47 protein-coding genes, 3 tRNA genes and 1 pseudogene (1 of these 51 running past the window's edge) are annotated in these 57,671 nt (G+C 36.8%); 42 read left to right on the top strand and 9 right to left on the bottom strand.

From position 1 onward, the window contains the following. The 3 genes from ACFIMQ_RS06560 to ACFIMQ_RS06550 all read right to left on the bottom strand — a co-directional run. Window positions 1-117 carry the start of an acyl carrier protein gene (locus tag ACFIMQ_RS06560; protein ID WP_005773457.1) on the bottom strand. The gene continues 168 nt to the left of window position 1, outside the view, so only the first 117 of its 285 coding nucleotides appear in the window; the start codon lies at window positions 115-117; its stop codon lies beyond the left edge, outside the window. A 188-nt stretch (window positions 118-305) separates the two neighbouring features. Next, entirely contained in the window at window positions 306-2,624 is a 2,319-nt protein-coding gene (locus ACFIMQ_RS06555) for an NADP-dependent malic enzyme (protein WP_375616621.1), read from the bottom strand. Between the two features lie 1,065 nt (window positions 2,625-3,689). Further along, window positions 3,690-8,249, bottom strand: a complete 4,560-nt coding sequence (locus tag ACFIMQ_RS06550) for a hypothetical protein (RefSeq protein ID WP_375616622.1) — start codon at window positions 8,247-8,249, stop codon at window positions 3,690-3,692. Window positions 8,250-8,918: 669 nt separating this feature from the next. Here ACFIMQ_RS06550 and hfq point away from each other — a divergent pair. The 4 genes from hfq (at window position 8,919) to ACFIMQ_RS06530 (ending at window position 13,749) form a co-directional block, all read left to right on the top strand. Continuing rightward, window positions 8,919-9,158, top strand: a complete 240-nt coding sequence (hfq, locus tag ACFIMQ_RS06545; RefSeq protein ID WP_005773461.1) for an RNA chaperone Hfq — start codon at window positions 8,919-8,921, stop codon at window positions 9,156-9,158. A gap of 54 nt (window positions 9,159-9,212) precedes the next feature. After that, on the top strand, window positions 9,213-10,553 hold the full coding sequence (gene hflX / locus ACFIMQ_RS06540) for a GTPase HflX (protein ID WP_375616623.1): 1,341 nt from the start codon (window positions 9,213-9,215) through the stop codon (window positions 10,551-10,553). Between the two features lie 149 nt (window positions 10,554-10,702). Next, window positions 10,703-12,526 (top strand): hypothetical protein, encoded by a 1,824-nt coding sequence (locus ACFIMQ_RS06535; RefSeq protein ID WP_375616624.1) that lies wholly within the window; start codon window positions 10,703-10,705, stop codon window positions 12,524-12,526. A gap of 131 nt (window positions 12,527-12,657) precedes the next feature. Further along, the gene (locus ACFIMQ_RS06530; protein ID WP_375616625.1) at window positions 12,658-13,749 is read left to right on the top strand and encodes a COX15/CtaA family protein; all 1,092 of its coding nucleotides are present in this window, start codon (window positions 12,658-12,660) and stop codon (window positions 13,747-13,749) included. Window positions 13,750-13,770: 21 nt separating this feature from the next. Here ACFIMQ_RS06530 and argC read toward each other — a convergent pair whose 3' ends face one another. Next, window positions 13,771-14,703 (bottom strand): N-acetyl-gamma-glutamyl-phosphate reductase, encoded by a 933-nt coding sequence (gene argC / locus ACFIMQ_RS06525; protein WP_375616626.1) that lies wholly within the window; start codon window positions 14,701-14,703, stop codon window positions 13,771-13,773. 325 nt (window positions 14,704-15,028) lie between these two features. Here argC and glyA point away from each other — a divergent pair, with 325 nt between their 5' ends. From glyA to nusB, 6 genes are all read left to right on the top strand, one after another. Continuing rightward, on the top strand, window positions 15,029-16,342 hold the full coding sequence (glyA, locus tag ACFIMQ_RS06520; RefSeq protein WP_375703634.1) for a serine hydroxymethyltransferase: 1,314 nt from the start codon (window positions 15,029-15,031) through the stop codon (window positions 16,340-16,342). Between the two features lie 13 nt (window positions 16,343-16,355). Continuing rightward, the gene (nrdR, locus tag ACFIMQ_RS06515) at window positions 16,356-16,838 is read left to right on the top strand and encodes a transcriptional regulator NrdR (RefSeq protein ID WP_375616628.1); all 483 of its coding nucleotides are present in this window, start codon (window positions 16,356-16,358) and stop codon (window positions 16,836-16,838) included. Beyond that, window positions 16,831-17,958 carry a bifunctional diaminohydroxyphosphoribosylaminopyrimidine deaminase/5-amino-6-(5-phosphoribosylamino)uracil reductase RibD gene (gene ribD, locus ACFIMQ_RS06510; protein ID WP_375703633.1) on the top strand — a complete coding sequence of 376 codons (1,128 nt, stop codon included), beginning with the start codon at window positions 16,831-16,833 and terminating at the stop codon, window positions 17,956-17,958. The genes nrdR and ribD overlap by 8 nt, the downstream gene beginning before the upstream one ends. Further along, on the top strand, window positions 17,940-18,557 hold the full coding sequence (locus ACFIMQ_RS06505; protein ID WP_375703632.1) for a riboflavin synthase: 618 nt from the start codon (window positions 17,940-17,942) through the stop codon (window positions 18,555-18,557). Before ribD ends, ACFIMQ_RS06505 begins: the two co-directional genes overlap by 19 nt. A gap of 81 nt (window positions 18,558-18,638) precedes the next feature. Beyond that, a complete protein-coding gene (locus ACFIMQ_RS06500) occupies window positions 18,639-19,094 on the top strand; it encodes a 6,7-dimethyl-8-ribityllumazine synthase (protein WP_375703631.1) in 456 nt (151 codons plus the stop codon). A 2-nt stretch (window positions 19,095-19,096) separates the two neighbouring features. Continuing rightward, window positions 19,097-19,567 (top strand): transcription antitermination factor NusB, encoded by a 471-nt coding sequence (gene nusB / locus ACFIMQ_RS06495; RefSeq protein WP_375616634.1) that lies wholly within the window; start codon window positions 19,097-19,099, stop codon window positions 19,565-19,567. Between the two features lie 76 nt (window positions 19,568-19,643). Here the strand turns inward: nusB and ACFIMQ_RS06490 are convergent, their stop codons facing one another. Continuing rightward, window positions 19,644-20,123 carry an outer membrane protein assembly factor BamE gene (locus ACFIMQ_RS06490; protein ID WP_375616654.1) on the bottom strand — a complete coding sequence of 160 codons (480 nt, stop codon included), beginning with the start codon at window positions 20,121-20,123 and terminating at the stop codon, window positions 19,644-19,646. A gap of 225 nt (window positions 20,124-20,348) precedes the next feature. On the opposite strand from ACFIMQ_RS06490, the gene ACFIMQ_RS06485 reads away from it, so the two are divergent. The 5 genes from ACFIMQ_RS06485 (at window position 20,349) to ACFIMQ_RS06465 (ending at window position 24,204) form a co-directional block, all read left to right on the top strand. Continuing rightward, window positions 20,349-20,906 (top strand): DUF177 domain-containing protein, encoded by a 558-nt coding sequence (locus ACFIMQ_RS06485; RefSeq protein WP_375616635.1) that lies wholly within the window; start codon window positions 20,349-20,351, stop codon window positions 20,904-20,906. A 155-nt stretch (window positions 20,907-21,061) separates the two neighbouring features. Beyond that, window positions 21,062-22,132, top strand: a complete 1,071-nt coding sequence (gene plsX, locus ACFIMQ_RS06480; RefSeq protein WP_375703630.1) for a phosphate acyltransferase PlsX — start codon at window positions 21,062-21,064, stop codon at window positions 22,130-22,132. A gap of 48 nt (window positions 22,133-22,180) precedes the next feature. Beyond that, a complete protein-coding gene (locus ACFIMQ_RS06475) occupies window positions 22,181-23,155 on the top strand; it encodes a beta-ketoacyl-ACP synthase III (RefSeq protein WP_375616638.1) in 975 nt (324 codons plus the stop codon). Between the two features lie 77 nt (window positions 23,156-23,232). Continuing rightward, window positions 23,233-23,556 carry an integration host factor subunit alpha gene (locus ACFIMQ_RS06470; protein ID WP_375616639.1) on the top strand — a complete coding sequence of 108 codons (324 nt, stop codon included), beginning with the start codon at window positions 23,233-23,235 and terminating at the stop codon, window positions 23,554-23,556. A 144-nt stretch (window positions 23,557-23,700) separates the two neighbouring features. Then, window positions 23,701-24,204, top strand: coding sequence for a MerR family transcriptional regulator (locus ACFIMQ_RS06465; RefSeq protein WP_375616640.1), 504 nt, complete (start codon window positions 23,701-23,703; stop codon window positions 24,202-24,204). Between the two features lie 1,102 nt (window positions 24,205-25,306). Here ACFIMQ_RS06465 and thrS read toward each other — a convergent pair. The 3 genes from thrS to ACFIMQ_RS06450 all read right to left on the bottom strand — a co-directional run bounded on the left by thrS (window position 25,307) and on the right by ACFIMQ_RS06450 (window position 28,177). Further along, a complete protein-coding gene (thrS, locus tag ACFIMQ_RS06460) occupies window positions 25,307-27,283 on the bottom strand; it encodes a threonine--tRNA ligase (RefSeq protein WP_375703629.1) in 1,977 nt (658 codons plus the stop codon). A 114-nt stretch (window positions 27,284-27,397) separates the two neighbouring features. Then, window positions 27,398-27,748 (bottom strand): membrane protein insertion efficiency factor YidD, encoded by a 351-nt coding sequence (gene yidD / locus ACFIMQ_RS06455; RefSeq protein ID WP_375616642.1) that lies wholly within the window; start codon window positions 27,746-27,748, stop codon window positions 27,398-27,400. Further along, complete coding sequence (locus tag ACFIMQ_RS06450) at window positions 27,749-28,177, bottom strand: iron-sulfur cluster assembly scaffold protein (RefSeq protein ID WP_375616643.1); 429 nt, start codon at window positions 28,175-28,177, stop codon at window positions 27,749-27,751. Between the two features lie 125 nt (window positions 28,178-28,302). On the opposite strand from ACFIMQ_RS06450, the gene folE reads away from it, so the two are divergent. The 4 genes from folE to ACFIMQ_RS06430 all read left to right on the top strand — a co-directional run bounded on the left by folE (window position 28,303) and on the right by ACFIMQ_RS06430 (window position 31,159). After that, the gene (gene folE, locus ACFIMQ_RS06445) at window positions 28,303-28,923 is read left to right on the top strand and encodes a GTP cyclohydrolase I FolE (RefSeq protein ID WP_375703628.1); all 621 of its coding nucleotides are present in this window, start codon (window positions 28,303-28,305) and stop codon (window positions 28,921-28,923) included. A gap of 139 nt (window positions 28,924-29,062) precedes the next feature. Then, window positions 29,063-29,147, top strand: a tRNA-Leu gene (locus ACFIMQ_RS06440). 185 nt (window positions 29,148-29,332) lie between these two features. Further along, window positions 29,333-30,517, top strand: a complete 1,185-nt coding sequence (locus tag ACFIMQ_RS06435; RefSeq protein WP_375703627.1) for an alpha/beta hydrolase — start codon at window positions 29,333-29,335, stop codon at window positions 30,515-30,517. Window positions 30,518-30,652: 135 nt separating this feature from the next. Continuing rightward, the gene (locus ACFIMQ_RS06430) at window positions 30,653-31,159 is read left to right on the top strand and encodes a hypothetical protein (RefSeq protein WP_375608289.1); all 507 of its coding nucleotides are present in this window, start codon (window positions 30,653-30,655) and stop codon (window positions 31,157-31,159) included. 1,058 nt (window positions 31,160-32,217) lie between these two features. Here the strand turns inward: ACFIMQ_RS06430 and ACFIMQ_RS06425 are convergent. Continuing rightward, window positions 32,218-32,293, bottom strand: a tRNA-Val gene (locus ACFIMQ_RS06425). Between the two features lie 174 nt (window positions 32,294-32,467). Between ACFIMQ_RS06425 and ACFIMQ_RS06420 the strand changes: the two genes are divergently transcribed. From ACFIMQ_RS06420 to ACFIMQ_RS06310, 23 genes and pseudogenes are all read left to right on the top strand, one after another. Further along, a tRNA-Asp gene (locus tag ACFIMQ_RS06420) sits at window positions 32,468-32,544 on the top strand. A 300-nt stretch (window positions 32,545-32,844) separates the two neighbouring features. Continuing rightward, a complete protein-coding gene (locus ACFIMQ_RS06415) occupies window positions 32,845-33,210 on the top strand; it encodes an NADH-quinone oxidoreductase subunit A (protein ID WP_375608288.1) in 366 nt (121 codons plus the stop codon). Continuing rightward, on the top strand, window positions 33,201-33,782 hold the full coding sequence (locus ACFIMQ_RS06410) for a NuoB/complex I 20 kDa subunit family protein (protein ID WP_375616292.1): 582 nt from the start codon (window positions 33,201-33,203) through the stop codon (window positions 33,780-33,782). Before ACFIMQ_RS06415 ends, ACFIMQ_RS06410 begins: the two co-directional genes overlap by 10 nt. Before the next feature lie 17 nt (window positions 33,783-33,799). Beyond that, a complete protein-coding gene (locus ACFIMQ_RS06405; protein ID WP_375703638.1) occupies window positions 33,800-34,408 on the top strand; it encodes an NADH-quinone oxidoreductase subunit C in 609 nt (202 codons plus the stop codon). A 101-nt stretch (window positions 34,409-34,509) separates the two neighbouring features. Continuing rightward, window positions 34,510-35,700 (top strand): NADH-quinone oxidoreductase subunit D, encoded by a 1,191-nt coding sequence (locus ACFIMQ_RS06400; protein WP_375616291.1) that lies wholly within the window; start codon window positions 34,510-34,512, stop codon window positions 35,698-35,700. Further along, window positions 35,700-36,371: an NADH-quinone oxidoreductase subunit NuoE gene (gene nuoE / locus ACFIMQ_RS06395; protein WP_375703626.1), complete on the top strand. Its 672-nt coding sequence runs from the start codon at window positions 35,700-35,702 to the stop codon at window positions 36,369-36,371. The genes ACFIMQ_RS06400 and nuoE overlap by 1 nt, the downstream gene beginning before the upstream one ends. A gap of 143 nt (window positions 36,372-36,514) precedes the next feature. Continuing rightward, the gene (gene nuoF / locus ACFIMQ_RS06390) at window positions 36,515-37,822 is read left to right on the top strand and encodes an NADH-quinone oxidoreductase subunit NuoF (RefSeq protein WP_375703625.1); all 1,308 of its coding nucleotides are present in this window, start codon (window positions 36,515-36,517) and stop codon (window positions 37,820-37,822) included. A gap of 63 nt (window positions 37,823-37,885) precedes the next feature. Beyond that, a complete protein-coding gene (gene nuoG, locus ACFIMQ_RS06385; protein WP_375616306.1) occupies window positions 37,886-39,955 on the top strand; it encodes an NADH-quinone oxidoreductase subunit NuoG in 2,070 nt (689 codons plus the stop codon). Window positions 39,956-39,977: 22 nt separating this feature from the next. Beyond that, complete coding sequence (nuoH, locus tag ACFIMQ_RS06380; protein ID WP_375616305.1) at window positions 39,978-41,024, top strand: NADH-quinone oxidoreductase subunit NuoH; 1,047 nt, start codon at window positions 39,978-39,980, stop codon at window positions 41,022-41,024. A 14-nt stretch (window positions 41,025-41,038) separates the two neighbouring features. Beyond that, window positions 41,039-41,530, top strand: a complete 492-nt coding sequence (nuoI, locus tag ACFIMQ_RS06375) for an NADH-quinone oxidoreductase subunit NuoI (protein WP_019223540.1) — start codon at window positions 41,039-41,041, stop codon at window positions 41,528-41,530. Between the two features lie 94 nt (window positions 41,531-41,624). Beyond that, window positions 41,625-42,245, top strand: coding sequence for an NADH-quinone oxidoreductase subunit J (locus tag ACFIMQ_RS06370; protein ID WP_375608285.1), 621 nt, complete (start codon window positions 41,625-41,627; stop codon window positions 42,243-42,245). Between the two features lie 14 nt (window positions 42,246-42,259). Continuing rightward, the gene (gene nuoK, locus ACFIMQ_RS06365) at window positions 42,260-42,568 is read left to right on the top strand and encodes an NADH-quinone oxidoreductase subunit NuoK (protein WP_015856359.1); all 309 of its coding nucleotides are present in this window, start codon (window positions 42,260-42,262) and stop codon (window positions 42,566-42,568) included. Window positions 42,569-42,574: 6 nt separating this feature from the next. Next, window positions 42,575-44,542 (top strand): NADH-quinone oxidoreductase subunit L, encoded by a 1,968-nt coding sequence (gene nuoL / locus ACFIMQ_RS06360; RefSeq protein WP_375703637.1) that lies wholly within the window; start codon window positions 42,575-42,577, stop codon window positions 44,540-44,542. After that, entirely contained in the window at window positions 44,539-46,008 is a 1,470-nt protein-coding gene (locus tag ACFIMQ_RS06355; protein ID WP_375616303.1) for an NADH-quinone oxidoreductase subunit M, read from the top strand. Before nuoL ends, ACFIMQ_RS06355 begins: the two co-directional genes overlap by 4 nt. Window positions 46,009-46,025: 17 nt before the next feature. Further along, window positions 46,026-47,480 (top strand): NADH-quinone oxidoreductase subunit NuoN, encoded by a 1,455-nt coding sequence (gene nuoN / locus ACFIMQ_RS06350; RefSeq protein WP_375616288.1) that lies wholly within the window; start codon window positions 46,026-46,028, stop codon window positions 47,478-47,480. After that, the gene (locus tag ACFIMQ_RS06345; RefSeq protein WP_375703636.1) at window positions 47,480-48,292 is read left to right on the top strand and encodes a biotin--[acetyl-CoA-carboxylase] ligase; all 813 of its coding nucleotides are present in this window, start codon (window positions 47,480-47,482) and stop codon (window positions 48,290-48,292) included. Before nuoN ends, ACFIMQ_RS06345 begins: the two co-directional genes overlap by 1 nt. Before the next feature lie 49 nt (window positions 48,293-48,341). Beyond that, a complete protein-coding gene (locus ACFIMQ_RS06340) occupies window positions 48,342-50,018 on the top strand; it encodes a ribonuclease J (protein WP_375703624.1) in 1,677 nt (558 codons plus the stop codon). 200 nt (window positions 50,019-50,218) lie between these two features. After that, window positions 50,219-51,544: a proline--tRNA ligase gene (gene proS, locus ACFIMQ_RS06335; RefSeq protein WP_375616286.1), complete on the top strand. Its 1,326-nt coding sequence runs from the start codon at window positions 50,219-50,221 to the stop codon at window positions 51,542-51,544. A gap of 11 nt (window positions 51,545-51,555) precedes the next feature. Further along, on the top strand, window positions 51,556-52,824 hold the full coding sequence (locus ACFIMQ_RS06330; protein ID WP_375616285.1) for a lipoprotein-releasing ABC transporter permease subunit: 1,269 nt from the start codon (window positions 51,556-51,558) through the stop codon (window positions 52,822-52,824). After that, complete coding sequence (locus ACFIMQ_RS06325; RefSeq protein ID WP_375616284.1) at window positions 52,824-53,504, top strand: ABC transporter ATP-binding protein; 681 nt, start codon at window positions 52,824-52,826, stop codon at window positions 53,502-53,504. The genes ACFIMQ_RS06330 and ACFIMQ_RS06325 overlap by 1 nt, the downstream gene beginning before the upstream one ends. Before the next feature lie 67 nt (window positions 53,505-53,571). After that, window positions 53,572-53,859, top strand: coding sequence for a succinate dehydrogenase assembly factor 2 (locus ACFIMQ_RS06320; RefSeq protein ID WP_375608278.1), 288 nt, complete (start codon window positions 53,572-53,574; stop codon window positions 53,857-53,859). A gap of 5 nt (window positions 53,860-53,864) precedes the next feature. Then, a complete protein-coding gene (gene mfd / locus ACFIMQ_RS06315) occupies window positions 53,865-57,365 on the top strand; it encodes a transcription-repair coupling factor (protein ID WP_375616283.1) in 3,501 nt (1,166 codons plus the stop codon). Window positions 57,366-57,522: 157 nt separating this feature from the next. Beyond that, window positions 57,523-57,671 (top strand): annotated as a pseudogene (locus ACFIMQ_RS06310) (lysozyme); the annotation flags it as partial.

Raw genomic sequence — 57,671 nt, 5'->3', positions numbered from 1 at the left:
ATCAAGACTATCAATTCCCAAATCGTCAATTGTATGACTTTCAGGCGTAATTGTATTGCGATCAATTTCACTGATTTCTGCAATAATATCAGCAACTTTATCAAACGTGGAAGGCAATGTACGGATTCCTTATTATAGAGTTAGTAAATTCAAAATATATTTAATACTATTCTTCTAGCCTTTTTTCTCTTTAAAAAAAAGACTTAATCCAGAATATAGCTGTCTTTTCTATAGAGAAAAGAGGTTTACAGTATATGAAATACTATACCTCAATATTTAAAAAACTTTGAAATTTTATTACACATTTATTTTACGAGACTATTTTTTCTATTTGCCGCAAGGACGGCAAGGGCTGTTATATTAACAACTCCCCGTGAAGTTACCGAAGGTGTTAAAATATGGGCGGGACGTGCAGCCCCGATCAAGATAGGACCAACATGAAGTGCATTTGTAAGGCTTCTAACAGTGTTGAGCGTGATATTGGCTGAATCAAGTGTTGGAAAGATAAGCAGATTGGCTTCACTTTTAAGACGAGAATCAGGAAAAACACGATCACGAAAAACTTTAGAAAGGGCAGCATCACCGTGCATTTCACCATCTGCTTCTAAATCAGGGTGTAATTGAGCAAGAATTTCTGTTGCACGTCGCATTTTACGCGCACTTTCTGTGTTTTTAGACCCAAAGTTTGAGTGTGATAATAAGGCTGCTTTTGGTGTTATTCCAAATGCTTCAACTTCTTTAGCGGCCAATACAGTCATTTCAGCGATTTCTTCTGCAGAAGGATTTTCATTGACGTAAGTATCTGTGAGAAAAAGAGTACGCTGTTGAGAGATAAGTAAACTCATAGCAGAAAAACGGCGAACATTAGGATCAAGTCCGATAATTTGTTCAATCAATTCAAGTTGACGTTCAAAACGTCCCTCTAAGCCGCAAATCATTGCATCTGCTTCTTCTCGCATAACGGCGAGGGCAGCAATAGCCGTTGTTGATGTTCTTACTATTGTTTTTGCCATTTCAGGCGTAACGCCACGTCTTCCTGTATAATGAAAAAATAAATTAACATAATCACGAAAACGTGGGTCATCTTCAGGGTTTGTTAATTCAAAATCTATACCAGGACGAATTCTTAAACCAAAGCGTTTTAATCTAGCTTCTACGACATGTGGACGTCCGATAAGGAGCGGTGTTGCTGTTTGTTCTTCAATGACAACTTGTGCTGCTCGAAGGACGCGTTCATCTTCACCATTCGCATAAATGACGCGTTTACGTTTTGCTGTTTTTGCTGCTGCAAAAACAGGTTTCATCGTTAAACCAGAAAGAAAGACAAATCGATTGAGGATATCATAGTAGGCTTCCATATCTTCAATGGGACGAATAGCGACACCTGTTGCCATTGCTGCTTTAGCAACAGCGGGAGCAATACGCAGTATTAAACGTGGATCAAAAGGAGAGGGAATCAAATAGTCTGGACCAAAACTGGGAGGTTCTTTTGAGTATGCACGTGCTACAACATCTGAAGTTTCTTCACGTGCAAGAGCAGCAATCGCATGAACAGCAGCCATTTTCATTTCTTCATTAATTGCCGTAGCACCTACGTCTAATGCACCACGGAAGATATAGGGAAAACAAAGTACATTATTAACTTGATTGGGATAATCAGAGCGCCCTGTGCAGATCATTGCATCTGGTCGTATAGACTGTGCTTCTTCAGGCATAATTTCTGGTACTGGATTAGCCAGCGCTAAAATTAATGGGTTTGGAGCCATTCTTTTAAGATGTTCAGGCTTTAAAACACCACCCGCAGATAAACCTAGAAAAATATCTGCATTATCAATAATATCAGATAGAGTTCGTGCATCAGTTTTTTGTGCATAATTAATTTTCCAACGATCCATAAGGGTCTTGCGACCTTCATAAACAACGCCTTCCAAGTCACTAAGCCAAATATTTTCAACTTTTGCTCCAAGACGGACCAAAAGATTAATACAAGCGAGGGCAGCAGCACCGGCGCCTGAGGTAACTATTTTTGCATTTTCAATCTTTTTTTCTGAGAGATTTAAGGCATTTAATACAGCAGCAGAAACAATAATGGCAGTTCCATGTTGGTCATCATGAAAAACTGGAATATTCATCTTAGCACGCAGCTTTTCTTCGATTTCAAAACATTCAGGAGCCTTAATGTCTTCAAGATTAATACCACCAAATGTAGGTTCTAAGGTTGATACCGTTTGTACCATTTGTTCTACATTGGATGCATCAATTTCAATATCAAAAACATCAATATTCGCAAATTTTTTGAATAAAACAGCTTTGCCTTCCATAACTGGTTTTGAAGCAAGTGGGCCAATATTTCCTAAACCAAGAACAGCAGTTCCATTTGATATAACGGCAACTAAATTAGAACGGGAGGTATATAGAGCAGCAAGATTAGGATCTTCATGAATTGCAAGACATGGTGCTGCAACACCTGGAGAATAAGCAAGAGCTAAATCACGTTGATTATCAAGAGGTTTTGTTGCTTGTATTTCCAATTTTCCAGGTTTAGGGTATTGGTGATAAAAAAGCGCGGCACTGTCAAGTTCAGCTTTTGGTGACCTTAAATCACTATTTCGTTCTCTAGACATTTTTATGATATCCAAGTTAGTGTGTATTTATATGAGTGTTCTATCTACGATAAGGTTTTGTCCACTAATAGATCCTCATTTCTCTGAATATCAAAATGCGTGAGCATGAGCAAATTCTTCTGGATCATAAAACCAGTTTGGTGATTCTTTTTGTTTGTGCGCATGAATAATTTCATGGTTAGCCGCACGTTTGTTTTTCTTTCCTTAATAAAATTCGTAAAAATTGATTAGTTTACAAAAAATAAAATATTTCCTAACGGCTATATTACCAAGTCATTATTTTTTTTGCAATGCTTAGAAAATAAGGAAAGAACAGAAGAGATTTCCTTATTCATTTCATTCGTTTTTTATAAAATATATATTTTATTTAAAGTTCTATACGGAGGTAGAAAAAAAATAAACAATAATTTGACAGTTATAAATTGTTTATTCAGCTATTTTAAAGGAGTTTGGAACATTGAGAATGACAAATATGTTGTTTTAAGCAATGAATATGTCACTGAAACAGCTGTAATTGCGTACTCTATACATATAAAGTCCATTTCATTAACGCTTTGCTTTATAATTTATAATGAATCATCTCGTATATTGAATGGGAAATTTGAATACAATAAGATACATTCATTTCAAATTCACCTAATATAATAAAAATATTTACTTAGATATTTCAAGTGCACTTAATATGTGGATAAAAACATGTAAGAAAGGAATAGAAATCTTTCTTATGAGCTATTTTAATAATAACGCATGAAAAAATATTAAAGGCTCAAATAAAATAATTTTATTAAATCTTTGTGTTTTTATGAAACTATGAAAAATAAAAGGATTAAGAGAAGGATAAGGGCGTAGGAAATATGCTTTATCATTCTTATAATGATATATTATTTGATAAGTCATTATGCTTTTTTAGAGTTATCGCTTAGGATATCAAAGAAAATCCCATACCCGTTATCTCAGACTTTGAAGTACAAAGCTACTGTTGAAAGCGACGTACTCTATGATGAGCGATTAAGACAATTGGAAAGAAAAGTGGAAAAAATACCTTTTTCCACTTTTCTTGTTTATTTATTGGATGCGGCCACTTGCATGAGCAAGCATAGTATAAACTTTCCCGGTATCTGATATCAGGTATTTGCGAACTGAGTTAGAAGAACCAGAATTGCGCGATACATCACGTAAGAGCTTTTCAAAATCTGTAACATATTGATTCACTGAATGTTTAAACTCAAGATCGCTCATATATTTTCTTTTAATCATTTCAAATATCGTTTTCCCATTCAAGGTATAAAGGCGTTCAGTTACGATGTTTTTTTGTCCACGTTGATAATGATCCCATAGCTCAACAATGGCATTGTGATTAATCGCTTGCACTATACCAGATGCTAATGAGTTAAGAGAGCTATTTGCAGGACGTGGTTTTGTTTGCACTGACGTTAAAACAGCCTCACTAGGCGTTTCATCATAGAAAGTCTCTTCACGTGAAGCTCTTTCTAAGAGATTTGAGACCCATTTATTTGGTCTTTTTTTGCTTTGATCTTGTTGCAAAACAGGTTTAGGTGGTACGATCTTTTTAATGAACTCAGGAGCACTATCATTTCTCTTATTAAGCATTGGTGATGTAGGTAATGCCGATATTAACTGTTCTTTTGCACCCTTTTGATCATTTTGTATAACACTGACCAAATCTTTTAATGCTGTAATTTGCTCATTCAAAGCAGTGCGAATGGTTTGCGTTGTTTCTTTTGTCTTTTCTGGAAGTTTTTTAACATTTTCATTGATATCATTATTAATCTTTGAAAGCTCTAAACGAACTTCATCAGCGGAGCGACGTATATCCTCTGCTGCTTCTGAAAAACGCGTTGATGCTTCACTAACAAGCCTATTAAGTGATTGTTGGAATGAATTTGTGGAGTTACGCGCATTCTTATCAGAGCGTTCAAGTGCTAAGTTGAAGATTTTTTCATAATGCTCAATCATTTGATTAATTTCATGAGATTTTGAAACAAGAGCATCGCTTAATACAGAAAGCGTATTATGTTTTTCTTCAAGTGTTGCACTAAGTGAATTTTCAGACTGTTCAAGAACATGAATAGTTTGGGAAAGTGTCTTTGCATGTTCACCAAAACTGCTCGTTATATGATTAATTTGTTCAAAGGTGTTCTTTGAAAGTCCTTGCAGAATTTCAACATTATTATTAAGAGCGTGATTTGAGGCTGATAAACGCTCTGCTACTTGGTTAGTGTTGCGGAAAAAGTTATTCGTCGTCTCATTAAGCTGACCATCAATATTTTGAACTGCTGATAATAAAACATTGCTATTTTCGTGGAAGTTGTAAATTGATTGGTTTAACTGTTTTAAGACGGATGAAACATTATCAATAAGCTCTTCCTTCATAGCCGTTACTGTTTGAAGTGTTTCAGAATTAGCTTTGCTCAAGCTATTCACTAAAGATTCATTATGTGCATAAATTCTTTGTTCAGCATCTTGTGTGGAGAGAGAGAGTTGTTCACCGATGTGCTGTGTTAAAGAATCAATCGATTCTGTCGTACTTTGCGCTGCTTGATTTAAGTGATTTGTTAGCTCTGTTATTTTTCCAACATGTTCTGAAATTTGTGTGGCTGTTTGATTTCTTGCATCTTCCAGACGGCTCGTTACATCAGAGAGCTGATGTCCTAAATTATTTTTAAGATTTTGCATAGAGTGATGAAGAACATCACAGCGTTCATTAAGGACTTGCTCTATTGCTGTTGTTGATGTGTGAATAGTTTCATTCAATAATGCTTGTGCATTATGACTGGCTGTTGTGAAAGCTTCGACAGTATGTGCTGTTTGTTCAGACAAAACGGACAGAACTTTTTCACTGGTATCATAAACTGTTTTTTTAACATTTGATACAATGCGATTTCCTGATTCTGAAAGAATATTTTCTGCTTGTGCAGTAACATTTGTAACAGAAGAAAGAATTTGTTCACTCGTAGAAGAAAGAATGTCAGAGGCCTTTATAATCTGATTGTGCAAGTTATCTGTGACTGTATTAACAGAATCTTCTAAGGTGACACGCATATTGTCAACACTGCTTTCCAGCGCTTGTTGAATTATCTGACTTTGCTCATTATTAAGCATGAGAGATGTTTTTAAGGTATCAGAACGTTCCTCAATAACAGATGTTTGTGCATCAATAGCTTCACATACTTGGCTAAATTTTTCAGATAATGTTTCTTCTAGCGTTGTTGTACGTTCAAAAATTTTGTGTGCACGAACTTCTAGACTTGTATCAAATGATTCCATACGTGTTTCAAGAGTTTCAAAGAAAACACCACTCGATTGAGAGAGAGTATTCTTTAAAGTTTCGGCCTGACTTTCAAGATTTTTGATATGATCTTGAACCGTTTCAGTAATATTTTTATTGTTGGCAACAATTGCGCTCTCAACTAAATCTATCTGTTGTTTCAATGCAACATCAACACGTATATCACTTTTTGCAATGAGATTATGGATTGTTTCCATGCGTTGCTCGAGTGTGCGTGCTTGATCGGCAAGAACTTCATTGAGAGAAAAACTATTAATCGCTAAAGAGTCACGTAGAGCATCAGCACGGATATCAATATTTCTCGCTTGTGCTTCTAAAGCATCTTGAGTTGTATTGCAGCTTTGTACAATGACATCTTGTAGTTTTTCAGTGCATTGAATGATATTCGTAATATGATTTTCAGCTTGCTTATCAACGACTTGAACATTGTCAGCCAAAACTTTTTCAATCTGAGAAGTATTTTGAGCTAAGACATCAATCTGATTTTTTAATGTATCAGCAATTTTACTCTTCTCGTTATCAAGCATGTCTGCCATGAGAGCTCGTTGATCAGAAAGTTGTACTTTAAAATCTTGTGAACGTTCTTGTATGATATCAACAATGGCCTTGTCGACATGTTGAATTTCTTCTCTTAGACTTTCTTTACTCTTATCAATTGCAGAAAGAATAACTTCACGTCCATTCGTAAACGCATGGGTAATGTCTGCTGTTCTTTCTTGTAGGTTTTCATTTATTTTCAAGACATGAGCTTCCAAGAAGTTACCAAGCTTTTCAGCATTATCCTCTAAAGCCTGACTGCGTTCTATAAAGGAATCAATGATGGAATCACTGTGTTCTTTAAGAGAAAGATCAACGGTTGCTAAACGTTGTTCAAAGGCTCCAATTGCTTGCGAGGTTACGTTATCAAATTTAGAAGAGAGTTTATGTGCTTGGTCGTCGAGCTTTAAGATCTTCTCATCAAAATTCTGTAGAGATTGATTATTACGATCAATAATCGCTTTATCCAGTATTTTAAATTTCTCATCGATAGTGTGTAAAGTTTGATCTGTTACTGCTTGTATATCTGTTGCAATTTTAGTAACATGCGCTTCCGCTTTTGCAGCTGTTTCATTAAAGGTTTTTTCTATTTGTTTTTCATTATGATCAAATCGTTCTGCAAAACCATCGAAGTTTTTTCCTAATTCATGAAAAAAATCTGTGTTTTTCTGCTGAATTTGTGTTGCTGTTTCGTTAAATTTTTTAACAAGCTGATTTGTTACGCCATCACCAGCATAGGAAAGTTTTTCAACAAGATCTTCGCCTTGTTTTTGTAAAGTTTGAGAAAGAGTTTGCGCAAGCTTTTCGACATTTGTGACAATTTTAGAAGTAACCAAGCCAAATTCATCGCTCAGTTGTTCTTGAGTTCCTTTAATTGTTGATTGTACACGATCTGCGTGATTTAAAATGGCTATGCGTTCATTACTCAACTCTTTGATTAATGTATGAATGCGTGATTCATTCTCAGCATAGGCTTGTTCTAGGTTATGAACTTCACCTTGTATGATTGCCTCAAGCTCAACAGCACGTCCGAGGGTACGTTCAATACCTTCATTCATTGCAGCTACTTCTTCACGAATGGTTTGCCCTATAGCAATAGCTTGTTTTTCAGATAGATGCTGTGGTTCACTAAAGCGTTGTGCAGCATTTGTCATAAGAAGAGCAATATTATGCAATTCATTCGAACGTTTTATTAATTGAGCAACGCCCCAAGATATAAGGATAGGAATTGCTGTTCCGGCTGCCACAGCGAGTCCTGTTGGAGATGTAACAAAAGTGCTGATATTGGATAAGGAGCTAAGTCCGGCAGGGGCGAGTTTATGCGCAATAAAAGCGCCTCCCGTTGTCCATAAAGCACTAAGTGCTGTTGTATACCAGTAGATTCGAGAGGAAGAACGCTGCTTTAATAACCCAAAATTTATAGGGGTTGTTATATCATCATTTGCAGGAAGAAGTTTTGTAGACAACAATGTATTGTGAACAGTTCCACCTGAAATATCAGGTGAAGGTTTGGGAGCAAAAAGCTGTTCAACAACGGATTTATCAATAACAGCGTCATCATGAATATTAGAGGCAAAAGTTGAAGTACCATTTTCAGCAAAAAATTCTTCTTCTGCCATTGCAATTTTCTGAATCAACTCATCGACATTAACAACATTTTCAGAATTATTGGATGATATCGTTTCAAGTCCTGTGTTATCGAAATCAAAGTTCATAGCTTTTGTGAGGGCTTCTTCAACTTCAACTTCAAATGTTTGCAATTTGGTTCTGCGTGCCATACTCGCCTCGTACTCTTACAGACGGAAAAGGGATACGTCCTCTCCCACATAATTTCCGCATACTAGCTGTTAATTATTTAGAAAGGAATATGCTTAAGGAAAAATTTTAAAAACTTATCAAGATAAAGTTAACGCAGTTTCTTGTATCCTGATTAGAAGTTTTATAAAATATAATAAAAACAATTTATTACTTGATTCTAATAAAAACAAAAATACTGTTTACAACTTGTGTTTATAAAAAGCTTTATAAACATATTCTCTTTGAGATAAGGACAATTTAATGGCAATTATATACATTGTTAAAAAATAGTGAGGTGCGAATGCCTCTCTTTAATATCAATGATCGTTAATCAATGTTGTTGTCCCCGCTTACTTTTATTGATTCTAAACGAAGGGGTTTCATCATCACGTATATAATCTGTCATAGCTGAGGATGTATAAAAATTTGCCTTTTAATTATAAGCTCATAAAAAATGAACGTAGAAAATTTTTGAATTTAATGATAGATTTTTATAAGCTGTATTTTATTATTGCCTTAAAAAGCCGTTTTTTCTCTAATTTCAGTTGTTTGTTATTAAATTTTGAAGCTTCTACGTTGACAATTGGATATTTTTCAGTCGATATGCGTGCACAAATATTTTATGCAATCGAGATGAAGGTGTAAGAATAATGGCAGAGCGATCACAACACCTACAAGATGTGTTTTTAAATACGGTGCGTAAGCAAAAAATTTCCCTTACAATTTTTCTTGTTAATGGCGTTAAACTCACGGGTATTGTAACTTCATTTGATAATTTTTGTGTTCTTTTGCGCCGAGATGGACATGCGCAATTGGTTTATAAGCATGCTATTTCTACGATTATGCCTGGACAGCCTGTACAGATGTTTGAAGGTGAAAGTCCTGAGTAAGCACGTCATTTTAAGATAGACCTCTTATCCCATTTTAAAAGTACTTAGATTGCTATGATAAATGAAAATGAGAGATTAGGAGGCGTATTTTCGCAGATTATAAAACAGGTGCGCGCACTTGTTTTGATACCGATTTTTCAAGAGAATAATAGAACTGAAAGCTCTTTGAGAGAGTGTTCTATATCTTCCTGTGTTCAAGAAGCATTGGGGTTAGCGCGTGCTATAAGGTTAGAAGTCGTTAATTATGAAACAATTAATATTGCAACGATTCGTCCTGCCACTCTCTTTGGAAAAGGTAAGGTAGAAGCGTTAGCTCATTATATAAATGAAGATTCTATTGAGCTTGTGATTATAAATCATTTTTTAACGCCTGTACAGCAGCGTAATTTAGAAAAGTTATGGAATTGCAAAGTTATCGATAGAACAGCTTTGATTCTTGAAATTTTTGGTGATCGTGCACGAACAAAAGAAGGAGTTTTGCAAGTAGAATTGGCGCATTTGTCTTATCAAAAAGGGCGGCTTGTACGTAGTTGGACGCACTTGGAAAGGCAACGGGGAGGGCGTGGCTTCCTAGGGGGACCTGGTGAAACGCAAATTGAAGCAGATAGACGCCTTTTACAAGAAAAAATTGTTCGTATTCGCCGCGAATTGGAAACGGTTATTAAAACACGTGCACTTCATAGAGCAAAAAGAAAAAAAACATCTTATCCTGTTGTGGCATTGGTAGGATATACGAATACAGGAAAGTCAACGCTCTTTAACCGTTTAAGCGGTGCAAATGTTTTAGCAAAGAATATGTTATTTGCAACGCTTGATCCGACTTTGCGCAAAGTTGTTCTTCCCCATGGAAAAACTATTCTTTTGTCTGATACTGTAGGTTTTATCTCTAACTTGCCAACGAATTTAATTGCGGCTTTTAGAGCAACCCTTGAAGAAGTGATTGAAGCGGATCTCATTCTTCATGTAAGAGATATGTCAGACCTTGATCATCGAGCACATGCCCAAGATGTCTTAGAAGTACTTTCAAGCCTTGATATCGATATTGATGACACGGCGCATATCATAGAAGTTTGGAATAAGATTGATATGTTGGATGAACAGGCATTGAATGTTTTACAAACAAGTGCCAAGACACGATTAGATCCCGCTCTCATGGTATCAGCTCTTAAAGGGGATGGCCTAGACCAATTATTAAGAACCATTGAAAAGCGAATTTTTGGAGAGGTGCAAAGCATTGAATATCTTCTAAAACCTCATGAAATGTCGCTTATTGATTGGTTTTATGAAAACTCTGCGGAAATCACGCAAGAATGCCATGATGATGGGTCTGTTACCATTAGAGCGGTTGTTACTTCTGAAGCAAAAAAACAACTAGAGAATCTTAAAAAAAATTGAATTAATTCCTTTAAAGCTATTGTTGAGCATTTGTGCTTAAATTTTATGTTTTTCTCATCTCAAAATAATATGACAGCAAGTTAAGAGGATAGTTACTACTTTCTCTTAATAAAACAATATGAAGAAGTATTTTGCTGGTTAAAATAAAGATGAGTCTTAAATGTAATAAAAGACTGTTTGTATATACAGTATGGAGAAACATTTTAATTGTTTTGCTATTACAAATACTGTGTGTGTCTTTGATTTTGTTGTATTATTTTGTTCAGCCCCGTGGTTACCAAGCAACTTTAATATTTTCATTATCTGATTCTGTAGGAAAGCCATTATCAATTGAAAAGCAAGACAATGTTATCACCTTTTTGTTTTCACAGCCTATAATTTCAAATGATTCGCCTTTTTCTTTAAGGGTTTCTTATAAGAAAAAAAATCAGGAAAATATCCGTTTATCGCGTCATGGTGAACTTATTAACCTTACTTTTGAAGCCGAGACACAGGAAGCAGCACAACGTGGGTTGGAAACTTGGTTTTCCACATTTTCACAAGCAGTCATAAAACAGAAACAATTCTTGTTAAATGATAAATCTGAAGACAAACAATATGATAACACTGCGATTATTAATATCGTGCAGGGATTTCGGACCTCTGTTGATTCTTTTATTCAGCATAGTGTCAAACAAACAGAGCTTCATGATCTTTCTATGCAATTAACAGAAGCAACTTTAAAGCGTATTTATTTAACAAGTTTGAATTCAACAATTAACATGATGCGTGAAAGTGGACAGTCTTTACTATCTTTATCTTTTATTGCAGGCAATTCAGCAATTGTTTCTCTGGAATCTAAACGTGATCTCTTGGAAACGCAAAGAGCACATATGGCTGCGCAATTGGGGTGGACACATCCTCAAATTAAGGCAATGACTGCGGAGTTAGAAGCGGTTTCTCATCAATTAAACAATAAAATTTTACAGATCGTTGATCAAGTTCATTCAGATGTAATTATTGCAACGGAGTTGGAAAAACAGCTCCAAAAAAGGGTGAGTTTTTTTGTAAAAGATCAATCCCAATCTTTGAATAAAATATTTAACGAGTTTGAAAATAAAATAAAAGCAGCGGTCGATGCACAAAATAAAGTGATGAGCAAATCTGCTCAAAGAGAAAAAGTTATTGGTTCATATTGGGGATTGAGTGATAACCCTCTTCTCTTACAAAATACAAATATCCACGTGGTTATGCCAACAACATTAGCACCCATTTCTTTTATGGCTCTTTATGGAAAAAATGTTCTTGTGGGTGCATTGGCCAGCTTCCTTACTCTTTTGCTAGGAATAGTGTTATTTTATCCGTTCTTTAAAAGCAAAAAAGACCAACTCTCAGAAGAGGATGTGAGATTAAAAGAAAATACTCTCAAGAAGAATGAGAGTCTTTTAGTCTCTCAAGAAATAAAAAATCTTGAAGCTTTTATTACGATAGAGGGATTATCTGATGTTTTGAAATGGCATGCTTCAACAGTTATTTCAATCATTGGACCAGAAGCTGCACGGACAGCGGCAAAGCTTTCACTTCATCTCACAAAAGAGAACAAAACAATTTTGTTGGTCGATATCTCTGGTCAACAAATAGAGAAAGTCATTGGTCCACATCGTGGGCTGAGTGATGTTTTAACGGGCCATGCTCAGATGCATGATGTTATTTACCGTGATTACGATACGGGCGTTGATATTCTTCCTCAGGGATTAACAAGTGCTGTTTCTGCACAAGATTTTTCAAATGATATTTCTCATATATTACAAGAATTTAAAAAAGAGTACGATTTTATCATTTTAGAGATGGCAAGCAAACCAAAATATGGTTTTGAACAATTTGCAGAGCTAACAGACTATTATATTTGTAATACTGTTCTTAATGAACAAGATTGGATGATGTGGATGGTAAGCAGCTTTCCAAAGACTGTTTATCGTGTTGTTGCATCATAAACTTCATAAAAGAGAAAAGAAATATGTATCATATGCTATAGTGGTACGCTTGTTTTTTGCTGAAGTTATAGTACATACTAAAATATAAAGATTTAATGTTAATTTTAAAATCATTGTAGTTGGAGAGAAGCGTGGGGCAATCAGAGATGGCAGTAAAGAGATTAAACAATAACTTTTTAACACCTGTGCAAAAGAGAAATCGAAAGCAAATTCAGGTGTGGCTTTATTCTGTTTTATTACTTTGCTTGGCCATTGTTTTAGTGGGGGGAGCAACTCGTTTGACAGGATCAGGATTATCGATAACGGAATGGAAGCCAATACACGGTATTATCCCACCGATAGGGGTTGATCAATGGCAAGAGGAATTTTTAAAATATCAACAGATAGCACAATATAAGCTTCTTAATCGTGATATGACCTTAAGTGCTTTTAAGATCATTTTTTGGTGGGAATGGGCGCATCGTGTTCTCGGGCGTCTAGTTGGTCTTGTTGCTTTATTAGGGCTCATTTGGTTTTGGGCAACTAAACGTATTGAAAAAAATATTTTACTCCAGCTTATCATTGTACCAGTCCTTATTGCTTTTCAAGGTTTTATTGGTTGGTGGATGGTCGCTTCAGGGATTGGGCAGAGTAATTTAACAAGTGTGAGCCAATATCGTTTGGCATTTCATCTTATAACAGCATGTTTTGTGATTATTTTTGTTACTTATTTATCTCGAGGACTTGCAGAATATTCAGAAAAACCAGCAAATCAAAAGGTGCAATATTTTGCGGCATGGCTCGTTATTCTCGTCTTGATAGAAATTTATTTGGGTGCTTTAGTTGCAGGGCTTCATGCTGGAAAAGTCTATAATACATGGCCTCTTATGGATGGTCAGATTATTCCTGATGGATTATTGCAGCATAATCCTGTTTGGCTCAATTTATTCGAAAATCCTTTAACTGTTCAGTTTATTCATCGGTTTTTTGCTTATTTTTTATTGATTGCCGCGGCTATTCATGCTTTCTATGTACAAAAAAGTGTTCCCCATTCAACTCACTCTCGTCGTGCATTTCTTATCTGCGTTATGATTATTATCCAAGCACTTTTAGGTATCTTGACACTGTTACATGAGGTTCCAATAAGTTTGGGGCTCATTCATCAAAGTATGGCATTGGTCGTGTTGTGTTTTGCAGTTGCGCATTGGCGAGCTACAAAAGGAGCATATCATGCTATTGAATAAAAGCTTGTATCCAGATAAAGTTTAGTTGCCTGAAAGCATTAAATCGAGGTTTTGTACAGCAGCGGCTGATGCACCTTTTCCTAAATTATCGAATAGGGCACATAAATTAAAAATGCCTTCGCGATCATTGCCAAATACGAACAGTTTCATACCATCTTTATTGGCTAAACATTCTGGATTAAGTCTTTGCAGTGAAGCGGTTTCTTCTTGTGATGCAACTGAAATGATGTTTTGTCCATCGTAATGGTTTGCAAGAATTTCGCGCAGATCAGAACAGTTTGCTGATTTTGTGAATAAATGGCGGTGCAGTGGAAGATTCACAATCATTCCCTGAGGAAAACGACCAACACTGGGTATAAAAAGTGGCGTTTGGTTGATTTGTCCATGAAGTTTAATTTCTGGCACATGTTTGTGTTCAAGATTGAGTCCATAGATAAAATAATTTTCCTGAATATTTTCTTGAGATTGATTTTCCATTTGTGTAATCAATTGTCTTCCACCACCAGTATAGCCGGAGATTGCATGAAGCGAGATGGGATAATAGGCGTCTAGCAATTCTGCTTCGCGAAGTGGGCGAATCAAGCTAATGGCACCGGTAGGATAACATCCAGGATTAGATACGTAATGAGCCGCTTGAATTCGTTTTTTTTGGCCTGCTGTCATTTCAGGAAAACCGTAAACCCAGTCTAGTGCAACACGGTGAGCTGTTGAGCTATCAATAATTCTAATGTTTTTATTTTTTTTAAGCCAATGAACGGTTTCGCGTGCAGCATCATCTGGAAGACACAAAATAGCAATATCGGCTTGATTAAGATACTCATGTCGCAGATGAACATTATGGCGATCTTTATGAGCAAGAGAGAGTAATTTTAAATCTGTACGCTTTTCTAAGCGTTTTTGTATTTGTAGTCCAGTTGTTCCATGTTCACCATCAATAAAAACTTTGGTTGCCATTCTTTTCTCTACTATATTCAGCTTTTCATATTATAAATTATTTTAAATCATTACCAACTTAAATAATAATTATTAAATTATTGAATTTCTTTAGATTATAGATATTTTTTGTAAAATGTGTAAACAAATAAGAGTGTAAAAAAAGAAATGTAATCTCATTTTTCACCGTTCTCGAGAGGGAAGTTTTTCGCTGTTTTTATAACAAAGAATAAGATAAATATTTGCCTCATTATTTTTGAGTGTAAGTAGTTTAAAATGTTTGGTTTGCATGGTTTGCTGTGTTATCGTTCCTTGACTTTATTTTTTTATGTTAGGAATGTGTTTTATGACTCAGCAAGAAAATGACGCACAAAAGCGCTTTTTTAATGATAATTTACAAACTGTTGATGGTGCAATCTTTGATGCAATTAGGGGAGAATTTGAGCGTCAACAACATGAAATTGAGTTGATTGCTTCAGAGAATATTGTTTCAAGAGCGGTTCTTGAAGCACAGGGGTCTGTTTTAACTAATAAATATGCAGAAGGTTATCCAAGAAAGCGCTACTATGGTGGGTGTCAATTTGTTGATGTCGTTGAAGATTTAGCTATTGAAAGGGCAAAACAGCTTTTCGGTGCTGCATTTGCGAATGTACAGCCTAATTCTGGTAGCCAAATGAATCAAGCTGTTTTTTTAGCTTTACTTCAGCCTGGTGACACATTTATGGGGTTGGATTTAAATGCTGGTGGTCACCTTACGCATGGTTCACCTGTTAATATGTCAGGAAAATGGTTTGATGTTGTTTCCTATGGTGTGCGTCAAGAAGATCAGATTATTGATATGGATGAGGTTGAGCGACTTGCAAAAGAACGTAAGCCAAAACTTATTATAGCAGGGGGCTCATCTTATCCTCGATTCTGGGATTGGGAAAAATTCCGTGAAATTGCAGATGAAATCGGTGCTCATTTACTCGTTGATATGTCTCATATTGCTGGTCTTGTTGCTGGTGGCGTGCATCCTTCACCTGTTCCACATGCGCATATTGTAACAACAACAACACATAAATCGCTTCGAGGTCCTCGTGGTGGTTTAATATTGACAAATGATGAGGCTTTATCCAGAAAAATTAATTCTGCAATTTTTCCTGGTCTTCAAGGTGGTCCTTTAATGCATGTGATTGCCGCAAAGGCTGTTGCATTTGAGGAGGCTTTGCGTCCCTCTTTCAAGAGTTACAGTGCCAATGTTGTCGCTAATGCGAAAACTTTAGCAAAAATATTACAGAATAATGGTTTTAATATTGTTTCTGGCGGTACAGATAATCATTTATTGTTGGTTGATTTACGTTCCAAAAATCTAACAGGTAAACGTGCTGAATTGGCTTTAGGACGCGCTCATATTACCTGCAATAAAAATGGTATTCCTTTTGACCCTGAAACGCCATCTATAACGTCGGGAATTCGTTTGGGATCACCTGCTACTACAACGCGTGGTTTTCTAGAAAAAGAGTTTATTCAAGTTGGTCATTTGATTTCAGAAGTTCTTGATGGTCTTCGGAACGCAAAAAGTGATGAAGATAATCATGCTGTTGAAATGGCTGTTAAGAAAAAGGTGGAAGATATAACAAATCAATTTCCTCTTTACTCTTATCTCAGCACTTGTTAAGGATATAAAAGAGATGCGTTGTCCTTATTGTCAATATGAGGATACACAGGTTAAAGACTCGCGTCCTGCAGAAGAGGGGGCAGTGATTCGACGACGCCGTGTTTGTTCTGTTTGCGCTGGTCGCTTTACAACTTTTGAACGTGTTCAGTTGCGTGAGCTTTTGGTCGCTAAAAAAAGTGGACGATGTGAGCCATTTGATCGTGACAAATTAATGCGATCGGTTGATGTGGCTGTGCGTAAGCGTAATATTGATCCTGATCATATTGAACGAGCAATTTCTGGCATTGTACGTCAACTTGAGAGTTTGGGGGAACCAGAAATTGCTTCAGAAAAAATTGGACATCTTGTAATGGAAGCATTAAAAAAAATCGATGATATTGCTTATATCCGTTTTGCTTCTGTATATAGGGATTTTCGTAATGCAAGCGATTTTCACGATGTTATAGATGAGTTGTCAAAGGGTATAGCGGATACAGAATCTCGTTTTGATGAATAAAAAAGTGCAAGATGAGCGGTTTATGGCTGCTGCTATCCGTTTAGCAGAGCGTCATGTTGGTCTTACAGGTGAGAATCCTTCGGTTGGTACATTAATTGTGCGAAACGATAATGGTGGAGGGGCTTTTATTGTTGGCTATGGTGTAACAGCTATTCATGGGAGTCCTCATGCGGAAGTGCAAGCTTTACACATGGCAGGTTCTTTGGCTCAAGGAGCTACTGCTTATGTTACATTAGAACCTTGTGCGCATTATGGAAAAACTTCGCCGTGTGTGAATGCACTTATTGATTCAGGTGTTTCTCGAGTTGTTGTTGCGCTGACTGATTGTGACAAGCGTGTTGATGGTCATGGTATTGCTCTTTTGCGAGCGGCGGGTATTGAAGTGGTTGAGGGCATTTTAGCTGAAGAGGCTTTTGAATCCTTATGGACGCATTGGTGCATAAGAAAGATACAACGCTGTGCGGTCACTTTTAAAATGGCAATTTCTGCAGATAATGGTGTTGGAAAAAAAGAGAAGGGCAGCGTAAAAATTAGTGGAACACTTTCTCATGCCCATACGCATATTCTACGTGCTCAAAATAATGCTATCCTCGTTGGTATTGGAACTATACTCGCAGATGATCCACAACTCAATTGCCGCTTGCCAGGGATGGAGATGCGCTCACCAATTCGTATTATTTTGGATGCAGATTTATCTATCCCCCTTGATGCAAAAGTTGTTCAAACAGCAATAAAAATCCCTACATGGGTTATTTGTGATGTAGATCTTTCAAAGAAAAGCAAAAAAAATGCATTGGAGCAATATGGTGTGTCTGTTTATTCGGTCGAGATGAACAATGGTGGTATAGAACCCTTTGCTCTTCTACAAATGCTTTATAAACATGGGATTAATAGTGTTTTATTGGAAGGGGGCGTCAAGACGGGGGAAAAATTTTTGAATGCTGGTTGTGTTGATCATTTGATATGTTTTCATACCCCCATTGTTTTAGGAAAAAATCGTATTGAAGCCCCTCATTTTGGAAATTATCTTTCGCAGTTTCATGAGATTGAAACAAGAATGTTTGGAAATGACCGTTTTTATAAGTGGAGACGTAAAACATTATGTTCACAGGAATTATAACGGATATTGGTTGTGTTGAAGATGTTCAACCTTTAAAGCAGGGGATGCGTTTAAAGATTTCTACACGCTATGCTATAGAAAGTTTAGCAATTGGCGCATCAATTGCTTGTTCAGGAATTTGTCTGACAATTGTAGAGCGAGGATTAAAGCAAGAAGATTCCAATTGGTTTGTTGTCGAGGCGTGGGAAGAAACATTACGTTTAACGAATCTTTCACAATGGACAACAGGAACTTTTGTTAATTTAGAACGTTCGCTTCGATTGGGAGATGAAATGGGAGGGCATTTAGTTTCTGGTCATATTGATGGTTTGGCTGAAATCATTGATCAAAAAAATGAAGGGGATGCAATTCGTTTTTATTTAAAAGTTTCAAGACAATTTATGCCTTTCATTGTTAACAAGGGATCTATTGCACTTAATGGGACATCTTTGACTGTTAATGGTGTTGAGGATTGTGTTTTTGATGTTCTTATTATTCGCCACACACTCGAAATGACAACGTGGGGACAAGCTAAAATTGGAAATTTAATCAATTTGGAAATTGATCAACTTTCTCGTTATGCTGCTAAGCTTCTTACTTTAAAAATGAAAGATGAATAAGCCAAAACTCTATTGATCATTTTCAGAATTTTATACCTTATAACCTTAATTTTTTTGATTCGTTTTTTGTGGAATCCCATTATGATGAAAGAGATACGTAAAAAGCCTCACGTATTGATTGTTGAAGCACGTTTTTATGACAAAATTTCTGATGCGCTTTTGAAAGGTGCTGTAACTGCTTTGCAAAAAGCTGAAGCAAGTTATGATATTGTAACGGTTCCTGGGGCATTAGAAATACCAAGTGCAATAGCTTTTGCTGAACACAATGAGACATCTTATGATGGTTATGTTGCACTTGGTTGTGTTATTCGGGGTGAAACATATCACTTTGAAATTGTTGCCAATGATTCTTGTCGTGCATTGATGGATTTAACTGTTCATAAGCACTTGGCTATTGGAAATGGTATTTTGACTGTTGAAAACGAAGAGCAAGCATGGATGCGCGCAAAACAAGATAACAAAAATAAAGGTGGTTTTGCAGCTGAAGCTGCTTTATGTATGATCGCTCTAAAAAAGAGATTTGGAGATAATCGTTAAATATGGCTGATATAAAAAGCAGACATTTTCCGCGTTCAGCCAATAAACGTGGAGCAGCAAGACTTGCTGCAGTTCAAGCACTCTATCAAATGGATATCGTGGGTTCGGGGGTGATGGAAACGGCAGCTGAGTATGAGGCTTATCGTCTGGGAAAAGATATTGATGGAGACCAGTATCTTGAAGCTGATTTTCAATGGTTTTTGGCGATTATAACGGGTGTTGTAAAAGATCAAAAGCAGCTTGATCCTCTACTTCATCAACAGCTTTCCGCAGAGTGGTCTCTTTCACGTCTTGATTCTATCTTACGCGCAATTTTACGAGCAGGTTTATGGGAGTTGATCAACCGTAAAGATGTCCCTATTGCAGTTGTTATGAATGAATATGTTGATATAGCAAAGGCGTTTTTTGAGGGTGAAGAGCCCAAACTTGTTAACGCAGTTCTCGATAGTATGGCAAAAAAAATCCGACTCTAAGAGTTACAATCTTTTATATTATGAGACCTGACAATAATCAAATCTCATAATATTAAAACGATATGTAAACTATATTTTAGTTATTGGTTGGTAGATTCGCAGGACCTTTTATAATTTGAATTAAGAAAGGGTGTTCTTTTGTTACGGTTGGTGTTGTTTTCGTAATGAAATCAAAAACTTGACCGTCTTTTAGACCGTAGTTAGAAACTTTTACAACTTGATTATTTGTATTGAAGTAAATGGCTAAAACTTTGCGATCAATGATCTTTGTTTTCATAAACTGCATCCCACGGTATCGTGTCTGTGAGATATAATAAAAAACTTCATTATCATATTTTGTTTTTAATGAAGGAGTTCCTAAAGTTAAAAGAACTTGCTCTTGACTTGAGCCAATAGAAATAGAACTCAGAGCATCTTTATCCAGAATATAGCCTTCTCTATAAATTTGACTTGAACCTGAAGAATCAAGAAGACTACAACCGGCAAGTATTATTATATTTATTATTGAGAGACCAACCAATAACTGACGTTTGATTAAGACCATGAAGTGAGGCATTTGAAACAATGACATCTCCTTTTTATACTTAGATGTTAAGACAAGAAGGCAATCTCAAGTTTTTTCTAATTTTAGCTTAATCTACCGTAGCTTACATTGAGTTTCCCTGTTATAAAACAAATTATGCCATATAGAATTTCTTTAGAAAAGAAAAAAATGAATGAAATGTACTTGAGATAAATAAAAGTACAGTACTTGGTATGTTTTTGTGGTTGGGAGTTGTCAATGAATGCTCAAAATGTTTCTCAAATGACATGTGCTTTGGCTTATCCAATATCTGTACGTTCTCTCCCTGCTAAAGGTATAAGAGTTCATCTTTGTGCAAACAAAAGGGAATGTATACATTTAGCTCAGAACCATGATTTGATTGAAGTGAAATTCTGTGAGGGAAAATTCCATATTTTTCCGTGGAAAAAACGTGGCGTTCGTATAAAAGGTCTGTTGCAAGCACGTATACTACAGTTATGTGTTGTTACATTAGAACCTTTAGAAAATATTCTCCGTGAAAATATTGACGTTGTTTTTGTTCCTGAAGATTCAAATTTGATAAAACCCAAAATATCAGAAGGGACTGGAGAATTATTTTTAGATGTGGAAGGGCTTGATACTCCGGAAGTATTTTATAATGATAAAATTGATATTGGTGCAATCATGGAAGAGTTTTTTGAGTTGTCTATTAATCATTATCCACGTAAAGAGGGGATAAAGATGCATGTGGTTGAAAATTTAGAAGAAGCAGAGCAAAAACTCTCGCCATTTTCTGTTTTGAAAAATTGGAAGTAATTGTAAAAACATAAAAAAATTATCTATTGTATGCTATGATAAAAACGGTATTTTCCGCGGAGCTATTTTCGCAAGATATGTTTTGTGAGTATTCAGAAGCCAAAAATCATAATATACGTTTAAAAATGTAAATAAAAGATGTGGGATATGCAAGCGTGATTAGAATTTCTGTGGATGTTATGGGTGGTGATTACGGTCCAGAAGCAGCTATTGCAGGAGCAGCAATTGTACAAAAATATTTGTCAAATATTTATTTTCTGTTTTATGGGATAGAAGAGGTCGTTAAGCCAGTTTTAAAAAAATATCCCTCTTTGGATTCTGTCTCGCGCTTTTATCCCACAGAAAGTTATACACGCATGGATGAAAAGCCAAGCCAAGCACTTCGTAATGGACGTGGTAAATCATCAATGTGGTATGCTATTGAAGCGATAAAAAATGGTGAAGCTGATGCTTGCGTTTCTGCTGGTAATACGGGGGCGTTGATGGCCATGTCTTATTTTTGTTTAAAAATGCTAGCAGAAGCTGAACGTCCTGGGATTGCGGGTATCTGGCCAACACTTCGCAGTGAGAGTATCGTTTTAGATATTGGGGCAACAATTGGTGCGTCTGCTCGTCAGTTGGTGGATTTGGCGGTTATGGGAGCGGGTATGTTTCGCGCTTTGTATCACACTGAAAAACCAAGCGTTGGGCTTTTAAATGTGGGGGTGGAAGAGGTTAAAGGACTTTACGAAATAAAAAAAGCAGGAATGATATTACGTGAAGTACAATTAGAAGGATTGGAATATAAAGGATTTGTTGAGGGCAATGACATTGGGAAAGGAACAGTAGATGTTGTTGTAACCGAAGGGTTTTCTGGTAATATTGCTTTAAAAACCGCAGAGGGAACCGCGCGACAGATAGGAGAGATTTTAAATTCTGCATTGCGCAGTTCTTTTTTAACATCTCTTGGTTATTTTTTATCGCGGGGAGCCTTTCGTACACTGAAACATAAAATGGATCCCGATAGGGTGAATGGAGGAGTACTTTTAGGCTTGAATGGTGTTGTCATCAAAAGTCATGGCAGTGCTAATGCTAATGGTTTTGCTTCTGCTATCCGAGTTGGTTATGAGATGGTTAATAACGGACTTTTACAAAAAATAACTGCTGATTTACGGCGATTTCATGAAAATAAAGGAACACTTTTTGATCAAGAAGAAGAAGCAGTGATGAATGGAGAGTCCTTATGATAAGCTCTTATAATAGAAATGAAAAGTCTGAAAAAAGGTGAGAGCTGAATGATTCGATCAATTATACGTGGTGTAGGAAGCGCTTTGCCGAAAAGAAGTTTGTCAAATGATGAGATTGCAAAGTTTGTTGAAACATCAGATTCATGGATTGTTCAGCGTACAGGAATACATCAACGTTATATTGCCAATGAAAATGAAACAACCGTTTCTTTAGGAGTCGAAGCTGCGCAAGCAGCTCTTATAAATGCTGGTCTTACAATAAAGGATATTGATTGTATTATTTTAGCAACCTCAACACCAAATCGTACTTTTCCTGCTTCTGCTGTTGAAATTCAGTATGCTTTGGGAATGAGTCATGGATTTGCTTTTGATATTCAAGCTGTTTGCTCTGGTTTTATTTTTGCTTTAACAACAGGAGATGCTTATATACAGTGTGGAGCAGCTAAAAGAATTTTAGTTATTGGATCCGATACATTTTCTCGGATTTTAGATTGGGAAGATCGTACGACGTGCGTTTTGTTTGGTGATGGTGCGGGAGCTGCTATTTTGGAAGCACAAGAAGTTGAAGGGGGGATTGCTTTTGAGCGTGGTATATTATCTGCAAAACTACGTTCTGATGGTGCTTATATAGATAAGCTGTATGTTGATGGTGGACCTTCAACAACACAAACAACAGGCTATTTGCGTATGGAAGGACGAGAAGTCTTTAAATATGCTGTTGGTATGATAACGGATGTGGTTGATGATTGTTTTGCAGATGCAGGTATGAATTCTTCACAACTAGATTGGTTTGTACCTCACCAAGCTAATAAGCGCATTATTGAAGCATCTGCTAAAAAACTAGGAATTTCACCAGATAAAGTTGTAATTACCGTTGATCAACATGGTAATACATCTGCAGCATCAGTTCCTTTGGCATTAACAACAGCTATTTGCGACGGAAGAATAAAAAAAGGAGATCTTATTATGTTAGAAGCTATGGGAGGTGGATTTACATGGGGAGCAATTCTTATTCGTTGGTAAATTATAGTTACTTGACCATGTTCGAATAAAACGTATAAGTCATTTTGTAATTTTTAATATTTAAATAGGTGGTTATAATGACAAGTAAGACAGTAACGCGTGCAGATTTAGCGAGCGTAGTTTGCAAAAGAGTGGGCTTGTCACATACTGAATCAGCAGCTTTGGTCGAATTGGTTTTGGATGAGATTTGCAACTCACTTGTAAGAGGTGAGGCTGTTAAACTCTCTTCTTTTGCAACTTTTCAGGTGCGCAGTAAAAATGAACGTGTTGGGCGCAATCCAAAAACAGGTGTTGAAGCGCCTATTCCGCCACGACGTGTTGTAACATTTAAGGCTGCAAATGTACTTAAACAGAGAGTTTTAGATTCGCATCGTGCAAGACAAAAAAATAGTATATCATAAATAAACGTGTGATAATGTTTGGTGTTTATTTAAAAATTTATAAACATAAGATATGGTCCTATTTTTGACTAATCTTGTTGAGAAATTGAAACGTAATGAATCATTATCAAATCATTTTTCGTGTTTTAGATAAGGTGTTGAAAAATGGATAAAAGCTCTGATGCTTTTCGCACAATTAGCGAAGTAGCCGAGTTGTTGGAGCTTCCGCAGCATGTCTTGAGATTCTGGGAAACACGTTTTAGGCAGATTAAACCAATGAAACGTGGAGGAGGAAGACGCTATTATCGTCCGGTCGATGTTGATTTACTCAATGGTATTAAGCAGTTATTATATGATCAAGGTTATACAATAAAAGGTGTGCAGCGTCTTTTGAAAGAAAATGGGGTTGCTTTTGTAACTGCTTTTGGGAATGGCGATCTTGACACCATGAATATTGTCATAGAAAAAAAACACGTAAGACAAACTTTCGAAAATACTAGCAATAAGCCTAAAAAATCTTCTTTTGGGCTTTTGAGTTTCATGAGGAATGAGGGAGAAGCATCTGTTGGTTCTGTGAATCTTTACAAAGATAAAACCGATAAAGCATTGTTGCAAGAAATACTGTTTGAACTCATTGAATGTAAGCGTGTTCTTGATAGAGCACGATAATGTTTTTTATTTATGTTCGCTTATTTTTTAGTAAAATATGCGTTTTGAAAGTTTCTTTATAAATCAATATAGCGTCTAGCGCAGTCATATATCGTAGATATTAAACATTTTATAATGTGTGCCTCGAGCTTTATATGTTAAACAAGCATAATGTACCATATGTATCTATTTGACGAATTTTTTTATAAGAATTTTAGATTTGGTACAATATGAAGAGGGAAAAGAATTAACGCTGAATTTTGCAATTTTCTTTTGATTTAGCTTTATAACTCTTAGGGAAGTTAAAATAACATTTAGTCAGTGGAAATCGCGAAATTCATAACGCTATTGTGTTTCCAATTCACACACTTGTTTTAAAGAGATATTTTTGAAAGCATCTAAGCCCATTTTGCGATGCTTTCTTGTGAATAGTATAACGGTAAATCCATTGAGCACCAACATTTTTACGCTTGTAAAAAGAGCAAGCTGGTATCATCATTATATTTAGCTCGCTTTCAATGTTTGCAAAAAAACTTGGCTCTTGAGACGGTTTATTATAGGTATTTTTTAGTCCTTTTTTAAATAATTGCCATACACTCATCCCGCTTGTCACGTACAAGTGAAAAATTTTGATTGATGCAACACAAAAGATTTGAAATGAGAGTATCCTATGATAGTCGAGATTCTTATTTAATATGAATAATAGTATATATTATTATAAATCAATATGTTGTCTTTTTTTGATAAGACTATACTTTATGAATAAGATACATTATCATTCAACTAGTTTACATATTTATTAATAAATATAATCTTGTTTCCAGTTTTATTTCTTGATGTTGCTATAATTCGTAATGATTTATCTATGATAATAGCACCATCTTTCTATTATAAAGCTAAGAGATTAATGCTAGCAATTGGTATTTATTAATATTCAATTGTCTAAGATTTTTGCATTTAAACGGCTTATAATTCTTACATTCAACTTTTACTCATCCGCTTTGTAGAGTGTGATCACATGATCTTTTCTGATGATAGGTAATTATGTATAAAACCCAAAAACACGACAGTATCAAATCGTTTTATTTTGTATAAAAATTGATATCTTACCATCTTCTGTGATTTATATATTTATTACACGTTGCAAATCTGGAGGTGTTGCCTCATTTGAGAGTTGTTTAATCACATCTTCTATAGATAAAAAGGTTTGATTCGTACTTCCTAAGCGGCGCATATTTACGCTGTCTGTTTCAGCTTCACGTTTGCCGCATACCAAAATTACGGGAACTTTTTGTAAAGAATGTTCTCGTATTTTATAGTTAATTTTTTCATTGCGGAGATCTGTTGTTGCTGAAAGCCCAATAGCTTTAAGTTTTGCTGTTATTTTTTGGGCATATTCATTTGCTTCAGATGTAATTGTTGCAACAACAACTTGTTCAGGAGCAAGCCAAAGTGGCATATGTCCAGCAAAATTTTCGATTAATATACCAAGGAAACGCTCCATTGATCCAAAAATAGCACGGTGGATCATAACAGGTTGACGTTTTTCTGAATCCTTATCAATATAGAATGCACCAAAACGTTCAGGGAGATTAAAATCTATTTGTGTTGTTCCACATTGCCATTCACGACCGATAGCATCCTTTAATGTATATTCAAATTTTGGACCATAAAATGCTCCTTCACCTGGAAGGATGCTTGTTTTGATTTGTCCTGCAAATTTTGTTTCAATCGTTTTCAGGACAGATTCCATAATGCTTTCCGCATGATCCCATAATGCATCAGATCCAACTCGTTTTTCTGGACGAGTTGAAAGCTTAAGACTGATTTCTTTAAAACCAAAATCAGCATAAGTTGATAAAATAAGATCATTAATATTGAGACATTCATCAGCTAATTGTTCATCAGTGCAAAAAATATGCGCATCATCTTGTGTAAAACCACGCACACGCATAAGACCATGTAAAGAGCCTGATGGCTCATAACGGTGAACAAGACCAAACTCAGCAAGTCTAATAGGCAAATCACGATAAGATTTTAAACCATGTTTAAAAATTTGCACATGACCAGGGCAATTCATTGGTTTAAGAGCATAAACATTCCCATGATCTGAATCTTCTGCTGCTGGAATTGCTTTGAACATGTTCTCCTTATACCAGCCCCAATGGCCAGATATTTCCCAAAGTGACCTATCGAGAACTTGTGGCGCATTAACTTCAGCATATTGATGATCATCAAGGCGTCTACGCATATAGTTGATCAAATTTTGGAACATTTTCCAGCCTTTTTTGTGCCAAAAAATCATTCCTGGTCCTTCTTCTTGAAAATGAAATAAGCCCATTTCACGTCCCAAGCGGCGATGATCACGCTTTTCAGCTTCTTCTAGCATATGTAGGTAGGATTTTAAGTCATTTTCATTTGCAAATGCTGTTCCATAAATTCTCGTAAGCATCCGATTATTGGCATCGCCACGCCAATAAGCGCCTGCAACTTTCATTAATTTGAAAGCATTTCCAATTTGGCCTGTAGATTGCATGTGCGGTCCGCGGCAAAGATCAAACCACTCTCCTTGATAATAGATTTTTAAATCTTGATCTTCAGGAATGCTATCAATAAGTTCAACTTTATAAAATTCCTTTTTCTCAGAAAAAATTTTTCTTGCTTTTTCACGAGACCAAATTTCTTTCCTAAAAGATTTATTGCGTTGGATAATTTCACGCATTTTTTTTTCAATGACGGTAAGATCATCTAATGTAAAAGGTTGTTGGCGTGCAAAATCATAATAGAATCCATTCTCAATCACAGGACCTATTGTCACTTGCGTTTCAGGAAAGAGTTCTTGCACTGCTTCAGCAAGAACATGGGCGCAATCATGTCTTATAAGCTCAAGGGCACGTGAATCTTCTCGGGTAATAATCTCTACTTGACCAGATTGTCCCAATGAATCCGATAGATCTCGCATGATGCCATTAAGACTATAGGCAACTGCTTTTTTTGCTAATGATTTAGAAATAGATTCTGCTAATTCCAAACCTGTCATTTCGGCGGGGTAATTACGTTTTGAACCATCAGGAAAAGAAAGAGAAATAGAGCAAGACATAAAAACACCCTTTAAATCCAATTCCGCCAACGATTGCGGATGGTTTTTCGTGAAAACTAAGTAAAAAGCTTATAGACTAATTTTTCTATCAGTACATATAAAAAAAGAAAAGGATTATTTATTGTGTTTGTCAGAAATTTTCCAGTAACGCCAAGGTTTATAAAAACAGCAAGAATTTCCAAGTGATGGAGAGACTGGATCAAAGCCAGCTGTTCCAAAGGGTCCACAACGCATGATACGAAAAAATCCCATCCATGCACCAGCCCAAAGCCCATGGCGTGCAATCGCTTCATATGTATATTCTGAACAAGTTGGGGCATGGCGACACTGATTGCCTATAAGACTCGAAAGTGTTATTTGATAGAGACGTATTAAGCAAATGCCCAATAATCGTCCGGGTGTTTTTTGCCAAGTGCCAGTGTAATTTCGAGTCAATTTTTTTTGTCGAGATTGCGATTTGAACATTTATTTTTCTTCAATTTTTTGAATACAATCTATCGTTGCCTCAAAGGGCAGTAGTGTTGCTGCATGGCGCACTTTATAGTCTTTAATGGGCTGTAAGCAAGAAAAATCCTCAAAGGGAGCTTGAGGAGAAGGACCATCTTGCGTTAGCATTTGATAGATAATTTCACGCAACATTTTAAGATCTTGTGTTGTTTTTCCGATGATATGAGATGCTAAAAGTGAAGCCGAAGCCTGCCCTAGTAGGCATGCGTGTATTTCATGGGCAAAATCCGTAATAATATCATTTTTTACTTTTAAATCTACGATAATTGTTGAACCGCAAAGGTGTGTATGTTTCCTTGATGTTGCATCAGGATTATTAAGGCGCCCAATTTTGCTTATATGTGCTGCATATTCAATTATTTTATCATTATAGATATTATCAATCATGCGCTATTGCCTGAAATTTTGAGAGCTGTGATTGTTTAAACTTTTAATTCGCTTATATAGAGATTATACAAAATGAAATAGATATTTAGCAAATGCTTTGTAGAGAGTAGGCTTGGAGTTTTTGAATGCGTAATGTTGTTAAAGAAGGTTCAAAGGATTCTTTTTTATCTGAAGAAAAGCGTCCTAATATTGAAGAGGTAGAAGAAGCGATTCGTACATTACTCTTATGGGTAGGGGAAAATCCAAGTAGAGAAGGGCTTTTAGATACACCAAGACGTATGGCTAAGGCATATCGCGAGCTTTTTAATGGTTATAGTCAATCAGTTGAAGAAACTTTAGGCACGGTTTTTGAAGAGGTTTCAGGATACAATGAATCGGTAATCGTAAAAAATATACCTTTTTATTCACACTGTGAGCATCATATGATCCCAATTATCGGGAAAGCGCACATAGCGTATCTTCCTAATACAAAAGTCGTTGGCCTTTCAAAAATTGCACGTGTTGTAGATATTTTTTCTCGTCGTTTACAAACACAAGAAGCTATGACAGCGCAGGTAGCTCACGCTTTAAAAACGTATCTAAAACCCCTTGGTGTCGCAGTATTGATTGAGGCTGAGCACATGTGTATGACTATGAGAGGAATTCAAAAACAGGGGTCTACAACAATTACCAAAAACTTTCATGGTTCTTATGAAAAAGATCAAGCTGCACAAGCATATTTTATGACGATGGTTCAAAGATCATAGTAAAGCCCATATTTCTCGTAATCTTTATCAAGTTATAAATTGTCTGGATAAAATAAATTATGAGAAACAGAAAATTGGCTTGTACCTTTCTTGATGATTTGTTAAAGGCTGGAAACCAAAGTTTTTTGTTTCACCACGTGCGGTCGTGGCGGAATTGGTAGACGCGCAGCGTTGAGGTCGCTGTGGGGCAACCCGTGGAAGTTCGAGTCTTCTCGACCGCACCATTTGGCAATTAATCTCTGTAATGAGAGGAAATTGCGTAGAAAGAGAATGCCATTATAAAAAAATCTTTCTTTTTGTGCTATTTGTTGGTGTATTCCCAATAATGTTTCATTAATTTTTCATTTTTTATTACTTTAATCTGTGCATTCGAAATGTTATATTTTTTATAGGGTGGGATGGTGTTGCAGTGAAAAGTATAGTGGTTTTAAGATATTTAATACTTCTTATTTGTATTTCTTTATTATCAGCATGTAGCGATTCGCGTGCTGTACTTTGGCATGGTGTGCATGCAACTCCTTCTATGATTGCAGTAGAAAGGGAAGTTGAAGGAAACCCAATTTCTCCCAAAGCCATTGTTCCAGTATATGTTGCAACAAGTCGTATGATGCAAAATAATTACTCTCAACCTTATGGCATAGAGCGATCAAATAAAGTGCATTATAATCGTGTTGATGTAGGAATCCCCCAGCAACATGTAAAGGGAGTTGTTGAAATAAATGCGTATAAACCTACGCATGATAAATATTTTGCAGCAGTAGCATTACAAAAATACGATAATAAAGAACAGTTTAAGCAGCAATTAAATGCTGCTTTAGCAAAAAAGCCAAAAGGAAAAAGAGAAATTTTTCTTTTTATCCATGGATATAATAATAATTTTGCAGATGGTACATTTCGTACGGCGCAATTTACACACGATTATTCTTTAAATGTTGTCGCTGTGCATTATTCTTGGCCTTCTGCTGGATCAGTTCCTCTTTATATTTATGATCGTGACAGTGCTAATTTTGCCCGTGACGGATTAATAGAGCTTTTGACACTTATTAGTGAAACCAATGCTGATCAGATTTCGGTCATTGCACATTCTATGGGCAATTTTGTTATAATGGAGGCATTTAGAACTTTAGCCCTACAGGGAAAATATAAGCCTATTCATCGTATTACAAGTTTATTAATGGCTGCACCAGACATTGATGTTGATGTATTTGAACGCCAACTTAATGATATAAAAAAACTCCCACAGCCAACAGCTATTTTAGTATCCAGAGCGGATAAAGCTCTTGCTGTTTCAGGGCGTCTTACAGGTGGACATCATCGTGTGGGTGATGGCTCAGATATTGAAATGTTGCGTAAAAATGGAATAGCTGTTCTTGATTTCTCTCATGTAGATGGAGGAGCCCATAATGTCTTTGCATCTTCGCCAACATTGATGGCTCTTTCTCGAGAAGGTTCTTTGGCTTCAACAATTATGCAAGGTACAGAATTGTCACCTAGTCAAGCTCTTCTTGCTGATGGTAGTAGTGTGTTGGAGAAAACAACACATCTTATCCTTTATACACCTGTACGTTTTCTCTCTCCACGAATTCCACGTTGATAGTGAAAAGAGAAAAAAGGTTTCATCGAATAATGCATTAGAATAATATTTTTTAGCACTTTCTTTAGAATGCCTTTGTAAAATAAAAATAAATAGCGGAATGAATGTAAAAAACAGTCATTAGGTAAGTTTGTGATGAATGCACGAAAACGCTATGTCAATACCCCTACAGTTGTTGATTATTTATCTCATTCCGCAATTAAGTTGTTAGACATTCATACTATGCTTGTGAAGGTGAGAAAAGGTGATATGGGGGAAAAACCAAATTTATTGCGTCAAATTGATTCTACGAAACAACAATTAGATGAGATAAGCCATGCTCTTATTTTAGAATATCGTAAACGTCAAGAAAATGAACGCTTTTTAAAACAAATTCTGCTATCCATTTCCGATCAACTTTTTTCACTTAATAATGGTTTTAAGGAAACTGGGCGTCTTTTCTTTCAAGAAGTTAGAATACTTCAATCCCAGATGCAATGTTTATATGAGGGGAAGGAGAGGTTGCATTTATTGAATAGCCAAGAAGCTTTTTGTTCTCCATCAAAAATTGATGAAATCATTAAACAGTTACAAAAAGCGCGAGAAAAGCTTATTATTGAAAGCCCTCATCTCTTTGAGAAAAAAACAAAAGCTAAACAATAAAAGTTTTTTTAATTGAAAAGATAGATAATTTCACAAAAAAAACGCTGTTAGAAGACTATAGTCTTTTTAAAGAAAAGAATTTGCAATAATAAACAAGTCGCGTGTATTTGATAATCACACTTTTTATTGCATTAAAGCTTTAAGAGACTTTGGTTGTATCTTTGGTAAAGTTAAGCAGGGAAGACTTTATTAGCAAGAATCAGATTGTATAAAGAAGCGCAAGGACATATGATGTTTATATTTTTTATGTTCCGATAAAAATAAAGAAAAAATCTCAAATTAGAAATTAAAGGTGGATGAAAAGGCAAGTTAAGTAAAAGCAATTCAAGGTTATCAGCATCACTTGTAATGTCATCTCCTCAGGGTAAATATGCCATAAAAAAGTTGGAACAAAATATCAGTTTTTTTGCATGAGCTTGTATAAAGTTAACGATATCTTCCTTAAAAACTGTAATGATATTCGTTTTTGAAGAGAGATCACGAATTATCGCATTAAGATTAACAAACGTGAGTACACCAATATTTTTAACTTATATATCCTATTGTAGGATTTAAATTTTACGATGATATTAAACGTACTATGTAATAGATATTGTATATGCTTGACAATGTTTTTTGTATAGAGATAGTGTACAATATCTTCACACGTTTAAAATAATGACCAATAAAATCTAAAAATTAGCTGTATCTTTAGCATTTTTATTTTCTATAGAGATTGGCAAAAAATCTATTCCAATAAGGATGGAAGATAAGATACATAGAACTGTATACTTTACATCAAGATATAGCTTCTCTCTTAAGAAAAGCAATCTATTTTTGTCGAAAAAAACTTCACAATCAAGCCTTCTAATCTGTTGCAACATGAAACCGATGTTGCATTTATGAGACTTTTAAATGGTTTATCCCAAAAGAAACTAACAGACTTCAAGAAATATTAGAATCCATTTGCCGAGATCACGCTCTGTAGAAGCATGTTGCAAAATCTTATTCCCTCACTTTTATCTATGCATCCCTCATTCAAAGATATGCCAAAAACTTAATAGACATATAAAAGCATATGGTGGGCGATGAGAGACTCGAACTCCCGACATCCTCGGTGTAAACGAGGCGCTCTACCAGCTGAGCTAATCGCCCAATGCAATAATCAGCAACTGAATGAACCCTCTTTAAGGAAATTTTTTTCTAAACGCAAGAATAAAGATAGTATTTGATAATTTTTTTAAAAAATGCATAATCCTTCTTGACATAAACGAATGAACCCCTTACACGACCGCTTGTACCAAATAAATTAATTGGTTCAAAAAATGCGCGGGTGTAGCTCAGTTGGTTAGAGTGCTGGCCTGTCACGCCGGAGGTCGCGGGTTCGAGCCCCGTCACCCGCGCCATTTTCTATTTCCTCATAGGATTTTCTTTTTAAGATATCCTTGTACTGTAGGTTAGGTGGTAGAGTATTTGATTTAGGGGGGGGAAGTAAGTATATTTTTTCTTTTTATATGATTATAAGAATAGGACTTGCGTCTTTTTTTTCTCTGCGTTACCTATGCCAATAAGAAAAGTATCGCTCTGTATATCTTTGAAGCTGTATAAGCAGAGTCAATGAAGCGGTTATTAAGTTTGCCTGTTTGATTTCGCAATATTGAATAATTGTGTTAAGCTTAGGCATTTCGTTACGATGGAAGAGGGTTATGGCTTATTTATTGAGCTCTTATTTACCGGTCTTGATCTTTATTATTGTTTCAGCGGTTATTGCTGGAGCGTTGTTGATTATACCTTACATTGTAGCATATCGTTCCCCCGATCCTGAAAAGTTATCGGCTTATGAATGTGGGTTTAATTCATTTAGTGATGCTCGCATGAAGTTTGATATTCGTTTCTATTTGGTATCAATTTTATTTATTATTTTTGATCTTGAAGTTGCTTTTCTTTTTCCTTGGGCTGTTTCATTCAAATCGATAGGTGTGTTTGGCTTTTGGTCGATGATTGTATTTTTAGCGATTTTGACTATTGGATTCATATATGAATGGAAAAAAGGAGCTCTTGAATGGAATTAAGATCTAATCATTCAGCAATTACAGCTCCGAAACCAAAAGGAATCATTGATCCCAATACTGGTGAATTGATAGGATCTAACGATAAGTTTTTTCGTGATATTAATGCTGAATTATCAGATAAGGGTTTTTTAGTTACCTCGGCAGATGCTTTGATTACTTGGGCACGTACCGGTTCTTTAATGTGGATGAGTTTTGGTTTGGCTTGTTGTGCTGTCGAAATGATGCAATGTTCAATGCCTCATTATGATAATGAGCGTTTTGGATATGCACCACGAGCTTCTCCCCGTCAATCAGATGTGATGGTGGTGGCAGGTACTCTAACAAATAAGATGGCTCCTGCTTTAAGAAAAGTGTATGATCAGATGCCAGAGCCACGTTATGTGATTTCTATGGGATCATGTGCAAACGGCGGGGGATATTATCATTATTCCTATTCAGTGGTGCGTGGCTGTGATCGTATTGTGCCTGTCGATATTTATGTTCCAGGATGTCCACCGACAGCAGAGGCATTATTATACGGCATATTATTGTTACAGAAAAAAATCCGTCGTACCGGATCCATAGAGCGATAGAGAGTTTTTTTGTCATGATGAATGAATCATTGGTTGAACTTGCGGCTTATTTGGAAAATAAGTTAGGAAATAAGCTTGAAGAGACTGTTCTTGCTTTTGGTGAATTGACTATTGTGGCACGTCTTGATGCAATTATCGATGTCTTAATGTTTGTTCGTGATGATTCTCGCTGTCAATTTATTAATCTTACAGACATTAGTGGTGTGGATTATCCTTCTCGCGATAAGCGCTTTGATGTTTCTTACCAATTATTATCCCCTCGTGAGAATTTACGCTTACGTGTAAAAGTTCGTACGGATGAAAATACTCCCGTTGCTTCAGCTTGTACGGTTTATCCTGGCGCAGAGTGGTATGAACGTGAAACGTATGATATGTATGGGATTTTATTTTCAGGACATCCGGATTTAAGACGGATTTTAACAGATTATGGTTTTGAAGGATATCCTTTACGTAAAGACTTTCCTGTGACAGGATTTGTTGAATGCCGTTATGATAATGAAGCAAAGAGAGTGATTTATGAACCTGTTGTTTTACGCCAAGAGATGCGTAATTTTGATTTTCTTTCTCCTTGGGAAGGAGGACAATATATTTTACCATGTGATGAAAAAGCAGAGGGTAAAAAATGATATTGGTTTTGATAAGGCGCTCTATTAGAATAACGCATTTTTTTAATAATTAATGTTTTTAATATTTGATATGAAGTTTTTAAAAAAGCAAGGGGTTGATTGTGGCTGAGGTCAATGTTCGAAACTTTAATATCAATTTTGGTCCGCAACATCCTGCAGCGCATGGCGTTTTGCGCATGGTTCTAGAGTTGGACGGTGAAGTTGTTGAGCGTGTAGATCCACATATTGGATTATTGCATCGCGGTACCGAAAAATTAATGGAAACAAAGACCTATCTTCAAGCGGGTCCTTATCTAGATCGTTTAGATTATGTTGCTCCTATGAATCAGGAACACGCTTTTGTTCTTGCTATTGAAAAATTATTGGATATTGAAGTTCCTAAAAGGGGGCAACTAATACGTGTTTTATTTTGTGAAATTGGGCGTATTCTTAACCATTTGCTTAATGTAACGACACAGGCAATGGATGTTGGTGCTTTGACGCCTCCGCTTTGGGGGTTTGAGCAACGTGAAAGATTGATGATTTTTTATGAGCGTGCCTGTGGCGCTCGTCTTCATGCAAATTATTTTCGCCCCGGTGGTGTGCATCAGGATTTACCAGAATCTTTAGTTGAGGATATTGGTAATTTTATTGATTCATTTCTTGTTTCTCTTGGTAAACTTGATGCGCTTGTGACACCAAATCGGATTTTCAAACAGCGTAATGTAGATATTGGTGTCGTAAGTATTGATGAAGCTTGGGCACGTGGTTTTTCTGGAGTTATGATCCGTGGAGCTGGTGTGCCATGGGATTTGCGTAAAAGTCAGCCTTATGAATGTTATGATGAAATGGAATTTGATATTCCTATAGGTAAAAATAGTGATTGTTATGATCGCTATCTTATTCGTATGGAAGAAATGCGTCAATCAGCTAAAATTATGCGTCAATGCGTAGAACGGTTACTGGGGACTGAAAAGAATGGACCAGTTTCGAGTTTGGATCGCAAAATTGTACCACCAAAGCGGAGCGAAATGAAAAGCTCAATGGAGGCGCTGATTCATCACTTTAAACTCTATACGGAAGGGTTTCACACGCCCCCTGGAGAAGTGTATGTTGCTGTAGAGGCTCCAAAGGGTGAGTTTGGTGTTTATCTTGTTTCTGATGGAACCAATAAGCCTTATCGTGTCAAGTTGCGTGCTCCTGGATTTGCTCATCTCCAAGCTATGGATTTTTTAACTCGAGGCCATATGTTGGCAGATGCTACAGCTATTTTGGGTTCGATTGATATTGTTTTTGGGGAGGTTGATCGCTAATGTCCGTACGCCGTCTTGCAGATGATATCTATCAGCCCGCAGAGTTTTCTTTTACAAAAGAAAATCAAGTATGGGTAAAAAATACTATAGAAAAATATCCTGTCGGGCGTGAGCAATCGGCTGTCATTCCGTTATTAATGCGTGCGCAAGAGCAAGATGGTTGGGTGACACGTGCTGCGATTGAACATATCGCTCAAATTCTTTCTATGGCGTATATCCGTGTCTTAGAAGTTGCTACTTTTTATACTCAGTTTCAGCTTAAGCCTGTTGGAACAAAAGCGCATATTCAAGTTTGTGGGACAACACCTTGTATGTTACGTGGTTCTGATGAATTGATTAGAGTTTGTCAGAAAAAAATCCATCATGAACCTTTTACAACCAACCAGGATGGAACATTGTCATGGGAAGAGGTGGAGTGTCTTGGTGCTTGTGTTAATGCTCCCATGGTTATGATTTTTAAAGATACTTACGAAGATCTTACAGCTGAACGCCTTGAAGAGATTATAGATGCATTTGAGGCAGGAAAGGGTCCTGAGATAGCTGTTGGTCCGCAAAATAGTCGTAAATCGTCGGAGCCAATTAGTGGTTTAACATCTCTTCTTGATGATGAAGAAAAAAGTAAATCTCTCAAGGGATCAAAGAAAAAGGATAATAAGGGAATGGAATCTTAGTAAAATTCTTTTTTGAAAAGATATTCCATTATGTCACTCATTTATAACAACATTTGATTAAAAGTAGAAAGTTTCAAGATTTTTTTTAATTGCATTTGAGGAAAAGCTAAAAATGCTACGGGCAATAGAAAAAAAGGTGGGGTATGCTAGCTGATAAAGATCGTATCTTCACCAATATTTATGGTTTAAAAGACAAATCATTAAAGGCTGCGATGTCGCGTGGACATTGGAATGGTCTGAAAGGGATTATTGACAAAGGTCGTGATTGGATTATTGATGAGGTGAAGGCGTCGGGTTTACGCGGTCGTGGTGGTGCTGGTTTTTCTACCGGAATGAAATGGTCCTTTATGCCAAAGCATAGTGATGGGCGTCCTCATTATTTGGTTGTCAATGCTGATGAATCAGAGCCTGGGACATGTAAAGACCGTGATATTTTACGGCATGATCCCCATACTTTGATTGAAGGATGTGCAATCGCTACTTTTGCTATGGGAGCCAATGTTGCTTTTATTTATATTCGTGGTGAATATATTCGTGAGCGTGAAGCGCTACAAGCTGCCGTTGATGAATGTTATGATGCAGGTTTGCTTGGCAAAAAAACAAAATATGGGCATGCTTGCGATATTATCATTCATCATGGAGCTGGTGCTTATATTTGTGGTGAAGAAACAGCTCTTCTTGAAAGTCTTGAGGGAAAAAAGGGACAACCTCGGCTTAAACCACCATTTCCTGCCAATATGGGGATTTATGGCTGTCCAACAACAGTGAACAATGTAGAGTCCATTGCCGTTGTTCCAACAATTTTGCGGCGGGGAGCTTCGTGGTTTTCATCAATTGGGCGGGCGAATAATGTTGGCACGAAATTATTTATGGTTTCAGGGCATGTTAACGCCCCTTGTACATTTGAAGACGCTCTTGGTGTTTCATTCCGTGAATTAATTGAAAAACATACGGGTGGTATTCGTGGTGGATGGAATAATCTTTTAGCAGTTATTCCAGGGGGGGCTTCTTGTCCAGTTGTCCGTGGTGAGGATATGATCGATGCGATTATGGATTTTGATGGGATGCGAGATGTCGGGTCTTCTTTTGGCACAGGGGGAATGATTGTTATGGATAAATCAACCGATATTATCAAAGCAATTTGGCGTATAGCTGTTTTTTTTAAGCACGAGAGTTGTGGTCAGTGTACACCGTGTCGTGAGGGGACGGGTTGGATGATGCGTCTTTTAGGACGTATGGTTGAGGGAAGAGCGCAAAAACGCGAGATTGATCTTTTATTTGAGGTTTCTCAACAAGTTGAAGGGCATACTATCTGTGCTCTTGGCGATGCTGCAGCGTGGCCTGTACAAGGGCTGATTCGTAATTTCCGTCCAGAAATTGAACGTAGAATTGATGAATATACGCGAAATGTCGTCCAAAGAAAAAATATTGCTTTGGAAGTCGTGGGATAGAAAATTTTTTAAAGAGCAACCGAATGCAAATTTTAAGTGGATTATCCGCAGGTTGGATGGGTGATGATAAATATCAAAGTTGATGGCAAAGAGATTGAAGTTCCTGATTACTACACGCTGCTTCAGGCTGCCGAGGCAGCTGGGGCAGAAATACCACGTTTTTGTTTTCATGAATCTTTGTCAATTGCTGGAAATTGTCGCATGTGTTTGGTTGAGGTTAAGGGTGGTCCTCCAAAACCTCAGGCTTCTTGTGCTATGGGGGTTCGTGATTTACGGTTAGGACCTAACGGTGAAGCGCCTGAGATTTTTACCAATACGGAGATGGTAAAAAAAGCACGTGAAGGTGTTATGGAATTTCTTCTCATTAATCATCCTTTGGATTGTCCAGTATGTGATCAAGGGGGAGAATGTGATCTTCAAGATCAAGCAATGCTTTATGGGCGAGATTGTTCTCGTTATACAGAAAATAAACGTGCTGTAGAAGATAAATATATTGGGCCTCTTGTCAAAACTGTTATGACACGGTGTATTCATTGTACACGGTGTGTTCGTTTTACAACGGAAGTAGCAGGTATTTCTGAGCTTGGTTTGATCGGTCGTGGTGAAGATGCTGAAATTACGACGTATCTTGAAAAAGCTATGACATCTGAATTACAGGGAAATGTTATTGATCTTTGTCCTGTAGGGGCTTTAACCTCAAAACCTTATGCATTTCATGCCCGTCCGTGGGAATTGGTCAAAACGGAATCGATCGATGTGATGGATGCGCTTGGCAGCGCTATCCGTATTGATAGCCGCGGTCGTGAAGTTATGCGGATTATGCCGCGCACGAATGAAGATGTAAATGAGGAATGGATCTCTGATAAAACGCGTTTTATTTGGGATGGATTACGGACTCAGCGGCTAGATAGGCCATATGTACGCAAAGATGGAAAGCTTCAACCTGTCAGTTGGACAGAAGCTTTTGCAAAAATTAAAATGGTGATCTCTAAAATTTTTCCAGAAAAAATTGGAGCCATTGCTGGAGATCTTGCTTCTGTTGAAGAAATGTACGCCCTTAAGGCATTATTGAGTTCGTTGGGCTCAACGCTCTTTGATTGTCGCCAAAGAGGGGTTGCTTTATCGCCTGAGTTTGGGCGTTCGAGTTATATTTTTAATCCTACAATTGCAGGTATTGAACAGGCTGATGCTCTGCTTATTGTGGGATCTAATCCACGTCATGAAGCGGCTGTTTTAAATGCACGCATTTTAAAGCGCCAACGAATAGGAAATTTTCCTATTGCATTAATTGGAGAGAAAGTTGATTTACGTTATCCTTATTCTTACCTTGGATCTGGAAGTGATACATTAACGACACTTATTCGGGGAGAGGATGCTTTTTTAAATGTCTTAAGAGAAGCAAAGAGGCCTCTTATTCTTATTGGAGAGGGAGCGATTTCAGGAAATAAAGGTTTATCTGTTTTAAAAAACCTTGCTAAATTAGCGGATGATATTGGTGCTCTTAGTGAGACATGGAATGGATTTGGAGTTCTTCATAATGCAGCATCAACTGTTGGAGGGTTGGATATAGGCTTTACTTCTAAGCTTGGGGTTGCCAATATTCTAAAAACCTGTGAAGTTTTATTTCTACTTGGTGCTGATGAAGTAGAATTATCTGATACAAAAGCTTTTACAGTTTATATTGGTAGCCATGGTGACAATGGTGCGCATGCTGCTGATGTTATTTTGCCTGCATCTGCTTATACTGAAAAATCAGGGCTTTATGTAAATACAGAAGGGCGTGTTCAAATGACAAATCGGGCTGGTTTTGCTCCAGGTGAAGCAAAAGAAGATTGGGCTATTTTACGTGCTTTATCGGATGTTTTAGGACAAAGGCTTCCTTTTGATTCTCTTTCTCAATTAAGACAATGTTTGTTTAATGATTATCCACATCTTTGTGCCGTTGATGATATAGTGCCTTCTGATATAAGTAATCTTAAGGTGCTTGGTTCAAAAATGGTTTCTCTAGAGAGTCAAACATTTACTTCTATGATTAAAGACTTTTATTTGACAAATCCGATAGCACGTGCTTCTGCCGTTATGGCTGAATGTTCATCTCTTGCAAAAAACCGTGCTACGCAAACTGTAGAGTAAAGGCAAAGGAAAAGGAATAATGATGTATGATTTCTTTATGACTTGGCTGTTGCCATTACTTATTATCGTTGGAAAAACACTGCTTCTTTTAGTCGTTCTTTTGATCTTAGTTGCTTATCTTCTTTACGCAGATAGAAAAATTTGGGCAGCGGTACAATTGCGTCGTGGACCAAACGTTGTTGGCCCATGGGGTTTGTTACAGTCTTTTGCAGATCTAATTAAATTTGTTGTTAAGGAGCCTATTATCCCTGCAGGTGCAAATAAGGGTGTTTTTCTTTTAGCTCCTTTTGTTTCAGCGACACTTGCTTTATCAACTTGGGCTGTTATTCCTGTCAATGAGGGCTGGGAGGTTGCAAAGATTAATGTTGGCTTGCTTTATATTTTAGCCATTTCATCTCTTGAAGTTTATGGTGTTATTATGGGAGGATGGGCATCAAATTCAAAATATCCTTTCTTAGGAGCTCTTCGTTCGGCGGCACAAATGGTTTCTTATGAAGTTTCCATTGGTTTTGTGCTTGTGAGTGTCATTTTAATAAGTGGTTCGTTAGATCTCACAACAATTGTTCTTAAACAACGTCATGGTTTTGGTACAATTCTTGGTCTTCCTTTTAACAGTTTTCTCGATTGGAATTGGTTGGTCCTTTTTCCAATGTTTATTATATTTTTTATTTCTGCGCTTGCAGAGACAAACCGTCCTCCGTTCGATTTGGTGGAAGCAGAATCTGAACTTGTTGCTGGTCATATGGTTGAATATTCTTCAACGCCTTACATGCTCTTCTTTCTAGGTGAATATGTTGCGATTGTTTTAATGTGCGCATTAACAACCATTCTATTTCTGGGTGGTTGGTTGCCTCCTTTAGATGTTTGGTGGCTTAATTGGGTTCCTGGTATCATTTGGTTTGTTTTAAAAGTCTGTTTTGTATTTTTTTGGTTTGCTATGGTTAAAGCTTTTGTTCCACGTTATCGCTATGATCAGCTCATGCGGCTTGGTTGGAAGGTTTTTCTTCCTCTCTCACTAGCAATGGTTGTGATAACTGCTGCTTTTTTAAAATTTACGGATTTCGTTTAAGAGGAGATTTTACGATGTCAGGTTTCATTCAGGCGGCAAAGTCACTTCTTCTATTGGAATTCGTGAGTGCTTTTTTCTTAGCTATGCGTCAATTTTTTTCACCAAAGCCCACAATTAATTATCCTTATGAAAAAGGTTTTGTATCTCAGCGTTTTCGCGGTGAGCATGCATTGCGTCGCTATCCAAATGGTGAAGAACGGTGTATTGCTTGTAAATTATGTGAAGCAATTTGCCCTGCACAAGCGATTACAATTGAGGCAGGTCCGCGACGTAATGATGGTACACGGAGAACTGTCCGTTATGATATCGATATGGTTAAATGTATCTACTGCGGTTTTTGTCAAGAAGCGTGTCCGGTAGAAGCTATTGTTGAGGGACCAAATTTTGAATTTGCAACAGAAACACGTGAAGAACTCTATTATGATAAAGAAAAACTTTTAATGAATGGAGATCGTTGGGAACGAGAAATTTCTCGAAATATATTGATGGATGCGCCTTATCGTTAAGTGTATCATTAAATGAGGTGTCGGATAGTTTTCCGATAAATTGTAATCTGGTATGAAGTTTATACCAATTGTTTGAATAATTAAGGAGAAGCCTATGCTAACAGATCTAGCGGCGGCATTTTTCTATTTGTTTGCTTTTATTATGCTAACAAGTGCAGTTATTGTTATTACAGCACGCAATCCGGTGCATTCTGTTTTGTTTTTAATCCTCGCATTTTTTAATGCTGCGGCTTTATTTTTACTTGCAGGAGCAGAGTTTTTAGGGCTTATTCTGCTTGTTGTGTATGTTGGAGCTGTCGCTGTTTTATTTTTATTTGTCGTTATGATGCTTGATGTCGATTTTGCTGAATTAAAGAGTGGAACTCTTCGGTATGCTCCTATTGGAGCTCTTATTGGCGTTATTATCGCTGTAGAATTGATTGTTGTTTTTGTAAGTAGCTATTTTTCTCCAGTCTTGAGAGCGCATGTTACGCAACCAATGCCAGATTTAGCGCAGCGAACAAATACACAGGCATTAGGAGATATCCTCTATACGGATTATGTTTTCTATTTTCAAATTGCTGGAATAATTTTATTGGTTGCAATGATTGGTGCTATTGTTTTAACACTTCGTCATAAATTAGGAGTAAAGAGGCAATCTATTGCAGAGCAAGTTTCTAGAACGGTAGAAAGTGCCATTGAAATCAAGCAAGTTGAATCAGGAAAAGGTATTTAAGGGGGGCTATATAGATGTATATTGATATTACGCATTATCTCACAGTTTCTGCTTTGATGTTTACAATTGGTATTGCTGGAATTTTTCTCAACAGAAAAAACGTGATTATTATCTTGATGTCTATTGAGCTTATATTACTCTCAGTTAATCTTAATTTTGTTGCATTTTCAGCGTTTCTTCATGATCTCGTTGGGCAGATATTTGCTCTATTTGTCTTAACCGTAGCAGCTGCTGAAGCTGCCATTGGTTTAGCAATTCTTGTCGTTTTTTTCCGTAATCGTGGTTCCATTGCGGTTGAAGATGTTAATGTAATGAAAGGCTAACCAGTGATGTATTATACGATTGTCTTTCTTCCGCTTTTGGGTTTTCTCATTGCTGCACTAGGTGGGAAAACGATAGGAGATCGTGCGAGTGAATTGATAACATGTAGTTTTATGGTGATTGTTGCCATATTGTCGTGGGTGGCTTTTTTTAGTATTGCGCTTGGTCATACTCCAGTAATTGATGTATTGGTATTACATTGGATGACTGTTGGTGGCTTAAGCTTTAACTGGGCTTTACATATTGATACATTAACAGCAGTCATGCTTATTGTTGTAAACAGTGTTTCGGCATTAGTGCATATTTATTCAATTGGTTATATGCATCATGACCCCTCAAGATCCCGTTTTTTTTCTTATCTTTCTTTGTTTACATTTATGATGCTTATGTTGGTGACCTCCAATAATTTGATCCAAATGTTTTTTGGATGGGAAGGTGTAGGACTTGCTTCTTATCTGTTAATTGGTTTTTGGTTTCAACGCGATTCTGCTAATAAGGCTGCAATGAAAGCTTTTGTCGTCAATCGTGTTGGAGATTTTGGTTTTCTCTTAGGAATATTTAGTATTTTTGTTTTATTTCAATCGGTTGATTTTAGCTCTATTTTTGCAAAAGCTGCAAACAATAACTTTATACAAAATATGACATTTTTAGGTTGGCAGTTTGATGGACAAATGGCAATTACCATTACATGTCTTTTATTATTTATTGGTGCGATGGGAAAATCAGCACAATTTCTCTTACATACTTGGCTTCCTGATGCAATGGAGGGACCTACACCTGTATCAGCACTTATTCATGCAGCGACAATGGTAACGGCTGGTGTTTTTATGGTTGCGCGTATGTCGCCAATTTTTGAACTTTCTTCAACTGCTTTGACCGTGATTATTATTGTTGGAGCAACAACGGCATTTTTTGCAGCAACTGTGGGGTTAGTGCAGAATGATATTAAGCGTGTTATTGCTTATTCTACATGTTCTCAACTTGGTTATATGTTTGTTGCATTAGGTGTTGGAGCTTATGGAGCTGCTGTCTTTCATCTTTTTACGCATGCTTTTTTTAAAGCATTATTGTTTCTTGGTGCGGGCTCTGTCATTCATGCTGTATCTGATGAACAAGATATGCGAAAAATGGGCGGGTTACGCAAACATATAAAGGTCACCTATTGGATGATGATGGTCGGGACCATTGCATTGACCGGTGTTGGCGTTCCTGGAACACTTTTTGGGACTGCGGGTTTTTTCTCAAAAGATGCGATTATAGAGTCTGCTTTTGCATCCCATAATATTGCTTCAGGGTATGCTTTTTATCTTCTTGTTTTTGCAGCCTTATTAACAAGCTTTTATTCATGGCGGCTTATCTTTATGACGTTCCATGGAAAACCACGAGCAACTGTTGATGTTATGCATCATGTACATGAATCGCCCCCAGTGATGTTGATCCCCCTCTTTATTTTATCTATTGGAGCAATATTTGCTGGTGTTATTTTCCAACCTTATTTTTTTGGTGATTTATACGATACTTTTTGGAAGGGAGCATTGTTTACAAGCAGCCACAATCATATCCTTCATGATGCCCACCATGTTTTGAATTGGGTAAAATGGTCGCCCTTTGTAGCAATGATTTTTGGATTTATGTTGGCCTATTTATTTTACATTGTTGCTCCATCTCTTCCCAAAAAAATGGCTCGTATTATGCCGGGAGTGTATCACTTTCTTTACCAAAAATGGTATTTCGATCAATTATATAACTTTTTATTTGTCCGTCCTACCTTTAGAATTGGTTGTTTTCTTTGGAAAGTAGGAGACGGTAAAATTATTGATGGTCTAGGTCCGAATGGGATTGCAGCACGTGTTGTTGATATTACAAATAGAGTTGTTCGAATGCAGACAGGCTATCTTTATCACTATGCATTTGCGATGCTTATAGGCGTTGCATTGCTCATTACATGGATGATGATCGGGGGCGTAAACCAATGATTGATTGGCCTATTCTTTCTACGGTTACATTTTTGCCGCTTGTTGGTGTGCTTTTGATTTTGTTTATCAAAGATGATAGTGAAGCTGCGCGCAATAATATACGTAATGTTGCGTTTTTTACGACTATATTTGTTTTTATTATTTCTTTAATTATTTGGATAGGATTTGATTCTAGCAACCCAAACTTTCAAATGGTTGAAAAATTCAATTGGTTGGGGAGTGGTATTAGTTATCATATGGGGATTGATGGCATTTCTATTCTTTTTGTTGTTCTCTCAGCTTTTCTTTTGCCTTTCTGTATTTTAGCAAGTTGGGAGAATGTTAAAGAGAGATTAAAAGCTTATATGATTGCTTTTCTGCTTCTTGAAGTCGCGATTATTGGCGTCTTTTGTGCTCTTGACGCAATATTATTTTATGTTTTTTTTGAAGGCAGCCTCATTCCAATGTTTATCATTATAGGTGTGTGGGGTGGAGCACGTCGTGTTTATGCAAGTATCAAGTTTTTCTTATACACTTTACTCGGTTCAGTGCTTATGTTGGTTGCTCTTATGACTATGTACTGGGAAGCAGGAACACTTGATATACCGACTTTACTCAATTATCAGTTTCCTGCTCATATGCAAATATGGTTATGGCTTGCATTTTTTGCTTCTTTTGCTGTTAAAATGCCGATGTGGCCAGTTCATACATGGCTTCCTGATGCTCACGTAGAAGCACCTACAGCGGGTTCTGTTATTTTAGCTGGTGTCTTGCTCAAATTAGGTGGATATGGTTTTCTTCGTTTTTCTTTACCAATGTTTCCTATCGCTTCAGCAGATTTTGCACCTTTGGTTTTCACATTATCGCTTATCGCTATTATTTATACGTCTTTGGTTGCACTTGTTCAAAGTGACATAAAAAAGCTTATAGCTTATTCTTCGATAGCGCATATGGGATATGTGACCATGGGCATTTTTGCAGCGAATGAACAGGGGATACAAGGGGCTATTTATCAGATGCTATCCCATGGAATTGTTTCAGCAGCTTTATTTCTTTGTGTTGGCGTTATCTATGATCGCTTGCATACGCGTGAAATTGCAGCGTTTGGTGGTTTAGTAAATAACATGCCCAAATATGCTGTTGTTTTTTTGATCTTTACCATGGCGAATGTTGGTTTACCTGGAAGTTCAGGATTTTTAGGTGAATTTTTAACCTTAATAGGCGTTTTTCAAGTAAATAAATTGGTTGTTGTTTTTGCTACAACGGGTGTTATTTTATCGGCTGCCTATGCCCTTTATCTTTATCGGCGTGTGGTTTTTGGTTCTTTGGATAAAGAGAATTTAAAAGTCCTTATAGACCTCTCTTCAAGAGAAAAATTTATTCTTTATCCAATGGTTATTCTAACAATATTTTTTGGTGTCTATCCAACGCCTATTCTTAAAGCAACGGCGTTTTCCGTAGAAGCCCTCATCAATAAATTGCACTAGATAAGGGAAGAATGCATATGCAAAATGAAATGATAGCACAATTAGTCTTAATTCTTCCAGAGATTTCAATAGCATTAGGAGGAATAGTGTTGCTTTTGATTGGTGTTTATTCCAACACACGTTCCTCTTTAACTGTAACGGGGCTGGCCATTGCTCTTTTTGTTGCAACCATTGTTATGATTGTTGTTTTTCCGAAGACTGGCTTATTTCAAACCAATGCGCTCATTATTGACTCTTTTGGTCGTTATATGAAAATCTTAACGCTTATTGGCGCACTTTTTGCTCTCATTATGTCTGTTGGTTTTAACAGTTCTCAAAAGTTTGATGTATTTGAATTTCCTGTGCTTGTTCTTTTCGCAACTCTTGGCATGATGCTGATGATTTCAGCAGGCAATATGCTGTCACTTTATATGGGGTTGGAATTACAATCCTTAGCTTTATATGTCCTTGCTGCAATTAATCGTGATAATGTAAAATCTTCTGAAGCTGGTATAAAATATTTTGTTTTAGGGGCGTTATCTTCAGGATTGTTGCTTTATGGTATTTCTTTGCTTTATGGCTTTACTGGTCAAATTAGTTTTCACGAAATTGCCATTGCTTTGAAAGGTGAAAACTTACAATTAGGGGTTGTTTTTGCAATTGTTTTTATTTTAGCCGGTTTGGCATTCAAAATTTCTGCAGTTCCATTTCATATGTGGACTCCTGATGTTTATGAAGGAGCGCCCACACCTATTACAGCATTTTTTGCTGGTGCTCCTAAAATTGCCGCGATGGCACTCATTATTCGTCTTATGGTTATGACTTTTATTCCACTAAGTCATTCTGATGGCTCTATGCCTGCATGGCAACAAATTTTGGTGTTCATGGCTCTTACATCAATGATACTTGGTGCTTTTGCTGCAATTGGTCAGAGCAATATTAAACGTTTGATGGCTTATTCCTCCATTGGTCACATGGGGTATGCGCTAGTTGGTTTATCTGCTGGAGATATGCTTGGGATAAAAAGCGTTATTCTTTATATGACTATTTATCTTGGAATGACGATTGGTTCATTTGCCTTTATTCTTGGAATGCGCTCGAATAATGGAAATGTTGAGAATATTTATGATCTTTCAGGTCTCATAAAGACAAATCCGTTTATGGCTGTTGTGATGACAATACAACTGTTCTCGCTAGCAAGCATACCGCCTATGGCCGGTTTTTTTGGGAAATGGTATACATTTTCTGCTGCTGTCCATGCTGGACTTACTCCACTCGCTGTCGTTGGGATGATAGCGTCTGTTGTTGGGGCCTTTTACTATTTGCGAGTCATTAAAATTATGTGGTTTGATGATGCAAAAGCGCATTTTGTTGCTTTATCGAATGAGCTTCAATTTTGTCTTGGTCTTTCTGCTTTCTTTATTTTGTTTTACATGCTTTTTGGAATTTGGTTCACTGAGTTAGCAGAAAAAGCAGCAGCAGCATTGTTTTAATAAATATGGTTTATATTTTATCAGATTTTGCACAAAAACAGGGATACACTGTTGAATTGCACAGTACTGTCGATTCAACAAATCTCATTGCACAACGAAAAGCACAAGCTGGTCATCAAGGTTATCTTTGGATTGTTGCACAAGAACAATTACAGGGAAGAGCGAGAAGAGGGAGGACTTGGTCTAGTCCTAAAGGGAACCTTTATTCTAGTCTTTTGTTAATTGATGATATTGTGCATCAAACTGCTGCTCAACTTGGTTTTGTTGCTGGAGTAAGTGTGGCAGAGGCAATAAAACAATTTATAAAAGATGAAAAGCAAACAAACAATATTGTGAGCTTAAAATGGCCAAACGATATTTTGCTCAAAGGTGTGAAAAGCTCTGGAATTTTGCTCGAGATTTTAAAATTGTCATCACAACAATATGCATTGGTTATTGGTATTGGAATAAATGTGAAATATAATTATGAAAACGCACTCTATCCCACTTCAAGTTTAAAGAATATTGGTTTGCATATTGAAGCAGAACAGTTATTTACGGTTTTGACGGAGTGTTTTTCTAAAAACTATCTCCTTTGGAAAAAATCAGGAGGACGCAATATAATTCGCGAAAAATGGCTTTTATACTCTGCTCATCTTGGGCAGCATGTCAAAATAATCAATGATGAAAAAGTCATCGAGGGTATTTTTGATGGTCTTGATAGTGATTTTAACTGCATCATAAAACAAAATAATGGTCAAACAGCCATTATAACAGCTGGGGATGTTCATTTTGGTTCAGCTGCTTCTGCTCATGCAAATCGTATTAATTGATAAAGTTTTATTTCATCATCAGATTATCTTAATGATTTAGGAGATGTTTATGGTTGCGGCCAACGAGAATGAATTTGTTTTTTTACCTTTAGGAGGAGTAGGTGAAATAGGGATGAATCTCGCTGCTTATGGATTTGGTCCTGAAAATTTTCGTGAATGGTTGCTTGTTGATATGGGAGTTAGTTTTGCTGGACCTGAATTACCCGGAGCAGATCTCATTTTGCCTGATATTCGTTTTCTAGAAAGTGAAAAATACAATATTCATGGTCTTGTTTTAACACATGCTCATGAAGATCATTATGGGGCCGTTCTTGATTTGTGGCCAAAGTTACAGATTCCAATTTACTGTACGCCTTTTACGGCAGGATTATTGGAAAGTAAAAGGCAAGCAGATTTTGAATCTCAAAAAATTTTACTCAATATTTTTCAAGCTGGTGATTGTTTTCAGGTAGGTTCCTTCGCTGTAGAGGCTATAGCTGTTAATCATTCAATACCAGAAGCTGTCTCTTTGGCAATTACAACGTCTTTAGGAACCGTAATCCATACGGGTGATTGGAAAATTGATCATACCCCTTCATTTGGGGCTGTAACGGATGAAAAAAGATTTCGTGCTTTAGGCAAAAAAGGTGTTTTAGCATTACTTTGTGATTCCACAAATGCGTGTCGGGATGGTATATCTCCATCAGAACAGCAGGTTCAAACCAGTCTTTCTGAGATTATTTTGAAAGCTAAAGGGCGCGTTGCGATAGCAACTTTTGCTTCTAATATTGGTCGGATACGTTCTATTGCTCTTGCTGCTGAAGCTTCTGGGCGTAAGGTACTCGTCATTGGGCGTTCCCTTAAGCGAAGTATTATGGTTGCACAAGAGCTTGGTTATATGAATGGTTTAGCGCCATTTGTAACAGAAGATGATTATGGTTACATCCCGCGAAAAGATCTTGTTTTAATCGTCACAGGAAGCCAAGGTGAGCCGTGTGCTGCTTTGGCTAAACTTTCACGTGATGGAATGAGGAATATTGCACTCTCCGCTGGTGATACCGTTATTTATTCATCACGAAGTATTCCAGGAAACGAAAAATCTATTCTTGAGGTACAAAATCGTTTCATTGATTTGGGTATTGAAATTATTACGAATGAAGATGCTCTTGTTCATGTTTCAGGTCATCCCCGTCGTTCAGAACTTTTACAGATGTATGATTGGATAAAGCCACAGATACTTGTTCCTGTACATGGGGAAGCAATGCATCTTAAGGCTCATGCAACTTTAGCCCGTCAAGCAGGTATTCAAACTGTTATGGATATCAGAAATGGCCATATGTTACGTCTCGCACCAAAGCCTGTAAAAGTTGTTGATCAAGTTCCTGTTGGACGTATCTATAAGGATGGTTGCCTAATTGGGGATGAAGATGAATTAGGGATTCGTGAACGCCGCAAACTCAGTTATGCTGGTCATGTTACTATTTCTCTCCATATAAATAATAAGTATGAATTATTGGGGGATATAGGTCTATCAACATTCGGATTACCTGAAAATAATGGAAAGGGGGAGAGTTTGAAAGATATTCTTTTAGATATTGTAGAAAATACAGTTTATAACATCCCACGGCTAAAACGGAACAATAATGAACTTATTCGAGAGGCAACACGACGTGCAGTAAGAGCAGCTGTTCATGACATTTGGCAAAAAAAACCTATCTGTACAGTTTTTTTACATCGGTCAAAATAAAGAATTTTCCTATTACGTTATTTAAAGAGAAAAGCATTTTTATTTTATTGCTAAATAAGAAAAATAGAGAATAGAGCACAATAAATTTTGAAACAATAAGATCGTTATATTTGCAAGTATTCAGAATGCGGCTATAGATGAATGGAGAGTGTGTTAAATTGTTTCAATATGGTAGATCTGATTAGGAGTTAATTATTTCAATGCGTCTTTCTCAATATTTCCTTCCCTTGTTAAAAGAGAACCCTAAAGAAGCAGAAATTGTTTCTCATCGTTTTATGTTGCGTGCTGGGATGATTCGACAGCAAACATCAGGAATTTATTCTTGGCTTCCTTTGGGAAAAAAAGTGCTTGATAAAGTTTGTAAAATTATTCGTGAGGAGCAAGAACGCGCTGGTGCAATAGAAATATTGATGCCTACAATCCAATCTGCTGATCTTTGGCGTGAAAGCGGTCGCTATGATGATTATGGTTTAGAAATGCTCCGCATTAAAGATCGTCAAAAACGTGATTTACTTTATGGTCCTACCAATGAAGAGATGGTAACAGATATTTTTCGCTCATATGTTCGTTCTTATAAAGATCTTCCGCTTAATTTGTATCATATTCAATGGAAATTTCGTGATGAAATTCGTCCACGTTTTGGTGTGATGCGGGCACGAGAATTTTTAATGAAAGATGCTTATTCTTTTGATCTTGATTATGAGGGTTCTAAAACGTCTTATAATCGTATGTTTGTTGCTTATTTACGCACTTTTTTTCGCCTTGGTTTAAAAGCAATTCCCATGCGTGCTGACACAGGTCCCATTGGGGGGGAGCTCAGTCATGAATTTATCATTTTGGCTGAAACGGGAGAGAGCGCTATCTTCTGTGATAGACAATTTCTTGAACTTACCGTTCCCCATAGTTCAATCGATTTTAGTGATAAAGCTGTTTTAGATGATATCGTTAAACAGTGGACATCTTTTTATGCAGCAACAGAAGAAATGCATGAGGAAGAAGAGTGGGCTAAAATTTCTGAGAATAATCGTCTTTCAGCGCGTGGTATTGAAGTTGGGCATATTTTTCACTTTGGCACTAAATACTCTGCTCCAATGGGAGCAAAAGTTATGGGACAAGATGGAAAGGAGCATGTGGTCTCTATGGGATCTTATGGTATTGGACCTTCGCGTCTTGTTGCGGCCGCTATTGAGGCTTCTCATGATGAAAATGGTATTATTTGGCCAAAGTCGATGGCACCGTTCGATTTTGGGATTATCAATATGAAACCCGATGATGAAAAATGTACACATACATGTGAGATTCTCTATCAAGGATTAAAGGATGCTGGTTTTGACCCATTATTAGATGATAGAAATGAACGTCCTGGATCAAAATTTGCAACCATGGATTTGATTGGTTTGCCAAAGCAAATCATTGTTGGTCCTAACAGCATTGCACAAAATGAAGTTGAAATTAAAGATCGCAAAACAGGTGTAAAAAAATCTCTAAAGGTTGAAGATGTACTCAGCCAACTTTCTATAATTTAATAGGAAATGTTATGAAAAGGCTGAAAAATAAAGTTTTTTCATCTTATGAGTGGATGATCGCTTTTCGTTATATGATTCCCAATAAAAAACATGCCGTTGCCTCTGTTATTTCAATTATTTCTCTTATTGGGATTATGTTGGGCGTATTTGCTCTGGTTGTTGTTATGGCGGTGATGAATGGCTTTCGTACAGAACTTCTCAATCGTATTCTTGGTATGAATGGACATCTTATTGTTCAAACAGTTGATTCTGGTTTTTCTGATTATAAAACTCTTATTTCTTCTTTAGAATCTACAAATGGCGTGAAGTTTGCTTTACCTGTTATTGAAGGTCAGGCGCTTGTTCAAGGTGACGTTCAAGGAAGCTCTGGCGCTTTAGTTCGCGGTATGCGCAAACAAGATTTAGAAAAGCTTAAAACAGTATCTCAAAATATTAAATTAGGATCGCTCTCTCAGTTTGATAAAGAAGAAGGAGTTGCAATTGGAAGTGGCTTAGCAGAAAAATTGGGACTTACAGTTGGAAGAGATCTTCGCATTATAACTCCAGATGGTGATGAGACTCCTTTTGGCGTTACTCCGCGCGTGAAAGCTTATAAAGTCGTTGCTATTTTTGAAGTTGGTATGTCTGAATATGATTCAATATTTATCTTTATGCCTCTTCATGAAGCACAAATGTTTTTTAATTTAGGAGATAAAGTTCAGTCTTTAGAGTTATTTCTAAATAATCCTGATGCCGTTGATCAAATAAAACCCGTTGTAGAAAAAGCAGTTGATCAACAGGTTTATTTAATTGATTGGCGTACACGCAATCAGGCTTTTTTTTCAGCTTTACAAATTGAACGAAATGTTATGTTTTTTATTCTTTCTTTGATCGTTCTTGTTGCTGCTTTAAATATTATTTCAGGTCTGATTATGCTTGTAAAAGATAAAAGTCATGATATTGCAATTTTACGCACGATGGGCGCTCAACAGAGTGCGATTTTGCGTATATTTATTATCACAGGAATGATGATTGGTTTTATTGGAACTATATTGGGCTTAATTTTAGGTGTTATTGCGACCGTGAATATTAATCATATTCAAGACTTTATTTCTTGGTTATTTAATGTCGACGTTTTTAATCCCCAACTTTATTTTTTGACAAAATTGCCTGCACAAATTGAGTGGAAACAGACCATCTTGGTTGCTATGATGGCTTTATTCTTGTCATTTCTTGCTGCTCTCATTCCAGCATGGCGTGCTGCTAAGCTAGATCCCGTACAAGCTTTGAGGTATGAATAATGACAGCTATTTTAGAGCTTGTAGAGATTGAAAGGCGATTTTTTGAGAGTGATAAGCCGCTCATTATTTTAAATAAAGCAAATTTTATCCTTAATAGGGGAGAGCTTGTGGCACTTGTTGCACCATCTGGTGCTGGAAAATCAACACTTCTGCATATTGCTGGATTATTAGAAAAACCAACAGCTGGTGATGTGTTGTTACGAGGTGTTTCTTGTGCAAAGCGTTCTGATAGTGAGCGAACAGCTATCAGACGAAATGATATTGGTTTTGTTTATCAATTTCATCATTTACTACCAGAGTTTACGGCTTTAGAAAATGTCATGATACCGCAAATGATAGCAGGATTAAAAAAGTCCATAGCAGAAGATCGTGCGCGTAAATTATTGACGTATCTGCGTGTTTCGCATCGTGCTAACCATCGTCCCTCAGAGTTATCGGGAGGAGAACAACAACGTGTTGCTATTGCACGTGCAGTAGCAAATGGCCCTTCTGTTCTTTTGGCCGATGAACCTACAGGCAATCTTGATCCAGTAACTTCAGCTTACGTCTTTCAAGCTTTATCTGTTCTGGTTCGTCAGTCTGGTCTTTCTGCTCTTATTGCAACACATAATTACGCTTTGGCTAAGCAAATGCATCGTCGAATTACACTTAAAGAACAAAAGATTATAGAACTTCCTTAAAAGCAAGGTACAAATTTTATACGACAAATTGAATAGTTTATATTACTTTATTCAAGGAGATTTTTTTATGACAGTTTTTGTCGATGACAAAAATCAATTGGATGCGCGTCGTCGCCGTTTGATTTTTCGTGCATGGCATCGTGGTATTCGTGAAATGGATCTCATTTTTGGACATTATGTCGATGCTCATATTACTGGAATGAATGATAGAACCCTCTCTGAGCTTGAGTATATTATGTCTTTTGATGATCGTGATTTACTCACATGGATTACTGGAGAAATTTCACCGCCATCTGAAATTGATAGTCCACTTTTTCGTGATATTGCTAATTATCGTACTTGCTTAAGTTATTGATCCCAATGCCTATATTTAAAAAAATTGTTATTCCCCAAAACAGTTCTGTTCGTATGATTTTTGATGGCGTTACTGATGGATTTGAAGCCTTTGCGCTTGCTAAGTTAAGTTCAGAAATTACACAAGGTAAACCGCTCCTCTATGTTGTTCATGACGGAACAAAAATTGCGCATTTACAACAAGTTTTAAATTTTATTGAACCCAATTTACCCGTACTTCAATTTCCTGCATGGGATTGTTTGCCTTATGATCGCGTATCACCAGGAATTGCTGTCATGGCTCGTCGACTATCAGCATTGGCACGCATAGCAAATTTACGTCAAAATCCACATCCTGCAATTATATTAACAACAGCAAATGCAATTATGCAAAAGTTGCCTCCTCGTGAAATGATAGAAGCTCAGCTTATTCACTTACATGTTGGCCAACGCAATAACATGGGGAATCTAATTCAATTCCTAGAAACCAATGGTTTTGAACGCGTTACGGTTGTCCGTGATGTTGGTGAGTTTGCTGTAAGAGGAGGAATACTTGATATCTTTTCTCCTATGGATGTTGAACCTTTACGTCTTGATTTTTTTGGAGATACCCTGGAAAGTATCCGCGTATTTGATCCAGAAAGTCAAAGGACAACACGTCAAAAAACTGAACTTTTATTACAGGCAATGAGTGAGGTTGTTCTTACACCAGAACGCATCAGCCGATTTAAAAGCAATTATACCCGTACATTTGGTGTATCACAAAAAAATAACATGCTTTATGAAGCAATTGCTCAAGGTCGGCGTTTTGCCGGTATGGAACATTGGCTTCCTTTTTTTTATGAAAACCTTGACACTTTTTTTGACCATTGTGGCAACCTACCGCTTGTTTTTGAGCATCTTATAGAAGAAGTTTTCATTGAGCGCTATCGCCTTATTGAAGACTATTATAATGCGCGTAAAGAGCGCGAAAATGATAAAGAAATTTCTACTTCTTATCATCCAATAGACCCTAGTCTTCTTTATTTAACGCCAGAGCGTGTTTTGGAATGTGTGCAACAATCTTCACAGCGTATTGATTTTTCACCTTTTAATATTCCACAAAGTTTGGAACAAACAGTTATTCACACCAATGTTAAACAGGGATATGATTTTGTAAAAGAGCGTAATGCGCAAGAAAAAAATGTTTTTTCAAGTGTTATTGATCATATCGCCTCTTTACGCACTGCTGGCAAAAAAGTACTTTTAGCGTGTTGGAGTGAAGGGTCTCTCAATCGTTTGATACAAGTTCTTGATGAGCATGGATTGAAAAAAATAGATGTTGTAAAATCCTTGCAAACTGTCAAAGCAACACCACGAGATCATATATTAGCAGCTGTTATCATGATAGAACATGGTTTTGAGGCTGAAGATTTAGCTATTATAGCAGAGCAGGATATCCTAGGTGATCGCTTCATCAGATCACCAAAGCGGCGTAAGAATAATACAAATTTTATTTCTGAAATTTCTGCTTTAAATTCTGGTGATATTGTTGTGCATATCGACCACGGTATTGGCCAATTTGTTGGTCTTAAAACCATCACAACCACTGGAATTTTACGAGATTGCCTTGAAATTAAATATGCTGGAGGTGATCTCCTCTTTTTACCTGTTGAAAATATTGAGCTTCTCTCACGTTATGGTTCAGAAGGAACAGAGGTAACTTTAGATAAATTAGGGGGTGTTGCTTGGCAAGCACGTAAAGCGCGGCTTAAAAAACATTTGTTGGAAATGGCAGGGCAATTAATCCGTATAGCTGCAGAGCGTATGACACGTGCTGCACCTGCTGTATTTCCACCAACTGGACTATTTGATGAGTTTGTTGCTTGCTTTCCCTATGAAGAAACGGAAGATCAAATGAATGCAATTGATGCTGTTTTGGACGATTTAGCATCAGGCAAACCGATGGATCGCTTGATATGCGGTGATGTTGGTTTTGGAAAAACCGAAGTAGCCATACGAAGTGCTTTTGTTGCAGCATTAAATGGATATCAAGTTGCTGTTGTTGTACCGACAACGTTGCTTTCACGTCAACATTACAAGACGTTTATTTCGCGTTTTCAAGGATTGCCAGTTAAAATTGGTCATGCTTCAAGGCTTGTAAAAACGAAAGAGCTTGCACAAGTTAAAAAAGGTATTTCAGATGGTACAATCGATATTGTCATTGGAACCCATGCATTATTAAGTGATGCAGTCAATTTTTCACGGTTAGGGCTTCTTATCATTGATGAAGAACAACATTTTGGTGTAAAACACAAAGAGCGTTTAAAAGAGCTTAAAAGTGATATACATGTTCTCACACTTTCAGCAACCCCTATACCACGCACTTTAGGGTTAGCATTATCAGGGGTACGTGAACTTTCATTAATAACAACACCCCCCATTGATAGAATGGCGGTTCGTACTTTTATTTCACCGTTTGATGCACTTGTTATACGAGAAACCCTGCTTCGAGAATATTATCGTGGTGGACAAAGTTTCTATGTATGTCCTCGTATTTCTGATTTAGCTTTTGTAGAAGAATATTTCAAAACACATGTGCCAGAACTCAAATTCGTTGTGGCCCATGGACAAATGCCGGCTGGGCAACTTGATGATATTATGAATGCATTTTATGATGGGCAATATGATGTTTTGCTATCGACAACCATTATTGAATCCGGTCTTGATATTCCAACAGCCAATACATTAATTGTACATCGTGCAGAAATGTTCGGTCTTTCTGCACTCTATCAGTTACGAGGAAGGGTAGGGCGCTCAAAACAACGTGCTTATGCACTCTTTACATTTCCTTCTGGTAAAGTTTTAACGCCTGCAGCTGATCGTCGTCTTAAAGTGTTACAATCTCTTGATACACTGGGCGCTGGATTTCAATTAGCAAGCCACGATATGGATATTCGTGGTTCAGGCAACTTTTTAGGAGAAGAACAATCAGGACATATCAAAGAAGTTGGTTTTGAACTTTATCAAAAAATGCTTGAGGAAGCTGTTACTGAATTAAAAGATGGAGAGCAAAGTGAGGATAAACAATGGTCTCCTCAAATTTCACTTGGTACAACAGTGATGATACCAGAAAGTTTTGTTCCTGACTTATCATTACGTATGGGGCTTTACCGACGCTTGACAGAACTTAAGAATTTAGAACAAATTGATGAATTCGCAGCAGAGTTAATCGATCGCTTTGGTCCTTTACCCCTTGAAGTTCAACACATCCTTAAAGTCTTTCATATCAAAACATTGTGTCGAAAAGCGCATGTAGAGAAATTAGATACAGGACCAAAGGGGATTGTTATACAGTTTCGTAATAACTATTTCACAAATAGCGTTGCTCTTGTTCAGTGGATAGGAAAACAAGGTTCAATGGCAAAAATTCGTCCAGATCAAAGTATCGCTCTTATTCGAGATTGGGCTAGCGTTGATGAAAGACTTATTGGAGCGACAACAATTATGATGCAGCTTGTAGAAATGGCAGAACAACATTCTGTTTAAAAAATATCTTTATTATTTCAGAACTATTACTTATTTTCATAAACTTATTCTATGAAAATACACATGTATCGATTTTTTTATAAGAATAAAATTTAAATTTATAATAAAATAACTCCTTACTTATTTATTTTGAATTCTTTATTATAACACGTATTGATATAATATAACAGCAGCCTTTTGCAAGTCGAGCCTTTTGAAAAAACTTAATCAAGGCGATTATGAAGCCGTACCCGTTGAATTACAGAAATGGAATAAGGTAGGTGGAAAGCTTCTTGCTGGTTTAGCCAACCGTCGAGCAGCGGAAGC

Origin of the sequence: Bartonella sp. AD13SXNS (assembly GCF_042196465.1) — a bacterium.
GTDB lineage: Bacteria > Pseudomonadota > Alphaproteobacteria > Rhizobiales > Rhizobiaceae > Bartonella.
The sequence above is the reverse complement of the archived record's forward strand: the minus strand, read 5'-3'. Positions and strand labels throughout refer to the sequence as shown.

Coding starts and splice junctions, on each gene's coding strand:
- nuoF (WP_375703625.1), top strand. CDS start 36,515: ATGCTAGCTGATAAAGATCGTATCTTCACCAATATTTATGGTTTAAAA.
- ACFIMQ_RS06535 (WP_375616624.1), top strand. CDS start 10,703: ATGAGTCTTAAATGTAATAAAAGACTGTTTGTATATACAGTATGGAGA.
- ACFIMQ_RS06505 (WP_375703632.1), top strand. CDS start 17,940: ATGTTCACAGGAATTATAACGGATATTGGTTGTGTTGAAGATGTTCAA.
- ACFIMQ_RS06355 (WP_375616303.1), top strand. CDS start 44,539: ATGATTGATTGGCCTATTCTTTCTACGGTTACATTTTTGCCGCTTGTT.
- hflX (WP_375616623.1), top strand. CDS start 9,213: ATGATAAATGAAAATGAGAGATTAGGAGGCGTATTTTCGCAGATTATA.
- nuoK (WP_015856359.1), top strand. CDS start 42,260: ATGTATATTGATATTACGCATTATCTCACAGTTTCTGCTTTGATGTTT.
- glyA (WP_375703634.1), top strand. CDS start 15,029: ATGACTCAGCAAGAAAATGACGCACAAAAGCGCTTTTTTAATGATAAT.
- nuoN (WP_375616288.1), top strand. CDS start 46,026: ATGCAAAATGAAATGATAGCACAATTAGTCTTAATTCTTCCAGAGATT.
- argC (WP_375616626.1), bottom strand. CDS start 14,703: ATGGCAACCAAAGTTTTTATTGATGGTGAACATGGAACAACTGGACTA.
- ACFIMQ_RS06490 (WP_375616654.1), bottom strand. CDS start 20,123: ATGCCTCACTTCATGGTCTTAATCAAACGTCAGTTATTGGTTGGTCTC.
- mfd (WP_375616283.1), top strand. CDS start 53,865: ATGCCTATATTTAAAAAAATTGTTATTCCCCAAAACAGTTCTGTTCGT.
- ACFIMQ_RS06410 (WP_375616292.1), top strand. CDS start 33,201: ATGGAATTAAGATCTAATCATTCAGCAATTACAGCTCCGAAACCAAAA.
- ACFIMQ_RS06485 (WP_375616635.1), top strand. CDS start 20,349: ATGAATGCTCAAAATGTTTCTCAAATGACATGTGCTTTGGCTTATCCA.
- nuoI (WP_019223540.1), top strand. CDS start 41,039: ATGTCAGGTTTCATTCAGGCGGCAAAGTCACTTCTTCTATTGGAATTC.
- ACFIMQ_RS06415 (WP_375608288.1), top strand. CDS start 32,845: ATGGCTTATTTATTGAGCTCTTATTTACCGGTCTTGATCTTTATTATT.
- nrdR (WP_375616628.1), top strand. CDS start 16,356: ATGCGTTGTCCTTATTGTCAATATGAGGATACACAGGTTAAAGACTCG.
- folE (WP_375703628.1), top strand. CDS start 28,303: ATGCGTAATGTTGTTAAAGAAGGTTCAAAGGATTCTTTTTTATCTGAA.
- ACFIMQ_RS06405 (WP_375703638.1), top strand. CDS start 33,800: ATGAATGAATCATTGGTTGAACTTGCGGCTTATTTGGAAAATAAGTTA.
- nuoL (WP_375703637.1), top strand. CDS start 42,575: ATGTATTATACGATTGTCTTTCTTCCGCTTTTGGGTTTTCTCATTGCT.
- yidD (WP_375616642.1), bottom strand. CDS start 27,748: ATGTTCAAATCGCAATCTCGACAAAAAAAATTGACTCGAAATTACACT.
- ACFIMQ_RS06555 (WP_375616621.1), bottom strand. CDS start 2,624: ATGTCTAGAGAACGAAATAGTGATTTAAGGTCACCAAAAGCTGAACTT.
- ACFIMQ_RS06320 (WP_375608278.1), top strand. CDS start 53,572: ATGACAGTTTTTGTCGATGACAAAAATCAATTGGATGCGCGTCGTCGC.
- ACFIMQ_RS06330 (WP_375616285.1), top strand. CDS start 51,556: ATGAAAAGGCTGAAAAATAAAGTTTTTTCATCTTATGAGTGGATGATC.
- nusB (WP_375616634.1), top strand. CDS start 19,097: ATGGCTGATATAAAAAGCAGACATTTTCCGCGTTCAGCCAATAAACGT.
- nuoG (WP_375616306.1), top strand. CDS start 37,886: ATGATAAATATCAAAGTTGATGGCAAAGAGATTGAAGTTCCTGATTAC.
- ACFIMQ_RS06325 (WP_375616284.1), top strand. CDS start 52,824: ATGACAGCTATTTTAGAGCTTGTAGAGATTGAAAGGCGATTTTTTGAG.
- ACFIMQ_RS06465 (WP_375616640.1), top strand. CDS start 23,701: ATGGATAAAAGCTCTGATGCTTTTCGCACAATTAGCGAAGTAGCCGAG.
- ACFIMQ_RS06430 (WP_375608289.1), top strand. CDS start 30,653: ATGAATGCACGAAAACGCTATGTCAATACCCCTACAGTTGTTGATTAT.
- ACFIMQ_RS06450 (WP_375616643.1), bottom strand. CDS start 28,177: ATGATTGATAATATCTATAATGATAAAATAATTGAATATGCAGCACAT.
- ACFIMQ_RS06470 (WP_375616639.1), top strand. CDS start 23,233: ATGACAAGTAAGACAGTAACGCGTGCAGATTTAGCGAGCGTAGTTTGC.
- ACFIMQ_RS06370 (WP_375608285.1), top strand. CDS start 41,625: ATGCTAACAGATCTAGCGGCGGCATTTTTCTATTTGTTTGCTTTTATT.
- ribD (WP_375703633.1), top strand. CDS start 16,831: ATGAATAAAAAAGTGCAAGATGAGCGGTTTATGGCTGCTGCTATCCGT.
- ACFIMQ_RS06475 (WP_375616638.1), top strand. CDS start 22,181: ATGATTCGATCAATTATACGTGGTGTAGGAAGCGCTTTGCCGAAAAGA.
- nuoH (WP_375616305.1), top strand. CDS start 39,978: ATGTATGATTTCTTTATGACTTGGCTGTTGCCATTACTTATTATCGTT.
- proS (WP_375616286.1), top strand. CDS start 50,219: ATGCGTCTTTCTCAATATTTCCTTCCCTTGTTAAAAGAGAACCCTAAA.
- nuoE (WP_375703626.1), top strand. CDS start 35,700: ATGTCCGTACGCCGTCTTGCAGATGATATCTATCAGCCCGCAGAGTTT.
- thrS (WP_375703629.1), bottom strand. CDS start 27,283: ATGTCTTGCTCTATTTCTCTTTCTTTTCCTGATGGTTCAAAACGTAAT.
- hfq (WP_005773461.1), top strand. CDS start 8,919: ATGGCAGAGCGATCACAACACCTACAAGATGTGTTTTTAAATACGGTG.
- ACFIMQ_RS06340 (WP_375703624.1), top strand. CDS start 48,342: ATGGTTGCGGCCAACGAGAATGAATTTGTTTTTTTACCTTTAGGAGGA.
- ACFIMQ_RS06550 (WP_375616622.1), bottom strand. CDS start 8,249: ATGGCACGCAGAACCAAATTGCAAACATTTGAAGTTGAAGTTGAAGAA.
- ACFIMQ_RS06500 (WP_375703631.1), top strand. CDS start 18,639: ATGATGAAAGAGATACGTAAAAAGCCTCACGTATTGATTGTTGAAGCA.